Source organism: Mesorhizobium sp. LNHC221B00 (genome assembly GCF_000502935.1).
Classification (GTDB): Bacteria; Pseudomonadota; Alphaproteobacteria; order Rhizobiales; family Rhizobiaceae; genus Mesorhizobium; species Mesorhizobium opportunistum.
Genome location: NZ_AYWR01000028.1, coordinates 1 through 56,123 on the forward strand (window position 1 = coordinate 1; position 56,123 = coordinate 56,123).

Genomic DNA, 56,123 nt, shown 5'->3' on the forward strand with positions numbered 1-56,123 from the left:
TTGCTAATGTATCGCATCACCTTCCATTCCGAAAGAGGCGGCTGCCATGGCCGATCCCGACCAAGCCGGCCGCATGGACGAGATCAGCGTCATGCTTCTTAGGCGCGCGAACCACCCTACGCACCTTGGGTCGACCTTCCGGCTCTAACATTGCTACAGGCCGTCACCGTGGCTTTGCGGAACGCAGGGAGAGCGACCCCCAACCAACTCTACCGCTAGGACAAACAACTGATCCTGCATTCGGGACTGCAGCGGGTCGCTGAGGCGGCTTGCTGCCATCCCTTGCGATCAGTGCATTATCCGTTGCCACAGCCAGGCAAAAAAGCCAGCCCCACCGACCGTCCCGCGCACCCGGGCGCCGGCCCAGCGCGCTTTCATGGTAGCGCCGACGTGGCAATCGCAGACGATGTCGTGGAGTTGCCAGTCGCTCAATTCGAAGAAGCGCTTTGCCTCGCCATATGTGTCGTCCTTCAGACCCGATTCCCGCAGGATCGGATCTTCAAAGGCAACTGTAATCGCGGATCCTTCACAGCGCGCCATGGCCCGTGCTTCCGGGTGCAAATGTTCGGTGCCTGTCAACGCGCCGAGGCATCGCTCGGGGGTCTGTTCGAGAAGTTCAGCCCAACGCGCGATGCGCTGCTGTCGTGTCATTTCGGAATGCGGCGCCGAGAGTTCGATCCTGGCGACGGCTTGCAGCTGGTCGATTGTCTGATGTTTCATGGCCTGCTCCTATTGTTCCTTCGAGAAGCGAACTGGCCTTTCAAGCGTTTGTTCCACGCGCAGCTAATATTTACCGCACCCATTGGAACCGATGGCCCGTTTGTGCGGTTCGGGCACGGTCCCGCAGCCGGCACCCTGCCGCCGCGCGTGGCCCCGATGAACATTCGATGGAGACAGTCATGAAATACTTGATGGGAATAACGGCCGCACTGTTTTTGGCGGGCGCCGGCGCAGTTGTCGCGCAGGATGTGGTGATCCAGCCGGAGCAGGAAACCGTTATCAAGGAATATGTGAAGAAGCAGCCGCTTGCGTCGGTCAAAGTACCGGGCGTCGAACTCAATGTGGGTTCGACGTTGCCGGACACCGTCGAACTTCACGAGGTCCCCAACGTTCGATACCGCTACGTGGTGGTCGACAACCAGACGGTCCTCGTCGATCCGGACACGCGTAAGATCGTGAAAGTCATTCAATGAACCCTGGCGGTTCCACCGACTGGTGGAGGTGATTTCGGATGCAAAATCACGGTCGCGAAGCTCTGCCTCGCGACCATGATTTGTTTTTCGCAGGAGTTCGAACACAGTCAGGGTGGCGCAACGATTCCTTTGTTCTGCGGCCTCCTCGCCGGCCGACCTCACACCCGTGATCGCCATTGGTCGTTGACATCAGCTCCATTTCGACGGGCGGATTTTGACGTGCTGCCCTTCCGCGTCGCGCGCAGGGAACAACCACTTCCGTGGATAGTTAGTCCACGGCTACACCACCGGTGAGCTTTCACGACAACCTAGGGAGACAGAACCATGGCGACTGCAAAAAGAGCGACGACAAAAGGGCTGGAGGCCTTGTTCCTCGATGGGCTGAAGGACATCTACTACGCCGAAAAGAAAATACTCAAAGCCTTGCCCAAGATGGCAAAGGGCGCTGAGTCCGAGGAGGTGGCCGCGGCCTTTGAAAAACATCGCGTCGAAACCGAAGGCCAAGTCGATCGCCTCGAGCAGGTGTTCGAGCTTATGGACAAACCGGCTCGCGGCAAGACCTGCCCGGCGATCGATGGCATTCTCGAGGAAGGATCGGAAATCCTTGACGAGTACAAGGGCGATCCAGCGCTGGATGCAGGACTGGTCGGCGCGGCACAGGCCGTCGAGCACTATGAGATCGCGCGCTATGGCACGTTGGTGGCGTGGGCTGAACAGCTTGGCAAAAGTGACATAGTCAAGCTCCTCAAGGATACGTTGAAAGAAGAGGTTGCGACGGACGAAGCGCTTTCCGGACTGGGTGAAGGCGGCGTCAATGAACGCGCCTTGGAGCAAGCTGCGTGACCGAAAATCGCTCCGGTGCCAAAGCGCCGGGGCGACTTTCGCGCCCCACCGCCACGAAGCCTCACCGTCAAGGGTCAGGACTCCCCAACGCGAGAAAGAAACGAGCCTCAGCAGATCGAGGAGAACCATCATGAAAGACAAGGCAGCCGATATCGACCACACATTGCCGCAGGTCGCCATCGACGATCGGCAGGTACGACAGCTGGCGGCGACGACCGATTTGCCATCCAGGCAGGCCCGCGAACTGGTGCGTCGTCACGGCAACGACCCCAGGAAGCTAGAAGAGTTGGCGAAGTCGATCAACGCGACCGACTGAATCCAGGTGTCAGTCGGAGATGCATGCCGTTGGCATCAGATTTCGAGCAAGGCATAGGGTCGGCCACTCGGCTTGTCGACATGCATGGCGACGTTGTAGACCTTCGCTCCGCCGGGCGTCTGACCTTCGTAAGAACCGCGATGTGCATGCCCGTGCACGACGGCGCTGACCTTGAACCGATCGATCGTTTCGGCCAGCCGTGAAGAGCCCAGGAATGGGAATATCTCCAGCGGCTCTCCCGCGACGGTATCAGCTATGGGCGCGTAGTGGAGGATCACTAACGTGCGCTTCGCGCGCACTTGGCGCATCGCATTTTCAAGTTGCATCGCCTCGTTCACGCTTTCCGCGACCATAGCCTTGATCGCCGGCTCGCCGAAGGAGCCGAGCATGCGCGCCCCGAAGCCGCCGACAAAGCCCTTCACGCCAACAAAGCCGACCTGCTCGATTTCGATCGCCTGCCCGTCGAGAAGGCGAACCTCCGCTTGGCGCAATATATTCGTGACATCTTCCACTGCGCCGGACTCATAGTCGTGATTGCCGAGCACTCCCACCACCGGGATGGAGCAGTTGCGCAAATCCTCCGCCAGCAGCTCCGCTTCACGCGGCTTGCCGAGATTGGTGAGGTCTCCCGTGAGAACCAGAACATCGGCTTCGCGAGATATCTCGCTGAAAAGGTCGCGGTATGACGCCTGGGCATCTTCGCTGACATGCAGGTCGCCGATCGCGGCAATTCTAAGCGTGCGTACGCCGTCCGCCGTGGAATCCTTGATGTCGTCAACCATCGCGAAATTCTCCCGCGCCGCCGACGCCGGCAAAACCCCACTCCTTGACGTCGATCTCGTAATCGGTTTGCGAAAGCAAGCGCCCACGGCAGATCTTCATCCTTGGAGGTGGCAACTGCCGTTGCTTGGCGAGGCGGTCGAGCAACTCGTCGAGCAGCCAGGCAGGAATATGGTCGCGCTCGCTCGGATAGATCCATCTGAAATTGAGAAGCTGCATCAGCAGCACCTCCCAGTGAACCTCCAGATAGGAAAGCAGCCGGTGCCAATCGACCTGGTCATGAGCCTTGAGGATCGTATGGGCTATGTCGGCGCCATCATGCCGCCCTCTGTCCTGGATGAAGCATTTGGACCAGATGAGCTCGGTCGGGCCGATTACCCTCACCCGGCTGCCCAACAGCTCGGTTTGGCGGGCGTGTTCCAGCCACTGGTCGCCAACAGGCATCATGCCGTTGGCCGAGCCGAATATGACGTCGAAGAAATGCGTCCCCTTGAACACCTTGCCAAGCCACCGGTCATCTTCGATCTCGACGGCATATCCAAGCTGCTTGAAATGGGCGAGGATCCGGGCATAGTCGCCAGCCTTACAGAAGATATCGAGGTCCTTGGTCTGCCGCATGACGCCCGTATAGGCGCTGACCGCGTAGGTTCCCGCGACCAGAAACGGAATGTCCGTGGCGGTAAGCTCGTGGATTGCTTCCGTGTAGAACACCTCCGCCTCCGCGTTCTTGAGTGTCGGCGCCGCCTTTGGGTCGATCCTGGGAAGCGAAACCAGAACGTTTTCAGGCAATGGATCATTGGTCATGAACGATGACTCCGAATCCGGACAAGCGGCAGTCGCTCGTTGAGTAACAACATGAACACCACCTGGTTCCGCAGTACCGGGAGCGGCGGAATTTTCAGCTCGTTCAATATCGGGAATTCGGCTGGCGCTTGATCGTCGCTTCGGCGTAACGCGGCGTCGGGCCTCGCTACGCTTTGCGATTCGGCTGCAACGGTTCGCCGAGACCGTCACAGAAATAGGATAAAGCCCACCCGCTCGGGGTGGGCTTGCGGCAGTGCCTACCGCTAGCGGTTCTTATGGCTTTGTTGGCCGGCTTTGACATGTTGTTCATGCGTACCGCCGCGGGTGCCGGCCCCATCGCCCTGCTGCCGCTGATTGCCGCCAGCTGCCTGCTGCTGCTGGCGACCTTTGTTTTCCATGTTCTTGTGGCTCTGCTGGCCCGCCTTCACATGCTGCTCGTGACTACCACCTTGGTTAGGCATTCTTCTTCTCCTTACTGTTCAACGAGGCGACAAGTGCCTCGGGAGTCTAAGGAAATTGAAGGCTGAATGTTCCCAGCAGTAACACTTCGTGAAGCCTCGTCCTCGGTAGACGCGGCCACCCCTCCCCGATCAGGGCCGATTGATCGCCCGAGCGCTGTCGCGATCGGTCTCGTCAGGGATATATTCGCCGGCACTGGCGTCGAAGCCGGTCCAACCGCCAGCCTCGTAAGCCCTGCGACGTTCGGCAAGGTCGACGGATCTGGATTGTCCCAGAATCTCCTCGGCGTTAGCAACGAGTTCATCGTCCACTCTGGCCGTAACCAACGTGCCGCCGCGGCGTACGCCCTCTGCGTATACGTGTGCGTCCTTTTCAGGCACCCCGGCCCCCGTCAAACCGCCGAAAATGCCTCCGACCGCGCCGCCGGCTACCGCCCCGGCAACGACACCGGTCGCGGTGGCGGCGAGCCACCCCGCCGCGACCACAGGTCCTATGCCCGGAATGGCCATGACCCCCAGCCCTGTCAGCAATCCGCCGGCACCGCCGATCACGGCTCCAATTCCCGCGCCTGCCCCGGCATCCTCGGCAGCCTCCGAACGGTCGGCATCGTACCAGTCGTCCGAATTGTTAGCGACGATGCTGATGTTCGCATGCGGGACGCCCGTGGCTTCCAGTTCGCGGACCGCGTCGGCCGCATCGTCATAGTTGTCGAACAATCCAGTTACCGTTTTCATCTGATTTCTCCTGATCCCGTGCTCACTTGCTGGCGACGACGTTGCCCTGATAGTCCAGGCCGACGGCGAGGCTTTCACCTGCCTTGGTTGCCTGCCCACGCCAGATCCCTTGGTCGTCCTTGGCAAGCTTCGATACGTTGGTGTAGCCCGCACCCTCGATGCGGCTCTTGGCCTGGGCTTCGGTGAAGCTGTTTGCGCCGGGGACGAGGGCGGCGGCGTTGGGCGTGTTGTCGGTCTTCACCGCCGGAGTTGTCGCTCCGGTGATGGAATCTTGCCGGGCAGCAATCTTTTCGATCATCTGCCGGTGCATCTTCAACGTATCGACCGTTTGCTGGGCAAACGTTTTCAGAGCCGGGTTGTCACCCTTGCTGGCATAATCCTCGAACAGCTTGACGGCTTCGTCATGCGCTTTGCGCTGCATGTCGACATAGGCTGGATCGATCGGTGCCTGCCCATTCTTGAGCTTGTCCAGATCGGCTTGGTGCTGGGCATCGAGCGCCGCCGGCACTTTTAATTTCTGTTCGCCGGCGACCGCCTGCAGCTTGGTGTTGGCCGCGCCGTGATCGCGGATCATCATCTGTGCGAAATCCTTGATGCTCTGGTCCTGGACCTTGTTCAGCGCAAGCTGGCTCGAGTCGACTTCGAACTTGCCGCCGACCGCAGCCTTGTCGACGAAGTCCTGGGCGCTGTCGGCAGCGAAGGCGGGCATTGCGAAAACAATGGAAGCGACTGTGAGCGATGCGAGAAGGTGTCGTGTTTTCATTGGCTTTGTCCCTGTCGGTGCGCGAATTTGCGATACCTCCTAACAAGCCAAAATGCGCTTTGTTCCGATGCCGAGACGACATGCCGGCGCACCCGTCAACACCACGATCTCGGCCCTCAATCTCTGCCTGAAGCACGTCGCGTCGAAACGGATTCAAGGGAAGCGCATTGGGTGTCCATGCATGTCGTTCTCCTCACTTTTGGGCGACATGCGTCATCCCGAGACAGGAGGAGAACGCATGCCATCTCGACCCGAGGGATTTACAACCGCTCTAGCCTACAGTGGGGATGCGCGGACACGGGCCGCCGAGGCGCTTTATCAACACAACATTGCACGGACCGGGATCGATGACCGGGCTGCCATCGGAGCGGAGCTTCGTGACACCTCAGGAAAGGTCTGGGGCGGACTTTGGGGCAGAACGGAACTCGGGCTCCTGTTTCTCGACATGTTCTTCCTGCCCGAGCAATTGCGTGGCCGATCCTTCGGATCGCAGCTTCTCGGCGCGATCGAGGAGGAAGCCATCAGACGGGGCTGCAAAAAAGCCGTCGTGGAGACGAGCAGTTTCCAGGCACCGCTCTTCTACATGCGGCACGGGTTTGAGGAATTCGGCAAAGTGGAGTTCGCAATTCCAGGGCATGCACGCATCTTCCTTCGCAAGGACCTGCTGTAAGTATTGGGACAGGGCGCGCATGGGATGGCCATCGGCTAACTGCAAAACGCCAGGTGCTCTGGAACAAATCGACGATTGCGGAGTTAAAGCGGCGCATCACAACGGGCAGTCTTGCAGCGATAGGGGCTGGCAGCGATGGGCAGATTGCAGCGAATAGAGTGCATTCCCTGGAGAGGCATGTGCGTACGGGACATTTCAGAAAGCCGATTGTCATTCAGCCTGGCCGCATAGACCGGGACAGGGTTGTGGTTTCGGTGTCCGATGCGGCCGAAGTGCTGTTGCGGGACTGGCCAAAGCCAAAATCCGAAAGGCGTCTTGCCGCGATCAGGGCATGCCTTGCCGTGATGCGAGGCGAAAAGCCTCCCAGGGTCGCACGACAGGCCTTTATCGTTGCGGCCAAGGACGCCCGCATTCTGCTCGGCGACCAGATTTAGCCGTTGGCGGCCAGCACGCCCAGGCTTCGCCGGCACCTGCAAGTCTGGCAGAGTCCGACCTGAAAGAGAGACTATGGCCAAGGTGTCAAATCCTACCCCCGCTTCCGGCAGAGGCGAGATTCAGGCGGGAGCGACGCGGGACAAAACGCCGGGATTCGATCCCGCCATTGCCCCGCTGGAGACCGATGCCGAGGCGGCTGACACCCAAAACCCGACTTCCAAGACAAGTCCGCCACGCTCGCGCCCAAAATTCGAAAACGATGCCAGCTTCGCGAATGCGATGCGGCCGGTCGAGAGCGAACCAGAGCTGCGGCCTCACAGTAACTGGCCGCTCTTGGTGATCGCGGCTGTCGTCTTGATAGCAGCCGCGGTTTTTTTGGCGGCAAGCATGTTGCACTGAAAGTGTTCACGACGATGCAGTGCGACTGTCTATTCCTCGAGATCGGGTGCGCTCTTCATGCCTGAGAGTTCGGTCATCGGACACAGCAGCCGCGGCCGCGTCGGGTCGGAGATGTCGAGCTTGTCCCAGGGAATGCGGTATAGGCCGTCGCGGCGACGCAGCCGAAAAAGATCCAGCATCGCCACGCCTATGGCCGACGCCGAAAGACGCTCGAACGCAGCGTAGACGCCGACATGGAATTCGGTGACAACGAAATCGTCGCCATCCCGCTCGGCGCGAATCTCCTCGATGTAGCCGATGTTCTTGCCCCGCTGCGAGCGTACGCTTCGTCCCGCCAGATGCTCGAGATTGACGGTGGTCATTATCAGGCTCCCGGAATGCGTCCGATGACGTGATCGCGCAACGAGTCCTGCCAGGCGAAAATCGATGTCTCGCGCACATCGATGTCGAATTCGATATCGACGCCAATATCCCTGACCTTGTGCCAGTCGATCCGATGCGGCTCACCATGCCGCTTGCCACCCAGCTTTGCCGCGAGTTGCGCCATCCATCGCCCAGGCCGTGCTCCAAGGCGACGCGCCAAGGTGATGGAGCCGAGTTCGATCGCAACAATCCTAGGCGGTTTGCCCGGCCGCAGCTCCGCCACCAGGCCGTCGACCTTGCCGATCTTGACCTGCTCGCGGTCGACCACCTGCTTGTCCAGGAGATCACGCAGCAACTTCATCATGTGCCTCCGAATATCTGCAGCGGGATGGTCACCACGGCCAGCACGAAGCCAAGCGCGATGATGAAGATGACCGCGGCATTCGAGATAATTCCGTTTCGATGCTCGCCGACATAGCGTTCGTCGTTCAGCAGAAACAGGAATGGAACCACCGTCAGCGGCAGGCTGGCCGCCGTCAGCGCCATCGAGAAGATGGTGAGCCTCAGGGGATCGAGGCCAAGCGTGATGGGGATGGCGGCAAGCAACAATGACACCGTGTAGACGGCGCTGAAGCCCGGATCGTCGCGCGGCTTGAGATCCTCGCCCCAATTCCAGCCGAAACCTTGGGCGACCAGGTAAGCCTGCTGCAGTCCGACCTCGAGGGCAGCACCGAAGCAGGCAATGGCGAGAGAGGCCACGAACAGAACGAAACCCCAGAAGCCGAATATCGGGATCAGCATCAATGGCAACTGGTGATAGTCGTCCACCTGGTCGATGCCGTGCGTCGCCAGCACGAGAGCGGCCACGATCAGCACGCCGATCGAAATGGTGCCGCCGAAGCTCATCCCCAGTCCCGCTATGGCCCGATTGGCCCCGAGATAGCTCTTGTCCCATTGATCCTCGATAGCCCCGGAGGAATAGAACATGAACAGGTAGGGCGATATGGAGGCGCCGAGAATGCTGACCGCCATGAACCAGTAGTTGGCGGCATCGTGGGCCGGCAGCGAAGGCACGGCGGCAGCAGCGACCGCTGTCCAATCGGGTTTCAGCATCACCGCGCCGACGACGAAACACAGCGTCACCAGGCCGAGGATCGATACGCCTTTCTCGATGAAGCCGAACGTTCCTTTCCAGAGCAGCAGCCATGCCAGGAAAGCCACCGGCAGCGCCCACCACTGGAAGCCGATGCCGGTGGCAAGTTCGAGTGCAATGGCAGCGCCGCCGATCTCGGCGGAAAGCACCATGAAATTGACCAGCAAGGCGGCAAGCAGCGGCCACAGAAAGACATTGAAGCCAAACCTTTCGCGGATGCCGTCGGAGATCGTGTGCTGGCTCACGGCCGCGAAACGGCCGGCCATTTCCACCAGAAAGATGATGCAGATGGTGCCGAGAACCACCGCCCAGATCAGCTGGAAACCGAAAGTCGCGCCTGCCTGCGCCGCCGTCGCCATCGATCCAACTTCGAGGAAGCCGCCAACGCTGGTAACGACGCCGAGCGATATTTCCACGAGCTTCTTCATGACTTCGGCGCGAAATATCTGGCATAGGCCGTGCTCAGCGAGCGCGAAGCCAGCCGAAGATCCTGCTGCGCATTTTGGACCTCAGTCCGGTTGCCGGCCTGCAATCCCGCCTGGGCGCGGGCCACGGCGACCGACAAATCCTTGACCGCTGCCGTCAAGGCAGCTTGCTCGGCGGGTTCAGCCGTGCCGGTTGATCGGATCTGCGCCTCGGCATCGGCCAGCGTCCTGCTGATCGATCGCAGTGTGCCGGCCGTGTATGCGGACGGCGCCGCCCCTGCCATCCAGGCTTCAAGCGTCATCGACACGGTCTGCGCAGATGACGCCGCCGTTCGTGATTGCTGTTCGACCTGATCGGAAGACGAGCATCCCGCCGAGGCGCCCAAGAACAGCACAAGGCACGAACAAACCAGCCTGAAATGACGGCCACCGAAGGTTAAAGCCGGCGTTTGGTACGCCACGAGAACAGCCTCCCCTGAGCCGAACGAAGAAATGTTCGAGGTAAGTTGATCTAGAGCGCGTGCCCGTCGACGCAAGGCCCCGATCCGACGGCATGGATGCAAAGCACATGAGACCGCGACAGGTTCCAGCCGGCTAAGACAGAAAGCAATGCAAGCGGAACAAAGGATCGCTTGCTGGATTAGGAGGAGGCGAGCCGGCTCCACCCCCCTGCTCGCCGCATCGGTGCGAACGGACTGGCCGGCATGGAGGAATCGCAATGCCTCGTCTCATAGCCTGGATAGCGATCGTGGCAGTCGTGGTCATCGCGGCCTGGTTGTGGTTTGGCAGCCGTGAGGCGAGCAACGGTGTGGGGAGCCAGCCTGCGCCTCATGCGATAGACCAGAACGGGTAATTCGGGCCGGCGATCCTACTCGGCCCCGCGGTCGGAAGCTTCGATCTTGTATTCGTGGATCAGGCCGAGAATCTGGCTTTTGACTGTCTCGCGCGCTTCAGGCTGGATGAAAGGCATCAGCCGGTCGACGGTTTCCACGGCCTCCCGCGGCAGATCCGCCACCGCATCGGTGAACTGGCTGCCATGTTCATACAGATTGTCCGTCAGTTTCTTGTCGAGATCGGAAAGGATACCCATGACGCCTTTGGCCTGTTTGGGGTCAACTCAAGAACGCGTTCTCGATCACTGTCCCGGCATTTCGGTGTTTTCCTTGGGATTTTTCTGAACGCCGGCAGCCGGCGAAGTATCGGCAGGGGCGTTGCCGCCTTGATTCTGCTCTGGCGCCCGTTTCAACGGCGAGGTGTGCCAGCCCATATCGAGGAAACGGGCTCCAATAAGGATGCCGGCGATGATGATCGCGGCCACCACAAGCGAGATAATTTGGTTGCGTCGCACCATCGTCCGGCTCCTTGCGTGCCGAACAGCCAATGATGAAAATAGTTCCACAAGCCGCTGGGTTTGCGTGATCGGCTTTCGCTGGTGCCAGCCCAAGCTACTGGCTAGGTCCGGATTGAGCGCGGCCGCGATCGTGCCAGCGACATTGTCTTCGCTGGCTAGGGGGAACAATCAACGATCGGCGCGGTTTGGTATGCATTCGCGAGGACCACCTGCCATGAAACCCGCCGTTACCGATCATGTCGAAATCAAGAAATACGACCATCCGACGGGCGGCTGGGGATCCCTGTCCTCCCTGATCCGCAAGGCGTATGGCGAGGGCCTGCTGATGTCGGGAATTTGGAGCACCCTGCTCAAGCAGAACAAGGCGGACGGCTACATGTGCGTTTCCTGCTCGTGGGCCAAGCCGGCCGAGCCGCGGCCCTTCGAGTTTTGCGAAAATGGCGCCAAGGCGACCATGTGGGATCAGACGAAGCTGCGTTGCGGCCCCGATTTCTTTGCCCGGCATTCGGTCACCGAGCTGCTGGATTGGCCGGATCGCGATCTGGAGAAGCAAGGCAGGCTGACGGATCCGCTGCGCTACAATCCGGTTACCGACCGCTATGAGCCGATTTCGTGGGACGAAGCCTTTACCGAGATCGGCATGGAACTTCGGCGCCTCGATCCGAAGTCAGTCGTCTTTTATACATCCGGCCGGGCCTCGCTGGAGGCTTCGTTCCTATATCAGCTTTTCGCGCGCATCTACGGTTCGTCCAATCTGCCCGATTCTTCCAACATGTGTCACGAATCGACTTCGGTCGGCCTTCCCGAATCGATCGGTTCGCCGGTCGGGACCGTGCAACTCGAAGACTTTGCCCAATGCGACATGATGTTCTTCTTCGGCCACAACACCGGCGTGACGGCGCCGCGCCTGTTGCACCCGCTGCAGGAGGCTCGTGAACGCAATGTACCGGTGTTCACTTTCAACCCCTTGCCGGAGCGAGGGCTCAAGCGCTTCAAGAATCCGCAGGATCCCGTTGACATGCTATCGCCAGGGCCTGGCACCAAGATGTCCAGCGACTTCTTCCAGGTCCGCAGCGGCGGCGATATCGCCGCCCTGACCGGCATCGCCAAGGCCGTGCTCGCTCTTGATGACGCGGCCCGCGAACAGGGAAATTCACGTGTCCTCGATGTCGAGTTCCTCGCCGAGCATACGCACGGCTTTGCCGAATTCGAGGCCTATCTGCGCGCGGCCAAGTGGGATGACATCGTCACCCGATCGGGCATCGCGCGGCCGGACCTGGAGCGTGTCGGAGAGGTCTACAGTCGGTCCAACGCGGTGATCGGCAACTACGGCATGGGTCTGACGCAGCACAGGCATGGCACCGAGAACGTGCAGATGTTGTGCAACCTCTTGCTGATGCGCGGCAACATGGGGAAACCCGGCGCCGGCATTTCACCCCTGCGGGGTCATTCCAACGTCCAAGGCCAACGCACCGTCGGCATATCCGAGAAGCCCGAACTCGTCCCACTCGACAAATTCTCGGAATTTTACGCCTTCGAACCGCCGCGCGAGAAGGGGCTGGATACGGTCGAGACCTGCGAAGGCGTCATCGCCGGCTCGGTGAAAGGCTTTGTCGGACTGGGTGGCAATTTCGTCCGCGCCGTGCCGGAAACCGGCCTGGTCGAAAAAGCCTGGCGGGGACTTCGCCTGCATGTCGAGATCGCCACCAAGCTCAACCGCAGTCATCTCTTCCCCGGGGCAGTGACATATCTGTTGCCCTGCCTGTCCCGGCTGGAAAGAGATCGGCAGGCCAGCGGCGACCAGACCGTTTCCATGGAGGATTCGACCGCCTGCATCCATGGTTCGTTTGGATCGCGCCCGCCAGCTTCGGCAAACCTGCTTTCGGAACCGAAAATCGTCGCCGAGCTTGCCAAGGCTACCGTGCCAGGCATGAGCTCGATCCCCTGGGACAAGTGGATTGCCGACTATTCTCTCATTCGCGACGAGATCGAGCGCTGTTTTCCGCAGCATTTTCGCCAGTTCAACAAACGGTTCCTGACACCCGGAGGCTTTCACCGCGATATCAAGGCCTCGAAAAGAATCTGGGAAACGCCGAACAAGAAGGCCAATTTCAAGCTGCCGACGACGCTGGAAACAAACCCCGATATCGATGTCTCGGGCCGCAATGTGCTGACGCTGATCACCGTGCGTTCCAACGACCAGTTCAACACGACCGTCTACGGCTACAATGACAGGCTGCGCGGCATTCACGGCACACGCATGGTGCTGCTGATGAACGAGGCCGACATCCAGCGGTTCGGATTGACCGCGGGGCAACAAGTCGATCTCGAAACGCATGCCGATGACGGTGTCGAACGACGCGTGCGCGGCTTGCGCGTGACACCCTATTCCGTGCCTCAGGGCAACTGTGCCGGCTATTATCCGGAGCTCAATCCTTTGGTGCCGCTGTGGCATCGCGCCAAGAAAGCCCACGTGCCGGCCGTCAAGTCCGTTCCCGTAAGAATTCTTGGCTGAGACCAAAGTCTCTCAAGCGGCAAAGACGTGCGCGGTTAAAATCTCGTCGGCGTCATGGCAGTTGGACAAGCAGCAGTCGCCAGTTTAGCCCCCGCTCGGTTTGGGCGACGCCGGCTGGGCTGGCTGCGTGCCCTGCTGGTCTCCGCCGGTGGTGGTCTGTGGCGTGGGATTGGTGTCCGTCGTCGGATTTTTGTCAACCGGCTGGCTATTGACATTGTCCGTCTTGGATTTGACCGGATCGGCGTTGTTGTTGCACCCCGCCAAAAAGAGCAACGCCAAGGATGCTAACAACGCTGCTCTCATGCCAATTCTCCTTCATTGAGTTCGGGGAGTTCGGACGAAGCAGCTGGGAGTTCGGGCGAAGCAGCTGGCAAATGACCTATTCGGTCGAACCGCACCGAAAGCCCCTGTTTAACAGCAAATTCGGCCAGCAAATGGTCTAAGGCGATGTCCTCGATCGGGCTCTGGACCACTTTGCGAATGGCCTTGCAGGCCAACTCGGTCGAGACGAAATCATATCGCTTGCTTCTGGCGAGAACGTATTGTTCGACCAGCATCTTAACGCGCCTGAGCGCGATTTCTTCCGCGTATTGCATCTCTGCTTTTTCTCCTCCGCGCCGAACTTCCGGACCGGCAGGATGTTCCCGCCTTTGATCGAGAAACGCATTCCCTCAGAAGCATCAAAGCCCGCGCCTCCCTAAAGGGAACAGCGCGGGCTGATCAGGCCAGCGGCGGGCCCGATCGCGCAGCGTCAGAGATGGGAGGACAACAACGCCGCATGATGTCGAACTTGGATCAGCTTCGCTTGTTCCAGCTTGAAAGAATTAATTGCGGACCGACTTCGACAAGCGCGCGAGACCCTCACCATCCTTGGCGTGCCGACGGGTCGACGAAATCGCCGAGCACGCCCCCCAAACTGAGTGACGATCAGGCGCGGTAAGCCGTCCGAGGCATAAGGATGTCACGGAACATTCGCGGCCGCCGGTGGTTCGGCGAGGACGAAAATCGGAGGACACAATGGCAATCGCAAAATTGGCTGTGGTGACCGGGGCCTCCAGCGGCATCGGCAAGGAACTAGCCAAACTATGCGCAAAGGACGGCTACAATCTCATCATAGCCGCCGATGAACCCGCGATCCAGCAGGCCGCCGAGGCACTCGCTTCGCACAATGTTACGGTCGAAGCCATCGAGGCCGATCTGGCGACCGTCGAGGGTGCCGACCAGTTGATCTCCCGGATCGGCGATCGCGACATCGACCTTCTGTTCCTCAATGCCGGACGCGGGCTTGGCGAGGGGTTCGTCGATCAGGACTGGAAAAAGGTCCGCCGCATCATCGACACCAACATCACAGGAACCGTCTATCTGGCGCATGAACTTGGCGCCAGGATGGCCCGGCGCGGGCGCGGACGCATCCTGTTTACGGGATCGATCGCCGGTTTCATGCCCGGTACTTTCCAGGCTGTCTACAACGGCACCAAGGCGTTTATAGACTCCTTCGCGATCGCACTGCGCCATGAACTGCAGGGCACCGGCGTCACGGTCACGGTGCTGATGCCCGGCGCCACGCAGACGCGGTTCTTCGAACGAGCCGAAATGATGGACACCAAGGTCGGCACCGACGAGAAAGACAACCCGGCCGACGTGGCCAGGACCGGCTACGAAGCCATGATGGCGGGCGAGGAACAAGTCGTCAGCGGCTGGAAGAACAAGCTGCAGGTTGCCGCCGCGCAAGTCACGCCGGCGGGCACGCTGGCCGAACAGCATCGCAAGATGGCCGAGCCGGGTTCGGCCGCCAAGGATTGATCATTCGATTTCACCGAGGGGCGACTGCGTTCCCGAAATGCATTCGACCTTCGCACGGGACGTCCGCCCGTCGATCTTCTTCCAACTCAGGAGCATATGATGAAGGCGCTCACATGGCACGGCAAAGGCGATATACGATGCGACCAGGTCGCCGATCCCGCCATCAAGGATGATCGTGACGTCATCATCAAGGTCACCTGCTGCGCCATATGCGGCTCGGATTTGCATTTGATGAACGGCTACATGCCGACCATGGAATCCGGCGACGTGCTCGGCCACGAGACCATGGGCGAGGTGGTGGACGTCGGTCGCGGCCATTCCAAGTTCAAGAAGGGCGACCGGATCGTGGTGCCGTTCAATATCTCTTGCGGCGAGTGCTGGTTCTGCACGCGCGGGCTGTTCTCGCTTTGCGACCGGTCCAATCCCAACGCCAAACAGGCGGCGGAAGTGATGGGACAGTCGCCGGCCGGCCTGTTTGGCTATTCGCACCTCGTCGGCGGCTATTGGGGCGGACAGGCTGAATATCTGCGCGTGCCCTTCGCCGACGTCGGCCCGATCAAGGTGCCGGACGGGATTGACGACGAGCAAGTGCTGTTCCTATCCGACATTTTTCCGACCGGCTATATGGCGGCCGAGAACGCGGGCATCGAGCCCGGCGATACCGTCGCCATCTGGGGCTGCGGCCCGGTCGGCCAGTTCGCCATCCAGAGTGCGTGGATGCTCGGCGCCGGACGCGTCATCGCGATCGACAAGGTTCCGGAACGACTGGCCATGGCGCGCGAGCATGGCAAGGCCGAGACACTCGATTTCAGCAATTCCGACATTTATGACGCCCTTATGGCGATGACCGATGGCCGCGGCCCGGATCGCTGCATCGACTGCGTCGGCACCGAGTCCGATCCCGGCGCGAGTGCCGACGCCATGCTCGACAAGGTCAAGGCTGCCGTCTACCTCGGCACCGACAGGCCGCATGTGTTGCGCGAGGCAATCTATTGCTGCCGCAAGGGCGGCACCGTTTCGGTTCCCGGCGTCTACATTGGTCTTGTCGACCATATCCCTTTCGGTGCGGCGATGAACAAGGGCCTGACTTTCAGGATGGGTCAAACCCATACGCAACGTTATCTCGAGCCGCTTCTGGCCAAGGTCCAGAACGGCGAGATCGATCCATCCTTCGTGATCACGCACAAGGCCGACCTCGAAGCCGGCCCTGATCTCTACAAGACCTTCCGCGACAAGCAGGACGGCTGCATCAAAGTGGTGATGCGGCCACACGGCTGAGGTGTCGGCATCCTTCACCGGATCTGCCTTGCGCAAGTCCGCTGCCACAGGTGGGAATCACCGCTACCGGCGGTTCCGGAACTTTCGGCAGTGGCGGTGGTTGACTGCAGAACAAATCCACGGCGGCGAGAGCGCCGCACTCTGCCACTGCAAGGAAAGAGGCTGTCATGAGCAACGAGAATTCCACATCCAAGCCCGGCGTCCGAACTCCGAACGTCGGTGGCCTGCCGCACCCGCGGCGGGATGCCAACGCTACCGACGCCGGCGCAAAACCGCTGGCGCCAAAGACCGCCGGTGCATCCCGACCATCGAGTGCTCCACTGGACAATCCTGTGGCCAATCGAAACACGGGACGGCCACGTCAGGCGAGCACCACGCCTCGGCCTACCGATAAGCCGCTGGATTGAGCGCGGCGAGTCGGCCGCCTGAAATCATGACGGTTTCCCGCCTCCGCGAACCGATGCCAAGTCAGCCACGGCGGTGAGAAGGTCAGCTTCGCTCGCCGGTTTGGGGATAAATTTGCAGTTTCGGAAGGGCCCGGGAACGTCACGCGGCCCAAATCCGGTCATGAACGCGAAGGGGGTGCCGCGAGCCAGCAGCTTTTCCGCGACCGGCAGGCTCGTTTCGCCGTTCAATTGAATGTCCAGCAACGCTAAGTCGACCTGGTTCGCATCGACGAGCCCAAGCGCCGCGGCAACCGACGAAACCGGGCCAACCACCTGATAGTTCGCCATCCGCAAGCGAGACGCAGTTTCTTCCGCGATCAGCCATTCGTCCTCGACGACCAGAACGCGTGCGCCCTTGCTCACGATGTCTCCTTGCCGTTGGCCGGAAAAGCCAGGTGAACGCTGAGACCGTCCCTTTCAAAAGCAGTCTCGACGTGGCCGCCGAGCCTGTAACCGATCTCTCCCTGCAGCAGGGTCAGACCAAAGCCGTTGTTCGAGGGCGCTTTGACGGCAGGCCCGTCCTTCTCTCGCCAGCCAAACGTGAAACTGTCGTGCTCGATCGACCACTGCACGTCGACCTTGCCGTCGGCTTTTGACAAAGCGCCGTATTTGGCGGCGTTGGTGGCCAGTTCATGGACGGCCATACTGAGGGAAAGCCCCTGTTGCGGGCCAAGTTTTACATCCTCGCCGTGAAGTTCGATGCGCTCGATGCCGAAAGGTTCGAGTTCCTGCTGGAGTAGTTCCCTAACAGAGGCTTCCTTCCACCTCTCCCGGGTCAGCAGCCCATAGGCCCGCGACATGGCATGCAGGCGGCCGATCAACGCATCGGCGAAATCATCCTTTGTAGAGGAACTTTCCCGCGTGCGGCTGGCAATGCTGGCAATTACCGCCAGCATGTTCTTGACCCGATGGTTGAGTTCCGAGATGAGCACCTGCTGATGCTCTTCCGCCTGTGCCAGCGTGGTGACATCGACAAGGGTCACCACCACGCCCTGGATTCGGTTGCCCTTGTCCCGGTAAGGATTGATGCGGACCATATGAAAAAGGCCCCTGGCATCGCGCGCAAGGTGGTGGTTCAGGACCTCGCCCGTCTCGAACACCTTGTCGATATGCTGCTTCAACTCGGGATAGTCGAGCTGGCTCGACAGATCCGTCAGCGGCCGGCCGACATCGGAGGGGCGCAGGCTGAAAAAGGATGACGCCGCCGGCGTGAAGGTGCGGACCACAAGGTTCCGATCGAGGAAAATGGTCGCGATGTCCGTGCTTTCGAACAGATTGCGCAGGTCGCCATTGGCATGATCGAGCTCTTCAATCTTGGCCGTCAATTCGGCGTTGATCGTGTTGAGCTCTTCGTTGAGCGACTGCATCTCCTCCTTTGAGGCTTCAAGTTCCTCATTGGTCGATTGCGCCTCCTCATTGACGGAGACGAGCTCCTCGTTCGAGGACTTCACTTCTTCGAGCGCGGTCTCGTATTCCTCGATAGTCGATTGCAGGCGTTCCCTGGTATCGCGCAGTTCCCGCTCAAGATCGGCGGTATTATCGCTGTCATGGCTGCCGCCTTCTTCGTCAGAGCGGGCCAGCGTCGGGCCGGACGGCTCGAAGAGAACAAGGTAAAGGGGTTCGCCATTGCCGCGTTCGGCGAGCGGCTCGATCGTCAGCCTGATCGGCTGAACCCGTTCGTCATCTTCCTCCACGGCGAGGTTTTCCCGCACCACTGTGCGGCGCGTTGTCGTCGCTTCGCGCAAAGCAGCGCGCAGGTCCAGCCGCAGCCCACGCCGTGCCATCGTCAGCAACTGCCGGCTGGGGATTCCCTGCGGCGCCTCGAGATATCTTCCGGTCCTGCCCGAATAGTAGACGACATCGCCCTCGGCGTTGACCAGGACGTGCGGTGGCGCGAACCGTTCCAGCACCTGCGCTTCTACCGCCTGCCGTAGGGGATAGCCGACAAGCCCCTTCTTCGTGCCAGCGCTTTCGGGTGGAAAGACATTGGAATGGCTTTCCCCGATCAGGCCCGGCAGTCTGATGTGCGGCGAGGCATGCTCCCGCGCCTGGAATATCCGGTGTTTCTTGTCGACGGTTGCGAACAGATTGTCGTGCTGCCCGACGCTTTCAGAGGTGCCGAGGAAAAGATAGCCGCCGGGCTTCAGCGCGTAGTGGAAGACAGGGATGACACGGTTTTGGATGGTCGGGCCGAAGTAAATCAGCAGATTGCGGCAGGAAACCAGGTCCATCCGTGAGAAGGGTGGATCGCGAATGACGCTGTGCGGCGAGAAGATGCACAGTTCACGGATCTCATTGCTGATGATGTAGCTTTCGCCATCGCCGTTGAAAAACCGTTGTTTGCGTTCCGGAGAAAGACCTTGCAGCAAGGCTTCCGGATAGCGTGCCGCCCGCGCCACCGCCAGCGCCGGCTCGTCTATGTCGGTGGCGAATATCTGGACGCGCGGAACGGCCGTCAGCGTCCCCATGTGTTCACGCAGCAGAATGCCAATGGAGAACACCTCCTCGCCGGTGGCGCAGCCAGGAACCCAGACCCTGACGGTATCGCTGGCGGTCTTGCCTTCGAAAAGTTGCGGTATGATCTTTCGCTCGAGCAATTCGAACGCATCGGGATCGCGAAAGAAGTTGGTGACATTGATCAAGAGGTCGCGAAACAGGTTCATTACCTCGCGAGCATCCTTCTTCAGCCAGTCGATATAGGCGCTGATGGAATGGACCTGGGCGATCTGCATGCGCCGCTTCACACGGCGCAGGAATGTCTTGGTCTTGTAGCCCGAGAAATCGTGGCCGGAGTGGCTGCGCAAGATCCCGTATATCTGTTCTCGCACCTTATCGATGTCGGCCGTATGGTCGCCATCTTCGTCCGCCAGCCCGTCCAGCGTGTCGAAGCCGCGGGCGAAAGCTTCCAGCTTCGCACCGATCTCCTCGGCGGGCACGGCGACGTCGACGAGCCCGCTGGCAATGGCGCTCTGCGGCATATCGGGATTGCGCGGCCCGTAGCCGTCCGCCGCTTGCGCGACGGTAAACCCACCCCGCTCCTTGATCGCTTTGGCGCCCAATGTTCCATCGGAGTCGCCGCCGGACAGTATAACGCCAACGGCATATTCGGCTTGGTCTTCAGCCAGTGCGCTGAAAAATATATCGATCGGCTTTCGCTGCTGCGTAAGTCCATTGGGCCGGCGCAGGCGCAGCACACCCTTTTCAATGGCCAATGTCACGTTTTGCGGCATCACATAGACGTGGTCGAGTTCAACGGCCATCCCGTCCTCGGCCACCATCACTGACATTTCGGTGTAGCGGCTGATGACCTCGTGCAACAGGCTTTCCCGCTTGGGGCTGAGATGCGTGATGATGACGAAAGCCATGCCAGGCTGGCTGGTCACGCCTTTGAACAAACCCTCCATCGCGGGGATGCCACCCGCGGACGCGCCGACGCCGACGATGGGAAACCTTTTCGGCTGGGCTGTCACGGCACGTCCCCCTTTCGCCTGGTCCGACATCCTCAAAGGTCGGATCAGACAGGACATAACCATATAGCGCGCAAATAGGATGGAACAAGTCGCCCCCAATGACGTTGAGCGCCGTATCCATGGCGGGCTCAATGACAAAACGCTCTTCTGATATAAGGCTCCTCGCCCCAACGGTGTCTAGGGCTTCAGAACCACCAGGCTGCTCCGACGCAGGGCCCGTCCCGGATCGCATTCTGGTGCTTGCGAAACGATTGCAGGCCGCCTTGGACGACCGAACTCTGGAAGAAAATTCGGAGCAGCCTAAACTCCGTTTGAGGAAAGGATGACGACGTGCGCGATCTGCGCGGGCTGCGTATCCTGATTGTCGAAGACGAATGGACGATTGCCGGAGATCTTGCACGGTTCTTCAGCAATATGGGCGCTATCGTTCTTGGGCCTGCAGCGACCGTGGAACAGGCTTCCAAACACACCGAGGCGGCTGAAGCCGCGATCCTCGATGTCAACCTCAACGGCAGCAGGGTGTTTCCGATAGCGGACGAACTGATGCGCCGCGGAGTGCCTTTCGTATTCTTCAGTGGTGACAACCACATCGCCATTCCCGATCATCTGCGCTACGCCAGCAATTTGCGGAAGTCCTCAGGAAACCAGGCCGTTTTCAATGCCCTCTTTCCGCAGGCACCCGGGCGGCCCGGCCCCATGCTGGACACCTCCGACGACGTGTTCGCGCTTTTGCCCAAACTGCGACTTGCGGCGCGTCTCTTGCTGGGAGATGTCGATGCGTCCGACCGGCTCGTCGAAAAGACGCTCGAGCAGGCGATCCGGGATGTCGATCGCAGACAGCTTGGACAGTCCACCGAAAACTGGCTCAACGGGATCATGCGAGAGGTGGCTAAAACCCGCGGCGCAAAACTCATGCATTAGTTTGCCCCTCCAACGGAAGTTCAGCCAAGGCCCGCCGCGATCGCCCACCGCGCCGTAAACTGGCCGGTGTAATTCCTACCGCTAAAAGCTCGCCGGTCCTGGTCAATCGTCGCGGCCCTGGTTCAGCGGCCGAAGCAACTGGGCTCTCAATTGTTCCACCGCATCTGAAGAAATTTACCTGAGATTCAGTTCAGGCAAATGAGCCCACTGGACGTGCGGCATCAGCGCTTCTGATTGCGCTCGACGAACTTGTTGAAACGGCTGGCTTGTCCGTCGCCGGTCTTGGCTTGATAGAGAAAGGCCAGATCGTTCTCGTCGAATATCCGAAAGAACTCGTCCCATTCGATGGGCTCGAATGCTTCCTCGGGGTCGCCGAAGTCGATCCGCAGAATGCCGCCCTCGCCTTTGGTGCGCACCACGGCCGGCCGCCCATCCCTCTCCTCGGCCCATTTGCGGATTTCGTCGTGATTGGTGGTCGTTTGCGACTGGGACATTGAAAAACTCCTTTGATCGTCGGCGTTGCCAACCTCGGACAGCGCAGTCCTGTCGGGCGCCCTAACAGCACAAGGGCAGCAATGTTCCGGCACCGCGCCCTGATCCCGATGTGCCGCGTTTCGAACGCAGCCGGGCCAAAGGAACTTTGTTGAAGCGCAGGGAACAAACCTTTTGCCGAAAAGTTCGGGGCGCCAAGGTTACTTGTCTGAGGAGTCATCGTGAAACGCATATTGGTTACGGGAGGCTGTGGCTTCATCGGCAGGCATGTCGCCCAGGAACTGATCGAGCAGGATCATTCGGTTCGCATCCTCGATGCGCTGCTGGAGCAGGTGCATGCAGGAGAGGCGGTCGCGCTTCCCGCCGGGGCCGAGCTAATCAAGGGCGACGTCCGCGACCGGGAGGCAGTCGCCAAGGCGTTGGAAGGCGTCGATGCGGTCATTCATTTGGCGGCGGAAGTCGGCGTCGGACAGTCAATGTACGAGATCGCGCGCTATGTCGGCACCAACGACCTCGGCACCGCGACGCTGCTGGAGGCGCTGATCAAACACCCGGTCGAACGCATTGTCGTCGCCTCTTCGATGAGCGTCTATGGCGAGGGCCTCTACGCCACACCGGATGGCCGGCGTGTCGACAATGCCCGGCGCAAGGCGAGCGACATCAGGAGCGGGCAATGGAACCCGCTGTCGCCACAGGGAGAACCCCTCTCGCCGCTGCCCACCGACGAAGAAAAGCCGGTCGATCTCGCCTCTATCTATGCGCTGACAAAATACGCCCAGGAACGCGCCGTGCTGATCTTCGGCGAAGCCTATGGCATCGATGCGGTCGCGCTGCGCCTGTTCAACGTCTTCGGTGCCGGTCAGGCGTTGTCGAATCCCTATACCGGCGTGCTGGCCAACTTCGCTTCGCGTCTCGCCAACGGCCAACGGCCAATGATCTTCGAGGATGGCGAACAAAAGCGCGATTTCGTCCATGTGCAGGACGTCGCCCGCGCCTTTCGCCTTGCTCTGCAGCAACGCCAGGCAAAAGGTCACGTCATCAACATCGGCAGCGGCCGAGCCTATGCAATCAGCGACGTAGCGCGAATGCTGGCCGAAGCCATGGGAACGCCGAAGCGTTCGCCAGAGCTGCTCGGCAAAGCCCGCTCTGGCGATATCCGCAACTGCTTCGCCGATATTTCCAAGGCCCGCGAACTGCTCGGTTTCGAGCCAGTGCGGCAACTGGAGAATTCGCTCGGCGATTTCGTCTCCTGGGTGCGCAACACGTCCGCCGTCGACCGCGGCGCCGACATGAAACGCGAACTTGAAGAACGCGGGCTGGTATCATGAACACACGCAATGGACGCGACGCGCCGGTCGCCATCGTCGGCGGCAGCGGCTTCATAGGATCGAACCTGGCCGACAGCCTGTTGTCGGACGGCGAGCCAGTGCTGGTGATCGACAATCTCAGCCGTCCGGGCGTCGAGCAGAACCTTGAATGGCTGGCGCAGAAACACGGCAGTCGCCTCACGGTGGAGACCATCGACGTGCGGGACGCCAACGCCCTGGCGCGTGTCTTGACGCATTCAAAGGCAATCTTCCATCTGGCCGCGCAGACCGCCGTCACCACAAGCCTGGTCCAGCCGGGAGAGGATTTCGACATCAACCTTCGGGGAACGTTCAATGTGCTGGAGGCGGCACGGCTAAGCGGTGGGGCTGTCCCGGTGGTCTTCGCCAGCACCAACAAGGTGTATGGCAGCCTTCCCGACGTCGCGGTTCGCAAGGATGGAGATCGTTACCTGCCTTGCGACGGCCTCATTCAAGCGAATGGCATCGACGAGACGCGCGGCCTGGATTTCTGCACGCCCTATGGCTGCTCCAAAGGCGCTGCCGACCAGTATGTGCTCGACTACGCCAAATCCTACGGCTTGCCGACGGCGGTGCTGCGGATGAGCTGTATCTATGGACCGCGCCAGTTCGGAACCGAGGACCAGGGCTGGGTCGCGCACTTCCTGCTGAGTGCGCTCACGGGACGTCCAATCACCATTTACGGCGACGGCAGACAAGTGCGCGACATCCTGCATGTCGCCGATGCGGTCGCCGCCTACAGGGCCGTTCTCGACCGCATCGACACGATCAAGGGCCAGGCATTCAATCTTGGCGGCGGCCCGGAAAATGCGCTCAGCCTGCGCATGTTGTTGAGCGAAATCCGTAACCTGACCGGCCATGAGCTTTCGATCCGCCATGATGGCGAACGCACCGGCGACCAGCCCTTCTTCGTCGCCGACACCCGTAAAATCAAAGCCACGCTCGGCTGGAAAGCCCATATTTCATGGCGCGAAGGCATTCGCGATCTCGCGGACTGGCTGCAACGCCACCGGCTCGAGCCTCGCCCCGAAGCCGTGAGGTACGTCGCATGAAGATCACCCTGGTGAACCCGTTCTGGACGTATGACGACAGCATCTACTTCGGCTGCCGCCAACCCCATCTGCCGCTGGAACTCGGCTATTCGAAATCCGTGCTCGAAAAAGCCGGGCATGAGGTGCTGATGCTGGATGGGCAGTTGCAGAAGCTCGACAATTCCAGCCTCTGCGACCGCGTGGCTGATTTCGCGCCGGCAATGACGGTCGTCAGCACCGCGCCCACTTATCTGTTCTGGCGCTGCGCGCCGCCGGAGTTGCGCGTGCCGGCCGATTTCCTCAATCGCCTCGACGGGCGCGGCGGACGCACGGTCGCGGTCGGGCCGCATGGCTCGGCCACGCCGGCGCCAACCTTGCGCAAGCTCGGCGTCGACATCGTCGTGCGCGGCGAATGCGAAGAAGTCGTCGAGCAGCTTGCCCGGTACGACGATTGGAGCACGATACCATCGACCGCTTATCTGCGGGATGCCGAGGTGGTTTCGAACGGCGGCATCCACGCGAGTTCGTTTGTCGACCATCCGCCACTAGAATGGCCATCGGATTGGATCGCAGCCCATTCGCACCATCATCACCGGTTCGATGACAATCAGACTGGGTTCGGCGCGGAGGTCGAAGCGTCACGCGGCTGCCCCTACAATTGCAGCTTCTGCGCCAAGATGGATTTCCGCGATGCCTATCGCCGCCGAAACCACGACGCGGTGGTCGCGGAAATCGATCGGCTGATTGCCCAGGGTGTCGGCTACATCTACTTCATCGATGAAATCTTCCTGCCGCAAAAAGCCCTGCTGGAAGCGTTGATCGATCGCGACGTGAAATTCGGCGTGCAGACCCGCATCGACCTGTGGAAGCCCGAACTGCTGGAATTGCTGGGCGCGGCCGGCTGCGTCTCCATCGAAGCCGGCCTCGAAAGCCTGACGGTGGAAGGCCGGGCCATGCTGGCGAAGCGTTGCCGGCTGGGCACCGAGGAACTCGCCGCGCTGCTCGTCAATGCCAGACGCCACGTTCCCTTCGTCCAGGCCAATCTGATCGGCGTGGTCGAGGATGATCCTGCCCTGGTCGACCACTGGCGAACCCACCTGATCGACAATGGCGTGTGGGCCAATGAACCCGTGCCGCTTTATCCATATCCGAGTTCGCCCAGCTATCGCGAGCTTTGGGGCGAACCTGACGACCTCGCCTGGGAGCGCGCCCATGATCACTATCTCGCATCATTCCAGAAGTTCAGCGACATCCAGGAAAGGCGCCCGCGTCCGCTGGCAGAACTGGAGGCGACATGTTGCGGACATTGACGCCGCGCTCGCGGCGCATCCTGATGACGGTCGATGCCGTGGGCGGCGTCTGGCGCTATGCGCTTGACCTGGCCAGCGAACTTGTCAACGGCGGCGATAGCGTGGTGCTTGCCGGCCTCGGTCCACCGCCGTCCAGGCAGCAGGCCGACGAGGCAGAGGCTTTCACCACGCTGATCTGGCTGAACACGCCGCCGGATTGGATGACCCGCGATGGCGGTGATCTCGACGCGCTGCCGCGGGAGCTGCATGCGCCGATGCGCGACCACGCGATCGACCTTGTCCATTTCAACGCGCCGACGCAGGCAGCGGGATTCCACGCGCCGTGCCCGGTCGTGGTGGTCTCCCATTCCTGCGTGACGACATGGTTCCATGCCGTCAGAGGACAGGCGTTGGACAGCGCATGGGCCTGGCAGAAGGAGCGCAACAGGCGCGGCATGGATCGGGCCGACGCAGTCATCGCGCCGAGCCGCAGCCATGCCGACATGCTCGAGACATGCTATGGCCCGATCGCGCGCCTGACGGTGGTCGGAAACGGTGCCCGTCCGGTGCCGAAGACCGAAAAACGCCAACCGCTCGTCTTTGCCGCCGCCCGCTGGTGGGACGAGGGCAAGAATGCGGCGGTGGTCGACCAGGCGGCTTCGCTGACGCGATGGCCGGTCTTCGCCGCCGGTTCGATGCACGGCCCGAACGGCGACCATGTCAGCTTCAGCCATGCTGTTCCTCTCGGAGCAGTGCCCTCCGACGAGGTGCGCTCGTTGATGGCGCGCGCGGGCATTTTCGTATCGCCATCAATCTACGAGCCATTCGGCCTGGCCGCGCTGGAAGCGGCCATGTCGGCTACGCCCCTGGTGCTTTCCGATATCGCAACCTATCGCGAATTGTGGGGCGAGGCCGCGATGTTCTTTGATGCACGCGATCCGCACGATCTCGCTGCCTGCCTCAATCACCTCTCGAGTGATGCTGCGCTCAGGCGAGAGCTCGGCCAGGCGGCCATCCGACGCAGCCGCAGGTTTAGTCTGGCCAAGCAGGCGGCGGCCATGCGCGGCGTCTATGACAAAGCGGCCCTGGCGATGGCGGAGCGCTGAACATGCGCTTTGTGTTCTACACCCACTCGGTCGTCTCCGACTGGAACCACGGCAATGCCCATTTCCTGCGCGGCGTCATGCGAGAACTGGTCGCGCGCCGGCATCAGGCGATCGCGCTGGAGCCGGCGGATGGCTGGAGCCGATCGAATCTGCTGACCGAGCAGGGATCCTTTGCCATCGAACGCTTCCGCAAGGATTTCCCCGAACTCATGCCTGTGACTTACGATGCCGGGTTTGACCACGAAGCCTGGATCGCCGAGGCCGACGTTGTAATCGTCCATGAGTGGACGGATCCGGAGCTTGTTGCACGCATCGGCCGTGCCCGGGCCGCTGGCGGCAAGTTCGTCCTTCTGTTCCATGACACCCATCACCGGGCGGTGTCGGCAACCGAGACAATCTCGGCGCTCCGGCTGGAGCACTATGACGGTGTTCTGGCCTTCGGCGAAGCCTTGCGCGAGAGCTATCTGCGTGCGGGCTGGGGCAAGCGCGTCTTCACCTGGCATGAAGCCGCCGACGATCGCCTGTTCAAGCCGCACCCGGAGATCCACTCCACGTCCGATCTGGTCTGGATCGGAAACTGGGGCGATGATGAGCGGACCGCCGAACTCAAGGAATTTCTGGTCGGGCCGGTGCACGATCTTGGCCTCGATGCCGCTGTTCACGGCGTACGCTACCCCAAGACGGCACTTGCGGATCTGGCTGCCGCCGGACTTCGCTATGAGGGATGGATCGCCAATGCCGACGTGCCGAAGGCGTTCGCCGCGCATCGTGTCACAGTCCACATCCCACGGCGCCCCTATCGCGAGGGTCTGCCCGGAATTCCGACGATCCGCATGTTCGAGGCACTCGCCTGCGGCATTCCGCTGGTTTCAGCGCCATGGTCCGACGTCGAGCAGCTGTTCAGGCCCGGTGTCGACTTTCTGTTTGCCGAGAATGGCTCGAAAATGCGGCAACAGCTGCGGACCGTGTTGGCCGATGAGGACTTTGCGGCCTCCCTTGTGACCTCGGGCCTCGAGACTATCCGCTCCCGACATACTTGCCGCCACCGCGTCGAGCAGTTGTTCGACGTGCTTGCGGAATGCACGAACCAACACACCGTCGTCCCGACCGCCGCAAAGGAAGCAGTCGCATGAAGATCGCATTTTATGGATCGAGCCTTTTGTCGTCCTACTGGAACGGTGCCGCGACCTACTATCGCGGTTTGCTCAAGGCACTTTCGCAATTGGGTTACGAGATCACTTTCTACGAACCCGACGTCTACGACCGGCAGAAGAACCGCGACATCGAGCCGCCCGACTGGTGCGCTGTCGTCGTTTATGAAGCGACCCCGCATGCGTTGAAGCAGGTCGCGGCACGCGCCGCCGGCGCCGACATCGTCGTCAAGGCGAGCGGCGTCGGTTTCGAGGACGAGACGCTGCTGCGCGCCGTTCTCGACCACGCCCGCAGCGACGCGCTCGTCGTATTCTGGGATGTGGACGCTCCGGCAACTCTTGCTCAATTGCGCGACGAACCGGACCATCCGCTCCATCGCGCGCTGCACGAAATCGACCTGGTGTTGACCTATGGGGGCGGCGATCCCGTCGTTTGGGCTTACCGGGCCATGGGAGCTCAGGAATGCGTGCCAATCTACAATGCGCTCGATCCCGAAACGCACCATCCGGTCGCCGGTCATACGCGTTTTGCTTGCGATCTGGCGTTTCTCGGAAACAGGCTTCCGGACCGCGAGGCGCGTGTCGAAGCGTTTTTCCTCGAACCCGCCAACCGTTTGCCCGGGCAACGTTTTCTGCTCGGCGGATCAGGCTGGGGCGACAAGCCGCTGCCGGCCAATGTCGACTGGCTCGGCCATGTCGGTACCCGCGACCACAACGCCTTCAACGTCACACCCAAGGCGGTGCTGAACATCAGCCGCGACAGCATGGCCGTAAACGGTTTTTCACCGGCCACGCGCGTCTTCGAGGCGGCCGGCGCCGGCGCCTGCCTCATCACGGATGCATGGCTGGGCGTGGAACTGTTCCTGAAACCAGACGAGGAGATCCTGGTGGCCCGCGGCGGCGGCGATGTCGCCGAGATCATGCGCTCCCTGAAACCCGGGCGGGCCAAGGCAATCGGCCAGGCCGCACTTCGCCGCGTGCTGGCGGACCATACCTACGCGCAGCGGGCGGCCGTGGCGGATGCCGTCTTCAAACGTCATTTCGAACATGGGACCGTGGAGGCAGCGGAATGACCAAGCAACTGGACATCGTCTTTCTCGGCCTGTCGCTGTCCTCGTCCTGGGGAAATGGCCACGCCACGACTTTTCGGGGCCTGCTGAAAGGCCTGCACGAACTCGGTCACCGCGTGACTTTTCTGGAGCGCGACGTGCCGTGGTACGCCAACCACCGCGATCTGCGCGATCCGGATTTCTGCGCCCTGCGCTACTACGAGACCACCGCGGACTTGCAACGCGGTTACGGACAGTGCCTGGAGCAGGCCGACATCATCGTCATCGGATCCTTCGTTCCAGAAGGACGCTCGGTCATCGACATCGTCGCCTCTATTTGCAGGGGGCAGCTCTGCTTCTACGACATCGACACACCTGTGACCCTGGCAAAGCTTTCGGCAGACGATTGCGATTATTTGAGCTGGCGGCAAATTCCGTATTTCGATGTCTATTTCTCCTTCACCGGCGGGCCAACGCTCGACCATCTGGCGCAAGATTTCGGCGCGCGCCATGCCGAACCGCTCTATTGTTCGGTCGATCCGGTACGCCATCACCGGACTGGCGATCCGATCTGCTGGGATCTCGGCTATCTCGGCACCTACAGCGCCGATCGGCAGGCAACGCTGAACGCTCTGCTGCTCGAGCCCGCACGGCATATGCCGAACCGCCGTTTCGTCGTGGCCGGCTCCCAATATCCATCCGACATCATCTGGCCGGACAATGTCGAGCGCATCGAACACTTGCCACCGGCCGATCATGCCGCGTTCTACAGCCGTCAGCGCTACACGCTTAATGTCACACGGAGTTCCATGATCGCGGCGGGATGGTCGCCCAGCGTGCGCCTGTTCGAAGCGGCGGCTTGCGGCACGCCCATCATCAGCGATGGCTGGCCGGGGCTCGACAGCTTCTTTCCCGCATCGGCGATCCACACCGCCGCGGGGACGGACGATGTGGTCGAAATCCTCTTCGGCGAGTCCGAGCGCGCACGCCTCGCCATGGCTGACCGGGCCCGCGAACTCGTCCTCGCGGCCCACACCGGCGCGGCCAGGGCCCGCGAATTCGTGGCGGCGCTGACCCAGCCGAGAGCGGCAGCCCTCGACCTCGACATCGGAAGTGCAGCATGACCGGCAGACAGGAGAAAACGGCGATGCGACAAACAAGAAACGCGCGAAGGGCAAAGACAGTGCTTGTTGCCGGCGGTGCGGGATTCCTCGGTTCGCATCTTTGCGAAGCATTGCTCCGCAGTGGCTGGCGCGTGATCTGCGTCGACAATTTTCTGACCGGACGAATGGAGAACATCATCTCGATCATGGACCAGCCGGGCTTCAGGCTAATCGAGCAGGATATCTGCCGGCCATTGGATTTCGGCGAGCCCGTGGATCGCATCTTCAACCTGGCCTGCGCTGCCTCACCGCCGCGTTATCAGGCAGACCCGATACACACCACGCGAACCTGCGTGATCGGAACGCTCAACCTGCTCGAACTCGCCGTCCGTAAGGACGCGCGACTGCTGCAGGCCTCGACGAGCGAAGTGTATGGCGATCCCGAACAGCACCCGCAGAGGGAGGACTATGTCGGGCATGTGAACTGCACGGGCCCACGTGCCTGCTACGACGAGGGCAAGCGTACCGCCGAAACGCTTTGCTTCGATTATCTAAGAGCCGGCAAGGCCGACGTCCGCGTCGCGCGCATCTTCAACACCTACGGTCCGAGAATGGATCCGGCGGACGGCCGCATCGTCTCGAATTTGATCATGCAGGCGCTCGAGAAACGTCCGCTGACGATATTCGGCGACGGCCTGCAGACGCGATCTTTCTGCTATGTCTCCGACCTGATCGACGGATTGATGCGCATGATGGATGTCGATCCCAATCCCGGCAAGCCGGTCAACCTGGGTAATCCCGGAGAATTCACCATCGTGCGACTGGCGGCATTGGTAAAGACGATGACCGGCACCAAATCGGATTTGAGATTTCTGCCGCTGCCGCAAGACGACCCTCGGCGCAGGCAACCCGATATCTCGCGTGCAAAAGCGCTGCTCGGCTGGACGCCGAAGGTCCCCCTCAATGAAGGGCTTAAGCTGACGATCAATTACTTCGCGGAGCTCGAAGGCAGCCGCATCGGCGATCAAATGACAGGCCTTGCCAAAAGTGCGAGGCCCGCATCAGGCGGGCTGCAGAATCTTCCTGCATGATGCGGCGCTGGACCTCACAAGATCGGGCGGAACATCCGCCCGATCTTGTGGTTTGGCTTGAGAAGCCGATACGGAGGATCGTCCCTATGCGACCCAAGCGACCCGTGAGGGATATCGACAAGATTGCCGAACGAGAGACAGCTGCCTATCTGCGGCGCGCCTCCATCACCTATCTCGAGTGCTGCGTCAGCCTGATGATGACGCATTTGCAACGGGAGGAAGTGGCCACTATTCTCGAGCAGGAAGCAGACATGCTGCGAAACCTGGACTGATCGAAACGGTCACGCCTGGCATTCGTCAACAAACCGTATCAGCCGCAGCTTGTATCGATCTGCCGTCGCAGCCAGCCTTGTTTTTTCCCCGCCGTTTTCGGATTGGGCAGCCGTGCTCCAGAGGCCTATCTGGAACGCCAGGTAGCAAGGTTCGAAAAAATCGATGTGGCCATTGTCAACGTCGAGCCCCATCCCTTCGACCAACCTCGTCACATCACTGTCGGATAGTCCGTATTCGACAAGGGCACCGGCAATGTCCCACTCTATCGGCTGGCAGCCAATCAAATCATGTGCCCGGCAATGGTCGACAGCATCTGTCTTGAGCACCGTGCCGTCGGCACAAACGAGAAACTCCCACGGGTGAAGCTTTCCGTCGATTTCAACTCGCTGCAACACCTCCACAGGGTTCCGTTTCGCGAGCCAACCGCGCAACTTCGCCGCGCAGTTCGCGCCCAAGGCTTCCGAGGCATTGGAAACAGCCATTTCCGCGAGCGCGAGCAATGATGCACCCGGCTCGCAGGTTCGAAGATTAGACGCACGCCACGTTAGGTAACGTGTCAATTCCGCGATCATTCTTGCTCCGGGCAGCGGGGCCTGATCCATCGTGATGCCGTCAATCCATCGTTCAACCAGAAAGCCGTGGCAAAGCGCGACCACTTGCGGTCCCAACCCGGCTTCGTTCAACATTTCCGCGGCTCGTTTCTTACGCCGTCCGGTTTCGCCGAGGCCGGCGAATTTGACGAGCCAGCGATCATGTCCCGCAGACGCCAGGAATTTGCGCCGCTCGGCGCGGCGCGGGCTCGGCGGCCACCGCTTCTCGTCGACGTAGTGGACGCTCCTCCATTCGCCACCAGATAGTTCGGTCAGGCTCAATTCGGGGCTGCCGACCGCCTCGGCCACCCAATCGCGCAACGTGGGACTTTTCGGGCTTTCGCAGAAGGTGTGCTCAAACGCCGTCGCCACATGTTTCGGACAGCGCAACCATGTCTCCCGAACCGCCTGCGACGCCTCGGTGCCCGGGCCGCCTGAATGGCTGGGAAACAGGTGAATGCGGTCCGTATCGACACCCAGTTCCCGCAGCCACGCGACAACGGCGTGCATCGAACTGCCGGACAGGCCGGGACCTTCGTCTACAACGGCGAAGCGGGCCGATGGATCGTCCTTCCAGGCGGCGATCGACCGTTGATCGGCGTTGACATGCCTGCGGAAGGGATGACCGATCGGACGAACGCTGAATGGCGCCGGCGCGCCAATCGCGGCGGCCACCATGGCGGCAAGGCCGAGACCGATGCTGCGGATGCCGATCACGCATGTGTTCGCATCGAGACCTGACTCCTGCGCCGCGCCCAAATAGCTTTCTGGATAAAGCGCGTAATGCGCATAACCCTCGGCGGAACCGGTCAGAACCTCGGCTTGACAGTCGAGCCCGGCAAGCAGTCGGAGAAGTCCCGGGGCAATGCCACCACCTATGGCGAAACCGTTTCGCCACGACTTCGCCACCTCTGCCGCAAGTCCGACCAGCAACTTGGCACCTTGCTGCTCCCGCGTCGAAAAGATGTCGATGCCGCGCGTCTCGAAATCGGCGTCGGCAAGCGCCTGAACCAGTTCCGAGACGGTGATGAATAGCCCGACCAACGCAGCATGGCGCCGGATGCCATGCGGCATGCGATCAAGGCTCTCGGCCACTTCGATCGCGGCCTGGCGAAGCCGTTGTGCGTTTTCGGTCCGCTTGTGGTCGCCGTAGACGATCATCGATCGGTTTTCCAAGGATTGCAGTGCGGCAACGCAGCGGGTGCAGCTTCGATCCATGGTGGTTTGCGCAATTTTTCGACGGGCCAAGGAACATTCCGGCACGCTGGCGGTTCGGCGCCAGGAACTTACCTTTGAACAGCATAGGGCGGCAGTTTCGTGGGATCGAAAAAGGTTCGTGTTGGTATCGTTGGAGTCGGCAATTGCGCATCCTCCCTGGTGCAGGGCCTCTCCTATTATCGTCACGCAAAAAGCAACGAACCGATCCCGGGACTGATGCATGCCGACCTCGGCGGCTACCATGTCGATGATATCGAAATCGTCTGTGCATTCGACGTCGCCAAAAGCAAGGTAGGCCGCGACGTCGCGGAAGCAATCTACGCCTCCCCGAACAACACGTTCCGCTTTGCCGATGCGGCGGCGACCGGCGCTCGCGTCGAGCGCGGACCGACACTTGACGGGATCGGCAAATATTTGCGCGACGAAATCGAGGAGGCGCCGGAGCCGGTCGCCAATGTCAGCGAGATCTTGCGCGACAGTGGCGCCGACGTGCTGGTCTCCTACCTGCCTGTTGGTTCGGAGGAAGCGACGCGCTTCTATGCCGAGTGCGCGCTCGAAGCTGGCTGCGCCTTTGTCAATTGCATACCGGTTTTCATCGCCTCACGTCCGGAATGGCGCCGGCGCTTCGAGCAACGCGGGCTGCCGCTGGTCGGAGACGACATCAAGAGCCAGGTCGGAGCGACCATCGTTCACCGGCTGCTCGCCAATCTCTTCCGCGAGCGCGGCGTGCGCATCGATCGCACCTATCAGCTAAATTTCGGCGGCAACACCGACTTCCTCAACATGCTGGAACGCGAGCGGCTGGAATCGAAGAAAATCTCCAAGACGCAATCCGTGGCCAGCCAATTCGATGTTCCTCTGGAACCGGGCAATATCCATGTCGGACCCAGCGACCACGTGCCGTGGCTGACCGATCGCAAGTGGGCCTATATTCGGGTGGAAGGCACGACCTTCGGCGGCGTGCCGCTCAACGCCGAGCTGAAACTGGAAGTCTGGGATTCTCCAAATTCAGCCGGCGTGGTGATCGATGCGATACGCTGCGCAAAGCTGGCGCTCGACCGCGGCATTGCCGGCGCACTGACCGGCCCCTGCAGCTATTTCATGAAGTCGCCTCCAGAACAGTTCACCGACGCCGAAGCGCGACAGCGCACGCTTGCATTCATCGCCGGCAAGGACGAGCCCCTGCTCGATGCCGCGGAATGACGACAACCTTCTTTTTGATCCGCCATGCGGCACACGACAATGTCGGCTCCTATCTTGCAGGACGGATGGACGGCGTTTGCCTTGGCGACACTGGCAAAGCGCAGGCAGCACAGCTTGGCGGCCGCATGGCCCGGGAGCCGATTGGAGCGATCTTTTGCAGCCCGCGTGAGCGAACGCGAGAGACGGCCGTGCCAATCGCGCTTGCCTGCGGCGTCGGCGAAATCGCGATCTGCGCCGAACTCGACGAGATCGACTTCGGCGACTGGTCGGGAAAGACGTTCGACGAGTTGAATGGCGACGCCGGCTGGCGAGCGTGGAACAACCAGCGGCAGGAAGCCCGGACACCGAGCGGCGAGACCATGCTGGATGTCCAGCAGCGCATCGTCGCGCTGATTACCGCCGTCCGTGAGCGGCATCAGAATCGGTGTGTCGCCCTGGTCAGCCACGCCGATGTGATCAAGGCCGCTGTCTGCAATGTCCTTGGCTTGCCAGCCGGCGACTGCTTTCGCTTCGATATCGATCCCGCCTCGATCACGACGATCGTGTCCGGTGACTGGGGGGCGAAGCTGATCCGATTGAACGAAATTGCCTGACGAGGATTTGCCGGATGCAGATGGTCATTTTCGGTCTTACCGTCACGTCTTCATGGGGTAACGGCCATGCCACCTTATGGAGGGGACTGATCCGCGCCCTCGCCCGACTGGGATGGTCCATCACCTTCTTCGAACGCGACACCCCCTATTATGCCGGGACGCGTGATCTCGATCATCTCGATGGCGGCAACGTCGTTATCTACCCGGACTGGGAAGACATCCGCCGCGTTGCTGAGGGCGCGATGAAGCAAGCGGATGTGGTCGTCGTCACCTCCTACTGTCCCGATGCCGTGGAGGCCTCGCGGCTGGCGCAGCAGGCAGGCCGCGGACTGCGTGTCTTCTACGATCTGGACACGCCGGTCACGCTAGCCCGCATCGAACAAGGCGAGCGTCCTCCCTATTTCGGGCCAGAGGGTCTTGCCGATTTCGACCTCGTCTTGAGCTACACCGGCGGCTCGGCGGTCGACGCGCTGAAGTCGGTTTTAGGCGCCCGCCAAGTGGTGCCGCTCTACGGGCATGTCGATCCCGACCAACACCGGCCGGCAGAGAAGCGGGCCGAATTCGCCGGCGATCTTTCCTATCTCGGCACCTACGCAGCGGATCGCCAGGCCGGCGTCGAAAAGCTGCTGGTCCGCCCGGCCGCGCGCCTGCCTGACCACCGCTTCATCATTGGCGGCGCGCAATATCCGCAGGAATTCCCATGGAGCGACAACATCTTCTTTGTCAGGCATCTTCCGCCCGCCGATCATCCGGCTTTCTTCTCATCGTCGCGCCTGACACTGAACGTCACCCGCGAAGCGATGGCGCGAAAGGGCTGGTGCCCGTCGGGACGGCTCTTCGAAGCGGCCGCGTGTGGGGCTGCCATCGTCACCGATGCGTGGCCGGGCCTCGCGGAATTCTTCGAACCCGGTCGCGAAATCCTGTTGGCGCACGACACGGATGATGTGGTCGCCGCATTGCGATTGCCGGAGCGCGAACTCGACCTCATTAGAAGGCGTGCCCGCGAGAGGGTCTTGGGCGAACACACTTCCGCCCGGCGCGCGGCGGAACTGGATCGCATCCTGAGTGATGCCTTTCAAAAATCTCCCGGCGAACCGATGAAGGAAGCAGTCTGATGTTGGGCATTGTGCCCGCTGCCGGGCGTGGCAGCCGCATTCAACCACTCGGCTTCTCGAAAGAGCTGCTGCCGGTCGGCAGCCGGGTGGATGGGCAGACCGAGCGTCCCTGCGCGGTGAGCGAATATCTGGTGCGGCGGATGGTGCGCGCCGGCGTCGACAAGATCTGCTTCATCATCGGATCCGGCAAATCCGACATCCTCGAATACTACGCCGCCGGTTATGGTGACGCCGCGGCCCTTTTTGTCGTGCAGCCCAACCCAGTTGGGCTTTGCGATGCGATTTTCCGGGCAGCCCCCCTCGTCGCGCCCGACGAGGTCGTCCTGGTCGGCCTTCCCGACACGATCTGGTTTCCCGAGGACGGCTTCTCCCGCCTGCCCGACAACTCCCTGTCATTTCTGCTCTTCCCGGTGGACCGCCCCGAATTCTTCGATGCGGTGGTTCTCGATGAGAAGGATCGGGTGAAGGAAATCCAGGTCAAGCGGCAAGATGCTGCCACAAACTGGATCTGGGGGGCGTTCAAGATGCCGGGCCGGACCTTGCACGAGCTTGAGGCACTCTGGCGCGAACGGAACCGATGCGACGAATATATCGGCACCCTGATCAACGCCTACCTGGCTGCCGGCGGCGGAGCCTACGGTGTCAGGGCTGGAGTCTCCTACGTCGATGTCGGTACGTTCAACGGCTACCGCACGGCTCTTCGGCTGCTCGAGCACGGCGCCGCATCCGAACAACATCGGACCACCATTGTTGTGCCTGGGGCACACCCGCAAGTGCCTGTCGTTCCTGGCGAAGGAGCCTGAACATGCTGCATTCCCATGCCGAAATCCGCCGCCGTATCGATGCGCTCGGCCCATGGTTCCACAACATGGAACTGGCCGGCGTCGAAACCGCTCCCGACCATTTTCTGGGCAATTACCCGCTGATCAAATGGCGCAAATTCGCCGATGCCATTCCCGCTGATCTGACAGGCAAGGCGGTGCTGGATATCGGCTGTAATGCCGGCTTCTACTCCATCGAGATGAAACGTCGAGGTGCTGCCCGTGTCCTCGGCATCGATTTCGACGAGGCCTATCTGGCGCAGGCTCGTTTTGCCGCCGAGATCGCGGATTGCGATATCGAATTCCAGAAACTTTCGGTCTACGACGTCGGCGCCCTACGTGAGACATTCGATGTCGTGCTGTTCATGGGGGTGCTTTACCACTTGCGCCACCCCTTGCTTGCGCTCGACCTGATCCGTGAGCATGTCGCCGGTGACCTGATGATCTTCCAGTCCATGCAACGCGGCAGCGCGGATTTGCCCGAGCTGGAAGAGAACTATCATTTCTGGACGCATGACCTGTTCGACCGGCCTGAATTTCCCAAGCTCCATTTCATCGAACACCGCTATGCCGATGATCCGACCAACTGGTGGATTCCCAACCGCGCCTGCACCGAAGCGATGCTGCGCAGCGCCGGTTTCGAGATCGTTCTGCATCCCGAGCACGAGGTCTATTTCTGCCGCGCTGCCGGCGAGCCGGGCGGAGGCGGCGCGATCTATCCGTCGAAAGGAAAGCTCCATGATTGAAGCCGCGATGATCTGGAACGAGCCCAACAACAAGTCACATTGGGACCCCGAGCTCGACCCCGATTGGAGCCGCTTTGCCAGCATGGCGATCCTGTCGGCGGACGCGATCGCGTCCGAGAACCCGGCTCTGACAAAAGTGCTTGGCGGCATCTCGCCAATCGATCCCGGCTTCATCACGCGGATGAAGGAATTGGGCGTGCTGAACCATGTCGACGCCGTCGCCGTACACGGTTTTCCTCTCGACTGGAACCTGTGGCAGATCCAAGAGTGGCCGCAGAAGATCGGCGAGATCGCGACCGTCACCGATCTTCCCATCTGGGTCAGCGAAGTCGGCGTATCGACTTTCGGGGCGGAGGAAATCCAGGTTTGGGGGCTCAGGCGCACCGCCGATTTGCTGCTCGGCAACGCGCCTCGCATCCAGTGGTACAGCCTCTATGATCTTCCGCGTGAATGGGAAGCAACGACGCGGCATCGCGAAGCGGAGGGCTCCTCCTATTATCGTCATTTCCACATGGGGCTGCTGCGCCAGGACGGGACGCCAAAACCGGCGCTGAAGGAATTCCTGCGCTATACACCCGCGATGGGGCTGGTGCAGTGGTTCCATTTCGAGGACCCGCGGCTGGATGATGCCGTTGCCTGGATGAAGCGGCTGGGCGTCACCAATATGCGCACCGGACTTTCCTGGGCGGACAGCTTCCGGCCGAATGCGCTGGACTGGTTCGACCGGCAGATGGAAGCACTCGTCGATTTCAACGTGACGGTCACCTTCTGCTTCACACCAGAGCATCGCGGAATGATGCCCCACCACACGAGCCCGCCGCTGGTGCCGGAGGAATTCGCGGAATTCTGCGCAACCATGATCCGCCGCTATGCGCCTGCCATGACATCCGCCTCGCTCCCGACGCGGCCGGCGTCTGCCGCGTGAAAGTGTCGTGCTGCCCATGCACAAGGCGCCTGACACATTGGACGAATTCGCGGGACCGTCGATGGGTGGGAATGCCGCGTACGGCACCGGGACGCGACCAGCCACCACACTCACCGTCCTCAATGTCGCCTACCCTCTCGCGCCTGTCGGGCCCGACGCTGTCGGCGGTGCCGAACAGGTTCTGTCGATGCTCGATCGGGCACTGGTTGGCGCGGGTCACCGCTCCATCGTCATTGGCTGCCGCGGCTCCAGCGCGAGCGGCACTCTTGTGGAAACACCGGCTGAAAACGGCGTCCTCGACGAGGCGGCGAAGCATCGCGCGCAACAGGCTCATCGCAAGGCGATCGCCGCTGCCCGCGCCCGATGGCCGATCGATGTGGTTCATCTGCACGGCATCGATTTCGATGCCTATCTGCCCGACGATGGTCCGACCTTGGTGAGCCTCCACCTGCCATTGGACTGGTATCCGGCAGAGGCGCTGCGCCCGGCGCGCGACGACCTATGGCTCCATGCGGTCTCAGCCGCCCAGCACAAGACCGCACCACCAGGCGCCAGACTGGCGGCGCCGATTCCGAACGGCGTCGACATCGAAGCGCTGAACCTGCTTCAGCCGAAGCGGGATTTTGCCCTGGTTCTGAGCCGCGTCTGCCCGGAAAAAGGTATTCACCTGGCGCTGGATGCGGCCAAACAGGCGGGTGTGCCATTGGTCATCGGCGGCAAGGTTTATCCCTATGAAACGCACACGCGCTACTTCCACGACGAGGTCCAATCTCGTCTCGACGGCCGCCGCCGCTTCCTGGGTCCGCTCGGTTTTACCGCCAAGCGGCGCTTTCTCAACGCAGCGCGCTGTCTGGTCGTTCCGAGCCTGGCCGCCGAGACCAGTTCGCTTGTGGCGATGGAGGCCCTCGCCTGCGGCACGCCGGTGGTCGCTTTTCCAAACGGTGCGCTCCCGGATGTGATCGAGCACGGCAGGACGGGTTTTCTCGTCAACACTGTCGACGAGATGGCCCAAGCCATTCTTGCTGCGTCCAGCCTGGACGCCGAGACATGCCGGGCCGAGGCGCGACGGCGCTTTTCGCTGGAACGGATGATCTCGTCTTATATGGACGCCTATCAGGCGCTGGCAGAACTTGGCACCGATCGCCGGCGCTTTGTTGCGGCACCGTGAGCAAGGCGGTGCTGCGCTGCGAAATCATCGGTGACCCCGCACAATTCGAAGCCTTGACGCCGCACTGGTGGAAACTGTGGGAGCAGAGTTTCTCGGCGACGCCGTTTCAATCCCCCGCCTGGCTGGTGCCCTGGTGGCACGCATTCGCGCCCGGTGAACTGGCGACAGTCGCGGTCTGGCATGGCGGCGATCTGGTCGGGCTGGCGCCACTCTATCTCGAGCATGGGATGTCCGGTTCGAAGCTGCTTCCGGTCGGCATTTCGCTCAGCGACTATCTGGATGTCCTGGCTGTCCAGGATGTCCAGGCGGCGGTCGTCGCCGCAATTGCCGAAGCGATCCTCTCGGTCGAGTGGTCGCAGTGGATCTTGTCTGATCTGCCGCAAAACAGTGTCGGTCTTGCGATCGCGCATCCCGATCTGAATATCGACGCGCCAGTAAATCATGCCGCCTGTCCCGTGCTCGCCATCGCCGGCGACGAAACATTGGCCGGCTGCGTCCCCGCCCGGCGCAGGCGCCAATTGCGCCGGGCGCGCCGGGCCGCATCCAAACGCGGCCGGATTGCGTTTTCGTCACCTCGGAGCGATCACCAAAACTTCCTGAACCAGCTGATCCGCCTGCACGATGCGCGCTGGGCTGGACATGGCGGTGGTGTGTTGGCCAATGCTGCCGTTGAGCAATTCCATCGGCTCTCGCTTCCGTTGCTCGATGCTCACGGCCTGGTGCGATGCTGGCTGTTCGCGATCGATGGCACGACTGTCGGCGCCTACTATGGATTTCACCACCGCGGCCGTGCCTATGCCTATCTCGGCGGGTTCGACCCTGCCTATGCCGAGGAGAGCCCAGGCGCGATCCTGATCGGCCACGCGATCGCGGAGTCGATCCGCGAAGGTGCGCGCGAGTTCGATTTCCTGCGCGGCCAGGAGGCCTACAAATATGGCTGGGGAGCCGGTGACAGGTGGACGATGCGCAAGCTCTGGACACGGAGTTGATGCCATGGGTTTAAACGTGCCGAGATCCGCGCAGCGCCGGAGATCGGTAAGACTGGCGGTCGAAGACTGCATGGGCGATGGGGTCAGCGCCGAAGCTGTTCTCGCCCGGTTGGCGCTCTACCTGCCGCCTACGATTGGAGCCGCGGAATTGGCGGAGCTCATGCGGAAAATCCGTCCGGCGGATACCGACGAAGCGGAAAAACTGCGAAAAATCGCCGGACTGCTGCGCCGCAAGCCGGGCATTTTTACCATGTTGCGGGCGACGGGCGGCGCCGTTCGGCATGAACGCGCCAAGGACGAGACGGATGCCGCCGTCGTCACGCGGCTGGCCTCGAGCTTTGATGCCGCCGCAGCGATTTCGGGAGCCGCAAGTGTGCAACTGGCATCTCTTGGCGATGAGGAAAGATTGTCAGCGACGACCGATGAAATCGTTGCATGGCTGGAGGCGCTAGAATTCACCGGAAGCGACCGAAATATTCTGGACATCGGTTGCGGCATTGGGCGTTTCGAGCGCGCGTTGTCCAAATCCTTCGGGCGGATTGTCGGCATCGATATATCCTCGCGAATGATCTCCATCGCCTCCCAGCAATGCGCCGAACTCAGCAATGTCGAGCTGCGGCAGACCTCCGGTCTCGACCTGACAGAATTCGGCGACGCCAGTTTCGATTGCGTGCTGGCGGTCGACAGCTTTCCCTATCTGGTGCTGGCCGGCATGGCTGAGCGGCATTTCGAGGAAATTGCGCGCGTTCTGAAACGGCCGGGCTGGCTTGCGTTGCTGAACTATTCCTATCGGGGATCGCTTTTTTTAGACCGCGCCGACATCGGTCGCCTGGCGCAAGCTCACCGGTTGCGGGTCCTCATCGACGGTGAGAAGCCGTTTCGGTCATGGGATGGCGACGCCTTCCTGCTTGCCGGGTGAGACGGAACATTACAGCGCGATGCCAGTTCGGACGTCGAATAAAGGCACGTTAAGAGCGTCCCCAATTCGAAGGAGATTTTCATGGCATCCGACGGCAAAAAGCATTTCGGACGCGGCAGCCAGGGTAAGGGTACCGGCGCCGGCGCAATGACCAATCTGCCCAAGGACAAGATCGAAGAGAACGCGGTTTTGTCCAATCGCGACAAGAAGCAGCACAGCGAAGAACGTGGGCTGGACGGCAATCGAATCAAGTCCGATCAGTATCAGGATCACGCCGCGAACCATTTGCCCAAGGAGTAAACGGCCTTACGCCCTCTGCGTGGTCCGCAACGATGCAGGTCATACAAATAACCTGTGCAAGGACCGCCCGTGACATTCTCAGCGGTGGACATCGGCTTGTAATGCCTGGCGCTTATCACCACACTACGATCAAGGGACCGCTGTCTATCAAGAGAATGTGATGTCTCGTTCGAACGACGATACCACGGATCCGCATGTCGAGATGGCAGTGGATCAGGAGATTGCTTCCCTCCTGGCCGCCATTGAGCGGGAAAAGATTCCAGACCGGCTGACCAAGCTGGCGATCGAATTGCAGAACGCGCTTGTCGAGAAACGTCGGCGCGATGTGAGGAACTGACTATCTGCGACTGTCGATCTCGATATCAAGCTGACCATCTGACAGCTGATTTCGCCTTTCCATCAATGTCTGTAATGAGCTCTCCCCAAGGAGCTCCAGAATGTTGGCGCGGGCACGGTTCAGCCGGCTTTTGACCGTCCCTACGGCGCAGCCGCATATTTCGGCGGTTTCCTCATAGCTCACTCCCAAAACGCCAATCAGCATCAGAACCTCGCGTTGGTGTTCGGGCAGCTTTTGAATCGCGCCGTGAACTTCCTTGCTCTGAACGGTCCATTCCTGGGTGGCTTCCGAAATCGGCCTCGAAGACGCGCAATCGAGCAGGCCCGGCGCTTCCCGGGCCGCGATCTTGACACGAGTGTAGTAAGTATTGCGCATGATGGTGAAGAGCCAAGACTTCATGCGTGTACCGGGTTCGAACTTGTCGATGTTGGCGAGCCCTTTGGTCAACGTCTCCTGCACGAGGTCGTCGGCGTCGTCTGGAACGCGACAGAAGGTGCGCGCGAAGGCGCGCAGGGCAGGTATCAGGTCAACGATGGAAACTTCATTGGTTTCCTGGTCGGCCAAAAGGTAGCCTCCGGATGACAATGGTCCAGCTCCCAGAAGAAAGAGTGAATGAACGAAGTCAGAGCTAAATGCATGGAGGTTTGCTTCGTTCCGGCTGCTGGAAACAACTCTTCGGAAATTCGACAAGCACGGGGATGCCAGCCGACGGTCGTGTCCGGCGCGGCCATTCCTTCATGGGAACAAAGCCTCGCATCGGCGGTTTGGTGAGCTAAGTGCATCAACCTTCCGTCATCGATCGAGGATATGTCATGGCCAAATCCGCCCATCGCTCCGCTCGTCAATCGGCAAGTGGACTGGACCAAAATAGCGCGCGCGGAAACGGCGGGGAGCTGCACCAGATCGTTGGAAGCGAGACGCCCACTCTCACCACTGCGCTCGGAACGCTTGTCTCCGACGATCAGAACACGTTGCGGATCGGCGAACGTGGACCGTCCCTGATCGAGGACTTCCACTTTCGCGAGAAGATTTTCCACTTCGATCATGAACGCATCCCGGAAAGGGTCGTTCATGCCCGCGGCTATGGCGCACACGGTTATTTCGAGACCTACGAGTCACTGGCCAAATACACACGTGCCGACATTTTCCAGCGTGCCGGTGAAAGGACGCCGGCCTTCGTGCGGTTCTCGACGGTTGCCGGCAACAAGGGTTCGTTCGACCTCGCCCGCGACGTGCGCGGCTTTGCGGTCAAGCTCTACACCAAGGAAGGCAATTGGGATCTGGTCGGCAACAACATCCCGGTCTTCTTCATCCAAGACGCCATCAAGTTTCCCGACCTGATCCACGCCGCCAAGCAGGAGCCGGACCGCGACTTCCCGCAGGCCCAGACCGCACATGACAATTTCTGGGACTTCATCAGCCTGATGCCGGAATCGATGCACATGGTGATGTGGATCATGTCGGATCGCGCGATCCCGCGCTCCTTCCGCTTCATGCAAGGCTTTGGTGTGCACACATTCCGCCTCGTCAACGCCAAGGACGAATCCACCTTCGTCAAGTTCATTTGGAAGCCGAAGCTCGGCATGCAGTCTGTGGTCTGGAACGAGGCCGTCAAGATCAATGGCGCCGATCCCGACTTCCATCGCCGCGATCTATGGGACGCTATCCAGTCCGGCAATTTCCCGGAATGGGAGTTGACGGTGCAACTGTTCGATCAAGCGTTTGCCGACAGCTTCGACTTCGACATTCTGGACGCAACGAAGATCATTCCTGAAGAGGTCATCGAGCCGATCCCGGTCGGGCGGCTGGTGCTTGATCGGATGCCGGACAATTTCTTCGCCGAGACCGAGCAGGTTGCCTTCATGACGCAGAATGTGCCGCCCGGAATCGACTTCTCCAACGATCCGCTCCTCCAGGGCCGCAACTTCTCCTATCTCGATACCCAATTGAAAAGGTTGGGGAGCCCGAACTTTACCCATATCCCGATCAACGCCCCGAAGTGCCCGTTCGCCCATTTTCAGCAGGACGGACACATGGCCATGCGCAATCCGGTCGGTCGGGCCAATTACGAACCGAATTCATGGGGACTGGGACCGCGCGAGGATCCGCAGCGCGGCTTCCGTTCCTTCGCCGATGCCGAGGAAGGGCAGAAAGTACGCCTGCGGGCCGAGAGCTTTGCCGATCACTACAGCCAGGCCCGGCAATTCTTCAACAGCCAGACACCGCCGGAGCAGCGTCACATCGCCATGGCGTTGACGTTCGAATTGAGCAAGGTCCAGGCACCGGCGATCCGCGAGCGCATGGTTTCGCATTTGCTGAACATCGACGAAAACCTGGCGACCACCGTCGCCGACAAGCTCGGCATTCGCAACATGCCCGAACCCGCCGAGGCGGCCGTTCCGACACGTGACGACTTGCCGCCGTCGCCGGCCCTCAGCATCATCGAAAACGGACCCGACAGTTTCAAAGGCCGCAAAGTCGGTGTTTTGCTCAGCGATGGAACCGACACCACCCTGTTCGAGGCACTCCGTTCCGCCATCGAAGCGGAAGGCGCCGTTATGGAGGCGGTTGCACCCAAGGTGGGCGGCGTCGAAGCCGCCGACGGTACCCACATCGAGGCCAGGCACATGATCAACGGCGGTCCATCGGTCCTGTTCGACGCGGTGGTGCTGCTCCTCTCCGAGGAGGGCGCCGGGCTGCTGCTCAACGAGGCGACCGCGAAGGACTTCGTGTCCGACGCCTTCGCTCACTGCAAGTTCATCGGCTTCACGCCGGGAGCCGAGCCGCTCATGGCCAAGGCGGGTGTCGCACCAGATGCCGATGAGGGGCTGACGCGGCTGGATTCGGCAGCCTCGGCAAAGACGTTCGTGCAGGCCTGCCGGAAACTGCGGCTCTGGGCGCGGGAGGCAGCTGTCAAGCTTTGATCGGCTGGACCGCCGGCGGTGTCCGCAGGACCCGGGCTGCAAGCCACGGCTTGCCACGGCCACCTATCATCGACTGTCCTTTCCAGCGGCCTGTTCCCGCTGCTTCTTCAGAACCTCGTCGGTTCCGACCAGCTTCTTTGCTCCGCCTGAAATGGTCGTGGATACCACTGCGGGCGGATCGCTCGCCGGAAAAGAATCCTCCAAGCCCGACTGCAGTTGATCCTCGAGCGTCTGGGGCTCTTCGGACCGACCGGGCGTTCTGCGCGTGTCTATCTTCTCCAGCGACTGTTTCCCTTTTGGCGAATCCTTCGCATCGCGGACCAAGGCATAAAGCTGCTCGATCGCGAATTCCTTGATTGGTTCGAAATCGGCCCGGTCGTCCTTCGTCGCCTCGATCCGGTCGACCATGGCTTTCTCGAACCGATCAAGGGCTTCAGCTCCACAGGCGTGGGAAAGGCGCAGCAATGCCTCGTGCAGCATCAGCGGAGTAAAATAAGCCGAGGCTTCAAGCTTGAGTTGCCGTAGACGATCCGGAGTGGCGGCCTGGAATTTTGACATGGACAACGTCCTTTCTCCCATAAGCATCTCAACGACATTTGACCGCCGATGTTCCACCACGCCTGAACCTTCACGCGCGGCGAACTATAGGAACCAGCTTGCCACCAGTCCCGCCGATGCCGCAAAAATCGCGAGCGTCGTCACACCGCCCAGGATGTTCGTGCCTGTGCTATTGACCTTGTCTCCCATGATCTTGCGGTTGTTGGTCATGATGAGAATGAGAAGCAGGAGTGGTGGTGTGGAAAACCCTTGCACGATGCCCGACCAGACCAGGGCTTTCATGGGATTGAAGCCGAAGAAGTTGAGCCCGACCGCCACAAGCGTGATCATCCCGATCGCCATATAGAATTTAGGAGCCTGACGCGGTTTGGCATTCAAGCCATTCTTCCATCCCATCGCCTGAGCGAAATCGAAAGCGGCGCCGGCGGTCATGATCGGAACAGCCAGAAAGCCGACACCAATTACGCCGGCCGCAAAAAGAATTGCCGCCGCATCGCCGGCAAGCGGCCGCAGCGCTTCGGCCGCCTGCGCCGCGGTCTCGATCTGCGTCTGGCCGGCCTTGTAGAGCGTGGACCCCGTCGAAAGGATGATGAAATACATGATCAGATTGGAAAAAGTCATGCCGATCAGAATATCGCGGCGAGATCGGCGCAGTTCGCTCTCAGTGGCGCCCCTGCGCTCTTCGAGGCTCTTTCGGCCCTTGGCGATCTCCTCCTCCACCTCCTGGTTGGACTGCCACGTGTAGAGATATGCGGAGAGCGTCGTCCCGACGATGGCGACGAGAATGGACAGGTATTCACGGCTGAACTCTATCCTTGGCAACAGCGTGCCGCGCAGGACCGATGCCGCATCCGGTTTGGCAAGCACTGCGGAGACCACATAGGCGAGCAAAGCCAATGCCAGCCACCGGAACACATTGCGGATCAATTTATACGATCCGAACACCTGCAGGGCAAAAATGACGATCGCAATGGCAATGACGATCAGCGGAGCAGGCAGAGGAATGAACAAGATAATGGCCGCGGACATCGCACCAAGGTCGGCGGCTGCCTCGATCGTATTGCCAATCAGTACCCCCACCAGCACAGACCATAGCAGCCAACGTGGGTAGAAATCGGATATGGCCTTGAAAAGCCCACGGCCGGAAACCTGACCAAGTTTGGAGGAAAGATAGACGACGAGATACATCATCGGCAGCGTGACAGGTGCCGTCCACAGCAGGTCGGGCCCGAACCGGGCCCCGGCACTTGCGTAGGTGCCAATGGCCGAACAGTCGTCGTCGGCTGCCCCGGTGATCAGTCCCAGCCCGAGAGCCCGGACCACGCCGCCTTCTTTTCGTTCGCCTGCCCTTTGGCCCGCATCAGGTGGCCCGCTCATTGGAAGCGCGTTTTTGTCAAAGGCACGCAAAAAGTCATGACAAACATTCCAGCCGGATGCTCACAAAGCGGGTTTGAAGCTGCGTTAAGACGAGGCTCGAACCTTTGGTCAGGCTTTTTGTTCCTGGAGAGCGCTGTTGCGACGAGCGCGATCTCGTCTGACGCGGCTCTTTCGTTAGCGCCGAAAATCACGGCAAACGCACGCCTCTATTCTGGAGAACGCTGGCGTCGATGCCACTAATCAGGGGGCGAAAAGCGGTTCATTCGTTTCGTCATCGGCTCGTGCTGCCACCGATCACCATCCGCACGCCAAGGCCAATGATGAAAAAGCCGGCGAGGCGCTGCTGCCAAAGTCTTGCACGAGGGTGCCGCATGATCCACGCGCCGATCGCGCCCGATGCAAGCGCATAGGTCCCCAATACGAGCACCCCGGTTATCTTCTGCGTCGCGCCGAGCAGTACCAGTTGCAACGTGACGAAGCCCCTATGCGGATCGACAAATTGCGGCAGGAACGCAACCATGAACATCAAAGGCCAAGGGTTGCTCAGATTGGCGATCATGCCTTCGCGGGCGGCGGCAAGCGGCCGCAGCGGCCTGACGCCATCCGCGGGTATCGCTGCCGAGGATGAAAGCAGCAGCCGGAACCCGAGCCAAACGATATAGGCCGCGCCAGCCCATCGAAGCAGGTTGAACGCCAGCGGCGAGGCGCGGACCAGCGAGGACAGGCCAAAGGCAACCAGCGGAAGTTGCACCAGTCCGGCGCCCAGTGTCATGCCCAGCACCGTGAACAGGGCCACGCTGCGCCCTTGCCCGATGCCGCGAGCCATCACCAGCATGCTGTCGGGGCCTGGCGGCGCCTGCATGAGAATGACGGTTCCGACGAAAGCTATCCATAAAGAGGGATCGATGGGCATCTCCATACGCGCTGCCGAATATCAAAGCCGTCAGCCGTCACCAGGTTCCGACGGCAATCGAAAATTCCGTTGCGAAGAATTTCGAGGCTTTGGCACGAACCGATGGATGGAACGCAGGGCCGACCCTCGAAGTTGAAACGCAGGGGTTCCGCCAGAACCGGTTTTGGAGGCCCGATCGGGACATAAAGCGATGACCGCCTTTCCACTCCCGCTGGATACCTCCCCGATGGAAGCCAAGCTTGCCGACGCGATCCCCGAGGATGAGACCCGCTGGCAATACGAGCCCAAATGGGACGGATTTCGTTGTTTGGCTTTCAAGAGTGAGGATGCGGTTGAGCTGCGCGCGAAATCCGGCAAGCCGCTCGGCCGCTACTTTCCAGAGATCACGACGGTGTTGCGCGACCTCAAGCGCGGGCATTTCGTCATCGACGGCGAGATCGTCATCGAGATTGACGGTGAGCTTTCCTTCGAGGCACTGCAGATGCGACTTCACCCAGCACAAAGCAGAATCCGCAAATTGAGCTCGCAGACGCCTGCAACCCTGATCCTCTTCGACATGCTTGCCAGGCCGGGCGGCGAGATCATCACGGGCCAATCCCTTGTTGAAAGGCGAAGAGCCATCGAGGATTTCGTAACCTCCTCGAACAATCCAGATCTTCGTCTGTCGAAGTGCACTTATGATGCAGCGACGGCGGCACGATGGCTAAAGGGAGCCGGCCATGCATCGACCGACGGCATCGTCGCCAAAATGCTCGATGACCATTATCTGTGCGGCGAACGTGCGATGGTGAAGGTGAAGCCGAGGCGCACCGCCGATTGCGTTGTCGGCGGCTTTCGTTACCTCGCGGAGAGCCGTGAGGTTGGCTCGCTGCTCCTCGGCCTCTACAATGACGACGGCAAGCTCGATCATGTCGGATTCACGTCGACCATCGCCAGAAGCGACAGAGGAGCGCTCACGCGCCAGCTCGAAGGACTGCGATCAGCGCCCGGGTTCACCGGCAAGGCGCCTGGCGGCCCGAGCCGCTGGAGCACGGAGCGTAGCGGACAATGGGAACCTCTGAAACCTGAACTTGTGGTGGAGGTTCGCTTCGACCACGTCACCGGCAACCGGTTCCGCCACGGGACCAAACTGCTCCGCTGGCGGCCCGACAAGGCGCCACGGCAATGCACGTTCGAGCAGATCGAATAGACATTCCCGGGAACTCGCTTTCAGAAACATGTCACGATTTCTTGTGACGAAGGAACCAACTCGGGATTCACCGGTTCGGACATCATCCACTGGAGCCATCCTGACATGCCAAACGCAGCAGAAATTCTCGTCGATACACTGGTCGCCTGGAACGTAGAGGTTGTGTTCGGCTTGCCGGGAGACGGCATAAACGGCGTCATGGAGGCGCTGCGCACCCGGCGCGACAAAATAGCCTTCGTTCAGGTCCGGCACGAGGAATCGGCTGCATTCATGGCATGCGCCTATGCCAAGTGGACAGGCAAGCTGGGCGTCTGCCTGGCGACTTCCGGGCCCGGCGGAACGCATCTTCTGACCGGCCTCTACGATGCCAAGCTCGACCAAGCTCCGGTGCTGGCGATCACGGGCATGCAGTTCCACGATCTGATCGAGACCTTCACGCAACAGGATGTCGATCTGACGCGCGTCTTCAACGATGTTGCCGTCTACAACGCTCATGTTGCCGATGCTGCGCATATGGAGAACGTCGCCAGTCTCGCTTGCCGAACCGCTCTGGCGCGCAAGGGCGTCGCCCATCTGTCGATCGCCAGCGACGTCCAGGAGCAGCAGGACGCTGCGTCGAAGCGCTCCAAGCGCAATCGTCCGGCACACACGCCGCAGGACATGTTCGCCGGCCACAGCATGCCGCTGGACGTCGAGCTGGACAAAGCCGCCGCCATTCTCAACGGCGCTTCGCGGGTGGCGATCCTGGCCGGACGCGGCGCCATCGGCGCGGCCGCCGAGCTCGAAGACACGGCGCGCCTGCTGCAGGCGCCCGTCGCAAAAGCCTTGCTGGGCAAGGCGGTGCTGCCGGACGACCATCCTTACACGACCGGCGGGATCGGCATCCTGGGAACGCTGGCGTCGCAAGAGGCGATGGAGACCTGCGACGCGGTGCTGATCGTCGGCTCCACTTTCCCCTACATTGAATACTATCCGAAGCCCGGGCAGGCCCGTGGTGTCCAGATCGACTGCGATGCGCAGCGGATCGGGCTGCGCTTTCCGGTCGAGGCTGGTCTTGTCGGCGATGCGGCCGAGACATTGCGTGCGCTCAACCAGCGCCTGACACAGAAGCCCTCCGATGAATTCCTGCAACGGTGCCAGGCGACCATGACGAGATGGCGCGAGATGATGAGGCAGTCGGAAGACGCGGAGGCGCAGCCGTTGAAACCGCAAGCCGTTGCCCGCGCGTTCGGACAAAGACTGGCCGACGACACGGTGCTGGCCACCGATTCCGGTCAGAACACGGAGCTTGCCGCCCGCCATGTCGATCTTCGCGACGGTCAAGCGTTTGGTGTTTCCGGATCCCTTGCATCCATGGCTTGCGGCCTCGCCTACGCCATCGCTGCCGGCATAGCTTTTCCCGGCCGGCCGGTCGCCGCGATCGTCGGCGACGGCGGCTTTGCCATGCAACTCGGCGAATTCTCAACGGCGGTGCGCTACAAGATCCCGCTGAAGCTTCTGGTCATCAAGAACAACATGCTCAATCAGATAGCCTGGGAGCAGATGATGTTCTTGGGAAACCCGCAATTCGGTTGCGAATTGCAGCCGATTGACTTTGCCAAGGCGGCGGAAGCAATGGGCGCGAGGGGTTTTCGCATCGAACGCGCGGATCAGATCGAGACGGTTCTCGACGAGGCTTTCGCCGCCGAGGGTCCGGTCGTGATCGAGGCGGTGGTGGATGCCTATGAGCCGCTGATGCCGCCCAAAATGCCGCCCGACTACGCCAAGAATTTCCGCCAGGCGTTGCCACAGACGCCGGGGCGCGAACGCATCGAGGAAAATATCGCCCGGGAGCCGGCGAAGTCGATGATGGATGCCTAAGGCAGAGAGGGCACGGAAGGAGACATGACCGAAGTCGTCGAGAAGGTGCAAACGGCCGAAGCGGCCCGATTTGGCTCGTACGGGAGGTCGGCAAACACGCGACGAGCATCGCTGCTCAGTTGTCGAACGAGTGAGTTGGATATTGGCTACGAGGTATCAGGACCAACGGATGGAAGACCACTTGTGCTCGTGCATGGCTGGCCCGATGACATCAGCTGCTGGGACAAAGTGATCGAGACTCTGGACAATCGGAATTTTCGTATCTACGCGCCCTATCTTCGCGGCTCTGGTCCGACGCGATTTTTGCAGAGTTCCGTCATGCGTAGCGGCGCCATCGCAGCCCTTACGCTTGATCTGTCGCAATTCCTGGAAGTGCTGAACCTGAACGACGTTCTGCTCGCCGGCTATGACTGGGGGGCGCGTGCGGGCTATGGCGTCGCGGCCCTGTTCCGCAAGCGGGTGACGAGCCTTGTTGCCGCTTCGGCAGGCTATGCCACCGCCATGTCGCCGACCGAAATGCCTTATGACCTGGCAAAATCATATTGGTACGAGTGGTTTGTTTCCACTACGCAAGGAGAAAAGGCATACCGCCAAGAGCGCAGACGGCTCTGCAAATATCTCTGGGAAAGCTGGTCGCCGCGGTGGCCGGAACGGGACGCCGAGTTCGATGCCATGGCAACGTCGCTCGACAACCCCGACTGGGCCGAGATCAGCCTCCACGCCTATCGTCAGCGCTGGCATGACGCCAAGGGCGCCCCCGAACACGAGGATGTGGAACGGCGCCTGGCCGAGTCTCCCAGCATTGCCGTTCCGACACTCATGCTGCAGGGTGCCGATGACGGCGACAATCTGCCGATCACATCTGAAGGCAAGGAAAAATACTTTACCGCAGGCTATGAACGCCGCCTTCTCCCTGATGTGGGACACTTCGTTCCGCGAGAAGCTCCACAGGCTTTCGCGCGGGCGATCCTCGATCTTTCCAGATGAGCCGGCAGTCCAGCTCCGGTGCCTTTCCTTGTGACGGGCCTTGTGACGGGTGCGGACCATGAGCTTCGACGCGCTCTTCTCGACCTCCATTTGCTATGGCAACGGCGCGCCCCAGGCTGGCTGGACACTGGCGCTCCCCATCACATTACCGCTCCTGGCGGTCATGTTCCTATATATCGCGGGTGCCAGCCGGCTGTGGCGTCGAAGCAGCAAGCGCGGACGCCCGTTGCGATCGAGGCAGGCCTTGCTGTTTTCTGCTGGCTNGCTGTGGCGTCGAAGCAGCAAGCGCGGACGCCCGTTGCGATCGAGGCAGGCCTTGCTGTTTTCTGCTGGCTGGGCCGCGTTGGCGTTGGCACTTGTAAGCCCGATCCATGCGTTGGGCGAACATGTGTTTGCGGCCCATATGATCGAGCATGAATTGCTGATGGCGCTCGCAGCGCCTCCGCTGGTCGCTTCCCGCCCGATGGCGGCGATGATGTGGGCACTGCCGGCGCAACTGCGCCGGGCGTTCTGCGCGGCCGGGCATGCAAACGTGCTTCGGGCAATCTGGGCGTTCATCAGCCGCCCTGTGGTCGCGACCGTCCTGCATGGAGCCGCGATATGGGTTTGGCATGTCCCGGCACTGTTCGAGGCTGCGCTCCAGCAGGGCTTCCTGCACTATGCCCAGCACGCGAGTTTCCTTGGCACTGGGCTCTTGTTCTGGTGGGTGCTGCTGCCTCGCCCTGGCCGCGAGCAAGACGGTGGCGCTGCGGTCGCGCATCTTTTCTTCACCTCGCTTCACACCGGCCTGCTCGGGGCGTTGCTCGTCGTGTCGCCCAGGCTGTGGTACCCGGAAAATGCCGTGGGCTCGCAATTGTGGGGTCTCAGCCCGCTTGAGGATCAGCAACTTGCGGGCCTGATGATGTGGATCCCCGCCGGTCTGATCTATGGCGGAGCCGCACTCTTCTTGGCCGCTTTCTGGATTCGCGCAAGCGGGCGGCGACAAACGTCGTCGATGCGCATCATCTGAAGCCGCGCTCAGGCGGACGGTGTTGCCAAGCATCCTTTTGCAATCAGTCGCGTTATGGCTTTGGCAACGATGGTGGAGCCTTTATGGCAAGGTGCATGAGTCCGTTGGCCCGCTTTCGCAAGCGGACACGCCCATTGCTGTCGCCTGCCTTCGCCTGCCCAACGCAAATCCCGTCCGGCGACGGCTCGGCTCGCCGCGTTCAAGCAAAGGCCGCCCATCCAAAACAGGTCTCGAGCTGGATCGGCATTGCGCCAACGCTGGTTCTGGCAGGATGCAGCGACTGGCAATCCGCGCTCCATCCGCATGGTGCAAATGCCCGAAAGATATTTGATCTGATCTGGTCCTTCAGCGCGGTTGCGGCGGGCACATGGTTGCTTGTCATGCTCGCCTTGGGAGCAGCGCTTTTGCGGCGCCGCCTGGCGGACAGGGGGCGCTCAGCTCATGAGATCGATCCCCGCCAGGAACGCCGGTTTACCCACGCTGTCGGCGGCGCCACGGCGTTGACCGTTCTGGTGCTCATCATTTTGACGACAGCGAGTTTCTTCGCGGGCAAATCCATTGCTTCGCTGAGCGGAACGGAAACGCTTGTCGTGCGGATCACCGGGCATCAATGGTGGTGGGAGGTACGCTATCCCAAAGACGACCCGTCGCAGTCGATCGTCACGGCAAATGAAATCCATGTCCCGGTTGGCGAACCGGTCAAGGTCGAACTCGATTCACTCGATGTCATTCACAGCTTCTGGGTGCCAGGCCTTGCCGGCAAACGGGATCTCATCCCGGGCCGGCCAAGTGAGCTCACGCTCATTGCCGACAAGCCTGGCATCTATCGTGGCCAGTGTGCCGAATTCTGCGGCTATCAGCACGCCCATATGGCCATCACCGTCATCGCGGAAAGCCGCGAAGCGTTCGACGCGTGGCAATCCAGGCAAAACACCGCCGCATCCGCGCCTGCCGGCGAGGAAGAACGCCGTGGCCAGCAAGCCTTTCTTTCCACCGGCTGTGCGCTCTGCCACACGATAAGAGGCACGCCTGCCAGCGGAACGGTTGGACCCGATCTTAGCCATCTCGCAAGCCGGCGCGCGCTGGCGGCGGATACGCTGGCGATGACCCCTGGGGCACTTGCCGCCTGGATCGCCGATCCGCAGTCGATGAAGCCCGGGGCCAAGATGCCGCGCATTGCGCTTAGCGCCGACGATCTCAATGCGGTCGTCACCTATCTCGGAAGCCTCGAATGAGTGGCACTGCCGGAAAATCAGCCGAGCATGAACAGGTTCTGAAAGGTGTGCGCGACACCGGCCTCGAGGATGTAAGGCTGCGGGCCTTTCTGGCGCATGCCTGGCGAACGCCGAAAGGCTTTTACGGTTGGTTGGTCACGGTCGATCACAAGCTGATCGGCCGGCGCTATATCGTGACAGCTTTCCTGTTCCTCATCCTTGCGGGTCTGTCGGCGCTCGCCATGCGCTTCCAGCTTGCCCAGCCCGAGGCCGGCCACATCGGCCCCGATCTCTACAATCAGCTGTTCACCATGCATGGCACGACGATGATGTTTCTGTTCGCCGTGCCGGTTATGGAAGCATTCGCCATTTACCTGGTGCCGTTGATGATCGGCACCCGCAACGTCGCCTTTCCGCGACTCAATGCCTTCAGCTACTGGGTCTATCTGTCCGGCGGGCTGATGATCTGGATCGCCTTCGCCTTCGAAACGGGCGCGGATGCCGGTTGGTTTTCCTATGTGCCGCTCGCCGGACCCGAATATGGTATCGGCAAGCGCCCCGACTTCTGGGCACAGATGGTGACCTATACCGAAGTGTCCGCACTCGCGGTCGCGGTGGAGATCATCGCGACGGTGTTCAAACAGCGCGCGCCGGGCATGTCGCTCGACCGCATCCCGCTCTACGTCTGGTCGGTCCTCGTCACGGCTTTCGTCATCCTGTTCGCCATGCCCGCGGTGATGGTGTCGAGCACGATGCTGATCCTCGACCGGCTGGTCGGCACGAAGTTCTTCGACCCCAATGCAGGGGGCGATGCGTTGCTGTGGCAGCATCTGTTCTGGTTCTTCGGCCATCCCGAAGTCTACATCATCTTCATCCCGGCGACCGGCTTCGTCTCAGCGATCCTGCCGACCTTCGTCCGCCGCCCGGTGTTCGGCTATCTTGGGATCGTGCTGTCGCTGGTCGCGATCGGCTTTCTTTCCTTTGGACTGTGGGTGCACCACATGTTCGCCACCGGCCTGCCGCAACTCGGCGAGAGCTTCTTCACCGCCTCCTCGATGATGATCGCCATTCCGAGCGGCATTCAGATCTTCTGCTGGATCGCGACGATCTGGGGCGGCCGACCGATCTTGGCCACGCCCATGCTTTTCGTGCTCGGCTTCATATTTACCTTTGTGATCGGCGGGCTGACCGGGGTCATGGTCGCCTCGGTGCCGCTCGACCTGCAGGTGCACGACACCTACTTCGTGGTTGCGCATTTCCACTATGTGCTGGTCGGCGGCGCCGTCTTTCCCCTGCTCGGCGCAGTCTATTACTGGTTTCCCAAGATCACCGGGCGCATGTTGTCGGAGGGCCTGGGCCGCTGGAATTTCTGGCTGCTCTTCGTCGGGTTCAACCTCACTTTCTTCCCCATGCACATCCTAGGCCTGCAAGGCATGCCCCGCCGGGTCTATACCTACCCGCCGGCGAGCGGCTGGGGCGAGATGAACCTCTTCATCAGCCTCTCGTCGCTGGTGGTGGTCGCTGGCTTTGCGCTTTTCTTCCTCAACATCCTGCTCAGCCTTCGCAACGGCCGCATTGCCGGAGACAATCCCTGGGGGGCGAGCACGCTCGAATGGGCGACGGCCTCGCCGCCGCCTTCCTATGATTTTTCGCGACTGCCGGTGGTAAATCATCGCGAACCGCTCTGGGCCGAGCCCGATATACTCCCCGTCGTCGAAGGTCTGCGTGTCGATGCACGAGAGGTGCTCGCCGGCACGGTCGCCGACGCGGTGCCGCAAGTAAGGGTGCCATCGGCTGACAATTCAATCTGGCCGCTGCTGTCAGCCATCGCGGTTGGCGGCGCATTTCTCGGATCGATCTACACGCCGTGGGCGGTGGTCTGGGGCGCGATACCGGTTTCGATCGGCTTCATCTGTTGGTTCTGGCCCAAAGGCGAACCGGAGGACGAGGAATGAAGCACCGCCCCGTCGCCGACGTCAGCCATCTGCCCACATATGATTTCGGAGCGGCGAGCCCGATGTGGTGGGGAACGCTTGCCTTCATTGCTCTCGAGGCAACAGGTTTTGCCTTGGCGATCGGCACCTATTTCTATCTGGCCGTGCTGGCCCCGCATTGG

At 61.1% G+C, this 56,123-nt stretch carries 60 protein-coding genes (1 of these 60 running past the window's edge); 38 read left to right on the forward strand and 22 right to left on the reverse strand.

The genetic code is table 11. From position 1 onward, the window contains the following. Nucleotides 1-288 precede the first annotated feature (288 nt). Complete coding sequence (locus X741_RS140930; protein ID WP_023780146.1) at nt 289-720, reverse strand: hypothetical protein; 432 nt, start codon at nt 718-720, stop codon at nt 289-291. A 179-nt stretch (nt 721-899) separates the two neighbouring features. Between X741_RS140930 and X741_RS140925 the strand changes: the two genes are divergently transcribed. From X741_RS140925 to X741_RS140915, 3 genes are all read left to right on the forward strand, one after another. After that, nucleotides 900-1,193 (forward strand): DUF1236 domain-containing protein, encoded by a 294-nt coding sequence (locus X741_RS140925; RefSeq protein ID WP_031250513.1) that lies wholly within the window; start codon nt 900-902, stop codon nt 1,191-1,193. Nucleotides 1,194-1,517: 324 nt separating this feature from the next. Further along, entirely contained in the window at nt 1,518-2,036 is a 519-nt protein-coding gene (locus X741_RS140920; RefSeq protein WP_023780148.1) for a ferritin-like domain-containing protein, read from the forward strand. 130 nt (nt 2,037-2,166) lie between these two features. Then, nucleotides 2,167-2,352: a hypothetical protein gene (locus X741_RS140915; protein ID WP_023780149.1), complete on the forward strand. Its 186-nt coding sequence runs from the start codon at nt 2,167-2,169 to the stop codon at nt 2,350-2,352. 35 nt (nt 2,353-2,387) lie between these two features. On the opposite strand, the gene X741_RS140910 is transcribed toward X741_RS140915, so the two are convergent. From X741_RS140910 to X741_RS140895, 5 genes are all read right to left on the reverse strand, one after another. Beyond that, nucleotides 2,388-3,134 carry a metallophosphoesterase gene (locus tag X741_RS140910; RefSeq protein WP_023780150.1) on the reverse strand — a complete coding sequence of 249 codons (747 nt, stop codon included), beginning with the start codon at nt 3,132-3,134 and terminating at the stop codon, nt 2,388-2,390. Then, the gene (locus X741_RS140905; RefSeq protein ID WP_023768160.1) at nt 3,127-3,936 is read right to left on the reverse strand and encodes a nucleotidyltransferase family protein; all 810 of its coding nucleotides are present in this window, start codon (nt 3,934-3,936) and stop codon (nt 3,127-3,129) included. Before X741_RS140905 ends, X741_RS140910 begins: the two co-directional genes overlap by 8 nt. A 263-nt stretch (nt 3,937-4,199) precedes the next feature. Beyond that, complete coding sequence (locus X741_RS0135920; protein WP_031250514.1) at nt 4,200-4,397, reverse strand: hypothetical protein; 198 nt, start codon at nt 4,395-4,397, stop codon at nt 4,200-4,202. Nucleotides 4,398-4,526: 129 nt separating this feature from the next. Continuing rightward, entirely contained in the window at nt 4,527-5,129 is a 603-nt protein-coding gene (locus X741_RS140900; RefSeq protein WP_023780152.1) for a general stress protein, read from the reverse strand. A 22-nt stretch (nt 5,130-5,151) separates the two neighbouring features. After that, entirely contained in the window at nt 5,152-5,892 is a 741-nt protein-coding gene (locus X741_RS140895) for a DUF4142 domain-containing protein (protein WP_031250516.1), read from the reverse strand. A 52-nt stretch (nt 5,893-5,944) separates the two neighbouring features. Here X741_RS140895 and X741_RS140890 point away from each other — a divergent pair, with 52 nt between their 5' ends. From X741_RS140890 to X741_RS140885, 3 genes are all read left to right on the forward strand, one after another. After that, nucleotides 5,945-6,562, forward strand: a complete 618-nt coding sequence (locus X741_RS140890; protein WP_245272790.1) for a GNAT family N-acetyltransferase — start codon at nt 5,945-5,947, stop codon at nt 6,560-6,562. Nucleotides 6,563-6,615: 53 nt separating this feature from the next. Continuing rightward, nucleotides 6,616-6,996, forward strand: coding sequence for a DUF982 domain-containing protein (locus tag X741_RS0135925; RefSeq protein WP_245272791.1), 381 nt, complete (start codon nt 6,616-6,618; stop codon nt 6,994-6,996). Nucleotides 6,997-7,069: 73 nt separating this feature from the next. Next, nucleotides 7,070-7,396: a hypothetical protein gene (locus X741_RS140885; protein ID WP_023780156.1), complete on the forward strand. Its 327-nt coding sequence runs from the start codon at nt 7,070-7,072 to the stop codon at nt 7,394-7,396. A 29-nt stretch (nt 7,397-7,425) separates the two neighbouring features. Here the strand turns inward: X741_RS140885 and X741_RS140880 are convergent, their stop codons facing one another. The 6 genes from X741_RS140880 to X741_RS140855 form a co-directional block, all read right to left on the reverse strand. Continuing rightward, nucleotides 7,426-7,758, reverse strand: a complete 333-nt coding sequence (locus tag X741_RS140880; protein ID WP_023768153.1) for a hypothetical protein — start codon at nt 7,756-7,758, stop codon at nt 7,426-7,428. Between the two features lie 2 nt (nt 7,759-7,760). Beyond that, nucleotides 7,761-8,120: a hypothetical protein gene (locus tag X741_RS140875; protein ID WP_023780157.1), complete on the reverse strand. Its 360-nt coding sequence runs from the start codon at nt 8,118-8,120 to the stop codon at nt 7,761-7,763. Further along, nucleotides 8,120-9,340 (reverse strand): Nramp family divalent metal transporter, encoded by a 1,221-nt coding sequence (locus X741_RS140870; RefSeq protein ID WP_023780158.1) that lies wholly within the window; start codon nt 9,338-9,340, stop codon nt 8,120-8,122. Before X741_RS140870 ends, X741_RS140875 begins: the two co-directional genes overlap by 1 nt. Beyond that, complete coding sequence (locus X741_RS140865; RefSeq protein ID WP_245272792.1) at nt 9,337-9,873, reverse strand: hypothetical protein; 537 nt, start codon at nt 9,871-9,873, stop codon at nt 9,337-9,339. Before X741_RS140865 ends, X741_RS140870 begins: the two co-directional genes overlap by 4 nt. A gap of 332 nt (nt 9,874-10,205) precedes the next feature. Next, on the reverse strand, nt 10,206-10,427 hold the full coding sequence (locus X741_RS140860) for a hypothetical protein (RefSeq protein WP_023780160.1): 222 nt from the start codon (nt 10,425-10,427) through the stop codon (nt 10,206-10,208). Between the two features lie 45 nt (nt 10,428-10,472). After that, nucleotides 10,473-10,688 carry a hypothetical protein gene (locus tag X741_RS140855; protein WP_023780161.1) on the reverse strand — a complete coding sequence of 72 codons (216 nt, stop codon included), beginning with the start codon at nt 10,686-10,688 and terminating at the stop codon, nt 10,473-10,475. A gap of 214 nt (nt 10,689-10,902) precedes the next feature. On the opposite strand from X741_RS140855, the gene X741_RS140850 reads away from it, so the two are divergent. After that, entirely contained in the window at nt 10,903-13,203 is a 2,301-nt protein-coding gene (locus tag X741_RS140850; protein ID WP_023780162.1) for an FdhF/YdeP family oxidoreductase, read from the forward strand. Nucleotides 13,204-13,287: 84 nt separating this feature from the next. On the opposite strand, the gene X741_RS140845 is transcribed toward X741_RS140850, so the two are convergent. Further along, nucleotides 13,288-13,506 (reverse strand): hypothetical protein, encoded by a 219-nt coding sequence (locus tag X741_RS140845; RefSeq protein WP_031250521.1) that lies wholly within the window; start codon nt 13,504-13,506, stop codon nt 13,288-13,290. Beyond that, nucleotides 13,503-13,799 (reverse strand): hypothetical protein, encoded by a 297-nt coding sequence (locus X741_RS140840; protein ID WP_023780164.1) that lies wholly within the window; start codon nt 13,797-13,799, stop codon nt 13,503-13,505. The genes X741_RS140845 and X741_RS140840 overlap by 4 nt, the downstream gene beginning before the upstream one ends. A gap of 421 nt (nt 13,800-14,220) precedes the next feature. Between X741_RS140840 and X741_RS140835 the strand changes: the two genes are divergently transcribed. Further along, the gene (locus X741_RS140835) at nt 14,221-15,006 is read left to right on the forward strand and encodes an SDR family NAD(P)-dependent oxidoreductase (RefSeq protein ID WP_023780165.1); all 786 of its coding nucleotides are present in this window, start codon (nt 14,221-14,223) and stop codon (nt 15,004-15,006) included. 99 nt (nt 15,007-15,105) lie between these two features. Next, nucleotides 15,106-16,284 carry a zinc-dependent alcohol dehydrogenase gene (locus X741_RS140830; RefSeq protein WP_031250524.1) on the forward strand — a complete coding sequence of 393 codons (1,179 nt, stop codon included), beginning with the start codon at nt 15,106-15,108 and terminating at the stop codon, nt 16,282-16,284. A 431-nt stretch (nt 16,285-16,715) separates the two neighbouring features. On the opposite strand, the gene X741_RS140825 is transcribed toward X741_RS140830, so the two are convergent. Next, entirely contained in the window at nt 16,716-17,093 is a 378-nt protein-coding gene (locus X741_RS140825) for a response regulator (RefSeq protein ID WP_023780168.1), read from the reverse strand. After that, nucleotides 17,090-20,230 (reverse strand): CheR family methyltransferase, encoded by a 3,141-nt coding sequence (locus X741_RS140820; RefSeq protein WP_023780169.1) that lies wholly within the window; start codon nt 20,228-20,230, stop codon nt 17,090-17,092. The genes X741_RS140825 and X741_RS140820 overlap by 4 nt, the downstream gene beginning before the upstream one ends. Before the next feature lie 300 nt (nt 20,231-20,530). Here X741_RS140820 and X741_RS140815 point away from each other — a divergent pair, with 300 nt between their 5' ends. After that, on the forward strand, nt 20,531-21,121 hold the full coding sequence (locus X741_RS140815) for a response regulator (RefSeq protein ID WP_023780170.1): 591 nt from the start codon (nt 20,531-20,533) through the stop codon (nt 21,119-21,121). Nucleotides 21,122-21,342: 221 nt separating this feature from the next. On the opposite strand, the gene X741_RS140810 is transcribed toward X741_RS140815, so the two are convergent. After that, complete coding sequence (locus X741_RS140810; protein ID WP_023780171.1) at nt 21,343-21,615, reverse strand: hypothetical protein; 273 nt, start codon at nt 21,613-21,615, stop codon at nt 21,343-21,345. Between the two features lie 219 nt (nt 21,616-21,834). Here X741_RS140810 and X741_RS140805 point away from each other — a divergent pair, with 219 nt between their 5' ends. The 9 genes from X741_RS140805 to X741_RS0135930 all read left to right on the forward strand — a co-directional run bounded on the left by X741_RS140805 (nt 21,835) and on the right by X741_RS0135930 (nt 31,051). After that, the gene (locus tag X741_RS140805) at nt 21,835-22,941 is read left to right on the forward strand and encodes an SDR family NAD(P)-dependent oxidoreductase (RefSeq protein ID WP_031250526.1); all 1,107 of its coding nucleotides are present in this window, start codon (nt 21,835-21,837) and stop codon (nt 22,939-22,941) included. Next, nucleotides 22,938-24,011 (forward strand): NAD-dependent epimerase/dehydratase family protein, encoded by a 1,074-nt coding sequence (locus X741_RS140800; RefSeq protein ID WP_023780173.1) that lies wholly within the window; start codon nt 22,938-22,940, stop codon nt 24,009-24,011. The genes X741_RS140805 and X741_RS140800 overlap by 4 nt, the downstream gene beginning before the upstream one ends. Then, nucleotides 24,008-25,300, forward strand: coding sequence for a TIGR04295 family B12-binding domain-containing radical SAM protein (locus tag X741_RS140795; protein ID WP_023780174.1), 1,293 nt, complete (start codon nt 24,008-24,010; stop codon nt 25,298-25,300). Before X741_RS140800 ends, X741_RS140795 begins: the two co-directional genes overlap by 4 nt. Then, on the forward strand, nt 25,285-26,385 hold the full coding sequence (locus X741_RS140790) for a glycosyltransferase family 4 protein (RefSeq protein WP_032928306.1): 1,101 nt from the start codon (nt 25,285-25,287) through the stop codon (nt 26,383-26,385). The genes X741_RS140795 and X741_RS140790 overlap by 16 nt, the downstream gene beginning before the upstream one ends. Nucleotides 26,386-26,387: 2 nt before the next feature. Then, a complete protein-coding gene (locus tag X741_RS140785; protein ID WP_023780176.1) occupies nt 26,388-27,518 on the forward strand; it encodes a glycosyltransferase in 1,131 nt (376 codons plus the stop codon). Then, nucleotides 27,515-28,609 (forward strand): glycosyltransferase, encoded by a 1,095-nt coding sequence (locus X741_RS140780; RefSeq protein WP_023780177.1) that lies wholly within the window; start codon nt 27,515-27,517, stop codon nt 28,607-28,609. Before X741_RS140785 ends, X741_RS140780 begins: the two co-directional genes overlap by 4 nt. Next, nucleotides 28,606-29,709 (forward strand): glycosyltransferase, encoded by a 1,104-nt coding sequence (locus tag X741_RS140775; protein WP_023780178.1) that lies wholly within the window; start codon nt 28,606-28,608, stop codon nt 29,707-29,709. The genes X741_RS140780 and X741_RS140775 overlap by 4 nt, the downstream gene beginning before the upstream one ends. Nucleotides 29,710-29,732: 23 nt before the next feature. Next, a complete protein-coding gene (locus X741_RS140770; protein ID WP_031250530.1) occupies nt 29,733-30,779 on the forward strand; it encodes a UDP-glucuronic acid decarboxylase family protein in 1,047 nt (348 codons plus the stop codon). Nucleotides 30,780-30,865: 86 nt separating this feature from the next. Continuing rightward, nucleotides 30,866-31,051, forward strand: coding sequence for a hypothetical protein (locus X741_RS0135930; RefSeq protein WP_031250531.1), 186 nt, complete (start codon nt 30,866-30,868; stop codon nt 31,049-31,051). Nucleotides 31,052-31,060: 9 nt separating this feature from the next. Here the strand turns inward: X741_RS0135930 and X741_RS140765 are convergent, their stop codons facing one another. Beyond that, nucleotides 31,061-32,803, reverse strand: coding sequence for a hypothetical protein (locus X741_RS140765; protein WP_023780181.1), 1,743 nt, complete (start codon nt 32,801-32,803; stop codon nt 31,061-31,063). A gap of 156 nt (nt 32,804-32,959) precedes the next feature. Between X741_RS140765 and X741_RS140760 the strand changes: the two genes are divergently transcribed. From X741_RS140760 to X741_RS1000000169105, 11 genes are all read left to right on the forward strand, one after another. Then, complete coding sequence (locus tag X741_RS140760; RefSeq protein ID WP_031250533.1) at nt 32,960-34,063, forward strand: inositol-3-phosphate synthase; 1,104 nt, start codon at nt 32,960-32,962, stop codon at nt 34,061-34,063. Next, the gene (locus X741_RS140755; protein ID WP_023780183.1) at nt 34,060-34,656 is read left to right on the forward strand and encodes a histidine phosphatase family protein; all 597 of its coding nucleotides are present in this window, start codon (nt 34,060-34,062) and stop codon (nt 34,654-34,656) included. The genes X741_RS140760 and X741_RS140755 overlap by 4 nt, the downstream gene beginning before the upstream one ends. 14 nt (nt 34,657-34,670) lie before the next feature. Beyond that, nucleotides 34,671-35,771: a glycosyltransferase gene (locus X741_RS140750; RefSeq protein WP_023780184.1), complete on the forward strand. Its 1,101-nt coding sequence runs from the start codon at nt 34,671-34,673 to the stop codon at nt 35,769-35,771. Continuing rightward, nucleotides 35,771-36,574, forward strand: coding sequence for a sugar phosphate nucleotidyltransferase (locus X741_RS140745; RefSeq protein WP_023780185.1), 804 nt, complete (start codon nt 35,771-35,773; stop codon nt 36,572-36,574). The genes X741_RS140750 and X741_RS140745 overlap by 1 nt, the downstream gene beginning before the upstream one ends. A 2-nt stretch (nt 36,575-36,576) precedes the next feature. Beyond that, nucleotides 36,577-37,338: a TIGR04290 family methyltransferase gene (locus X741_RS140740; RefSeq protein ID WP_023780186.1), complete on the forward strand. Its 762-nt coding sequence runs from the start codon at nt 36,577-36,579 to the stop codon at nt 37,336-37,338. Continuing rightward, the gene (locus X741_RS140735; RefSeq protein ID WP_023780187.1) at nt 37,331-38,263 is read left to right on the forward strand and encodes a beta-xylosidase; all 933 of its coding nucleotides are present in this window, start codon (nt 37,331-37,333) and stop codon (nt 38,261-38,263) included. Before X741_RS140740 ends, X741_RS140735 begins: the two co-directional genes overlap by 8 nt. Nucleotides 38,264-38,324: 61 nt before the next feature. After that, complete coding sequence (locus tag X741_RS140730; RefSeq protein ID WP_023780188.1) at nt 38,325-39,431, forward strand: glycosyltransferase; 1,107 nt, start codon at nt 38,325-38,327, stop codon at nt 39,429-39,431. Then, the gene (locus X741_RS140725; RefSeq protein WP_023780189.1) at nt 39,428-40,420 is read left to right on the forward strand and encodes a GNAT family N-acetyltransferase; all 993 of its coding nucleotides are present in this window, start codon (nt 39,428-39,430) and stop codon (nt 40,418-40,420) included. Before X741_RS140730 ends, X741_RS140725 begins: the two co-directional genes overlap by 4 nt. 70 nt (nt 40,421-40,490) lie before the next feature. After that, nucleotides 40,491-41,339, forward strand: a complete 849-nt coding sequence (locus tag X741_RS140720) for a class I SAM-dependent methyltransferase (protein WP_023780190.1) — start codon at nt 40,491-40,493, stop codon at nt 41,337-41,339. An 81-nt stretch (nt 41,340-41,420) separates the two neighbouring features. Beyond that, the gene (locus tag X741_RS140715; protein ID WP_023780191.1) at nt 41,421-41,639 is read left to right on the forward strand and encodes a hypothetical protein; all 219 of its coding nucleotides are present in this window, start codon (nt 41,421-41,423) and stop codon (nt 41,637-41,639) included. A 160-nt stretch (nt 41,640-41,799) separates the two neighbouring features. After that, the gene (locus tag X741_RS1000000169105) at nt 41,800-41,976 is read left to right on the forward strand and encodes a hypothetical protein (protein WP_023780192.1); all 177 of its coding nucleotides are present in this window, start codon (nt 41,800-41,802) and stop codon (nt 41,974-41,976) included. Here X741_RS1000000169105 and X741_RS140710 read toward each other — a convergent pair whose 3' ends face one another. Then, nucleotides 41,977-42,540 carry a sigma-70 family RNA polymerase sigma factor gene (locus X741_RS140710; RefSeq protein WP_023768116.1) on the reverse strand — a complete coding sequence of 188 codons (564 nt, stop codon included), beginning with the start codon at nt 42,538-42,540 and terminating at the stop codon, nt 41,977-41,979. Nucleotides 42,541-42,788: 248 nt separating this feature from the next. Between X741_RS140710 and X741_RS140705 the strand changes: the two genes are divergently transcribed. After that, nucleotides 42,789-44,900 (forward strand): catalase, encoded by a 2,112-nt coding sequence (locus X741_RS140705; protein WP_023780193.1) that lies wholly within the window; start codon nt 42,789-42,791, stop codon nt 44,898-44,900. Between the two features lie 66 nt (nt 44,901-44,966). Here the strand turns inward: X741_RS140705 and X741_RS140700 are convergent, their stop codons facing one another. The 3 genes from X741_RS140700 to X741_RS140690 form a co-directional block, all read right to left on the reverse strand. Beyond that, entirely contained in the window at nt 44,967-45,458 is a 492-nt protein-coding gene (locus X741_RS140700; protein ID WP_023780194.1) for a hypothetical protein, read from the reverse strand. Between the two features lie 84 nt (nt 45,459-45,542). Next, nucleotides 45,543-46,835 (reverse strand): Nramp family divalent metal transporter, encoded by a 1,293-nt coding sequence (locus X741_RS140695; protein ID WP_023780195.1) that lies wholly within the window; start codon nt 46,833-46,835, stop codon nt 45,543-45,545. 271 nt (nt 46,836-47,106) lie between these two features. After that, nucleotides 47,107-47,754 (reverse strand): LysE family translocator, encoded by a 648-nt coding sequence (locus tag X741_RS140690; RefSeq protein WP_023780196.1) that lies wholly within the window; start codon nt 47,752-47,754, stop codon nt 47,107-47,109. Nucleotides 47,755-47,938: 184 nt separating this feature from the next. Between X741_RS140690 and X741_RS140685 the strand changes: the two genes are divergently transcribed. From X741_RS140685 to X741_RS140655, 7 genes are all read left to right on the forward strand, one after another. Further along, nucleotides 47,939-48,937 (forward strand): ATP-dependent DNA ligase, encoded by a 999-nt coding sequence (locus X741_RS140685; RefSeq protein ID WP_031250538.1) that lies wholly within the window; start codon nt 47,939-47,941, stop codon nt 48,935-48,937. Between the two features lie 105 nt (nt 48,938-49,042). Continuing rightward, on the forward strand, nt 49,043-50,797 hold the full coding sequence (locus X741_RS140680; protein WP_023780198.1) for a thiamine pyrophosphate-dependent enzyme: 1,755 nt from the start codon (nt 49,043-49,045) through the stop codon (nt 50,795-50,797). A gap of 24 nt (nt 50,798-50,821) precedes the next feature. Then, entirely contained in the window at nt 50,822-51,784 is a 963-nt protein-coding gene (locus X741_RS140675; protein ID WP_084018893.1) for an alpha/beta hydrolase, read from the forward strand. Between the two features lie 58 nt (nt 51,785-51,842). Further along, nucleotides 51,843-52,793: a cytochrome c oxidase assembly protein gene (locus X741_RS140670; protein ID WP_023780200.1), complete on the forward strand. Its 951-nt coding sequence runs from the start codon at nt 51,843-51,845 to the stop codon at nt 52,791-52,793. A gap of 263 nt (nt 52,794-53,056) precedes the next feature. After that, the gene (gene coxB / locus X741_RS140665; protein ID WP_346732397.1) at nt 53,057-54,028 is read left to right on the forward strand and encodes a cytochrome c oxidase subunit II; all 972 of its coding nucleotides are present in this window, start codon (nt 53,057-53,059) and stop codon (nt 54,026-54,028) included. Continuing rightward, nucleotides 54,025-55,962, forward strand: a complete 1,938-nt coding sequence (ctaD, locus tag X741_RS140660) for a cytochrome c oxidase subunit I (protein WP_023780202.1) — start codon at nt 54,025-54,027, stop codon at nt 55,960-55,962. Before coxB ends, ctaD begins: the two co-directional genes overlap by 4 nt. Further along, nucleotides 55,959-56,123, forward strand: partial view of a cytochrome c oxidase subunit 3 gene (locus X741_RS140655; RefSeq protein ID WP_023780203.1) — the start only. It continues 438 nt past the right edge of the window; the window shows 165 of its 603 coding nt (coding positions 1-165); it begins with the start codon at nt 55,959-55,961; its stop codon lies off the right edge, out of view. Before ctaD ends, X741_RS140655 begins: the two co-directional genes overlap by 4 nt.

Bases quoted from the DNA above. Each gene is read 5' to 3' on its own strand.
- X741_RS140930 (WP_023780146.1), bottom strand. From the start codon at position 720: ATGAAACATCAGACAATCGACCAGCTGCAAGCCGTCGCCAGGATCGAA.
- X741_RS140925 (WP_031250513.1), top strand. From the start codon at position 900: ATGAAATACTTGATGGGAATAACGGCCGCACTGTTTTTGGCGGGCGCC.
- X741_RS140920 (WP_023780148.1), top strand. From the start codon at position 1,518: ATGGCGACTGCAAAAAGAGCGACGACAAAAGGGCTGGAGGCCTTGTTC.
- X741_RS140915 (WP_023780149.1), top strand. From the start codon at position 2,167: ATGAAAGACAAGGCAGCCGATATCGACCACACATTGCCGCAGGTCGCC.
- X741_RS140910 (WP_023780150.1), bottom strand. From the start codon at position 3,134: ATGGTTGACGACATCAAGGATTCCACGGCGGACGGCGTACGCACGCTT.
- X741_RS140905 (WP_023768160.1), bottom strand. From the start codon at position 3,936: ATGACCAATGATCCATTGCCTGAAAACGTTCTGGTTTCGCTTCCCAGG.
- X741_RS0135920 (WP_031250514.1), bottom strand. From the start codon at position 4,397: ATGCCTAACCAAGGTGGTAGTCACGAGCAGCATGTGAAGGCGGGCCAG.
- X741_RS140900 (WP_023780152.1), bottom strand. From the start codon at position 5,129: ATGAAAACGGTAACTGGATTGTTCGACAACTATGACGATGCGGCCGAC.
- X741_RS140895 (WP_031250516.1), bottom strand. From the start codon at position 5,892: ATGAAAACACGACACCTTCTCGCATCGCTCACAGTCGCTTCCATTGTT.
- X741_RS140890 (WP_245272790.1), top strand. From the start codon at position 5,945: ATGCGCTTTGTTCCGATGCCGAGACGACATGCCGGCGCACCCGTCAAC.
- X741_RS140885 (WP_023780156.1), top strand. From the start codon at position 7,070: ATGGCCAAGGTGTCAAATCCTACCCCCGCTTCCGGCAGAGGCGAGATT.
- X741_RS140880 (WP_023768153.1), bottom strand. From the start codon at position 7,758: ATGACCACCGTCAATCTCGAGCATCTGGCGGGACGAAGCGTACGCTCG.
- X741_RS140875 (WP_023780157.1), bottom strand. From the start codon at position 8,120: ATGAAGTTGCTGCGTGATCTCCTGGACAAGCAGGTGGTCGACCGCGAG.
- X741_RS140870 (WP_023780158.1), bottom strand. From the start codon at position 9,340: ATGAAGAAGCTCGTGGAAATATCGCTCGGCGTCGTTACCAGCGTTGGC.
- X741_RS140860 (WP_023780160.1), bottom strand. From the start codon at position 10,427: ATGGGTATCCTTTCCGATCTCGACAAGAAACTGACGGACAATCTGTAT.
- X741_RS140855 (WP_023780161.1), bottom strand. From the start codon at position 10,688: ATGGTGCGACGCAACCAAATTATCTCGCTTGTGGTGGCCGCGATCATC.
- X741_RS140850 (WP_023780162.1), top strand. From the start codon at position 10,903: ATGAAACCCGCCGTTACCGATCATGTCGAAATCAAGAAATACGACCAT.
- X741_RS140845 (WP_031250521.1), bottom strand. From the start codon at position 13,506: ATGAGAGCAGCGTTGTTAGCATCCTTGGCGTTGCTCTTTTTGGCGGGG.
- X741_RS140840 (WP_023780164.1), bottom strand. From the start codon at position 13,799: ATGCAATACGCGGAAGAAATCGCGCTCAGGCGCGTTAAGATGCTGGTC.
- X741_RS140835 (WP_023780165.1), top strand. From the start codon at position 14,221: ATGGCAATCGCAAAATTGGCTGTGGTGACCGGGGCCTCCAGCGGCATC.
- X741_RS140830 (WP_031250524.1), top strand. From the start codon at position 15,106: ATGAAGGCGCTCACATGGCACGGCAAAGGCGATATACGATGCGACCAG.
- X741_RS140820 (WP_023780169.1), bottom strand. From the start codon at position 20,230: ATGTCGGACCAGGCGAAAGGGGGACGTGCCGTGACAGCCCAGCCGAAA.
- X741_RS140810 (WP_023780171.1), bottom strand. From the start codon at position 21,615: ATGTCCCAGTCGCAAACGACCACCAATCACGACGAAATCCGCAAATGG.
- X741_RS140800 (WP_023780173.1), top strand. From the start codon at position 22,938: ATGAACACACGCAATGGACGCGACGCGCCGGTCGCCATCGTCGGCGGC.
- X741_RS140795 (WP_023780174.1), top strand. From the start codon at position 24,008: ATGAAGATCACCCTGGTGAACCCGTTCTGGACGTATGACGACAGCATC.
- X741_RS140790 (WP_032928306.1), top strand. From the start codon at position 25,285: ATGTTGCGGACATTGACGCCGCGCTCGCGGCGCATCCTGATGACGGTC.
- X741_RS140785 (WP_023780176.1), top strand. From the start codon at position 26,388: ATGCGCTTTGTGTTCTACACCCACTCGGTCGTCTCCGACTGGAACCAC.
- X741_RS140780 (WP_023780177.1), top strand. From the start codon at position 27,515: ATGAAGATCGCATTTTATGGATCGAGCCTTTTGTCGTCCTACTGGAAC.
- X741_RS140775 (WP_023780178.1), top strand. From the start codon at position 28,606: ATGACCAAGCAACTGGACATCGTCTTTCTCGGCCTGTCGCTGTCCTCG.
- X741_RS140770 (WP_031250530.1), top strand. From the start codon at position 29,733: ATGCGACAAACAAGAAACGCGCGAAGGGCAAAGACAGTGCTTGTTGCC.
- X741_RS0135930 (WP_031250531.1), top strand. From the start codon at position 30,866: ATGCGACCCAAGCGACCCGTGAGGGATATCGACAAGATTGCCGAACGA.
- X741_RS140765 (WP_023780181.1), bottom strand. From the start codon at position 32,803: ATGATCGTCTACGGCGACCACAAGCGGACCGAAAACGCACAACGGCTT.
- X741_RS140755 (WP_023780183.1), top strand. From the start codon at position 34,060: ATGACGACAACCTTCTTTTTGATCCGCCATGCGGCACACGACAATGTC.
- X741_RS140750 (WP_023780184.1), top strand. From the start codon at position 34,671: ATGCAGATGGTCATTTTCGGTCTTACCGTCACGTCTTCATGGGGTAAC.
- X741_RS140745 (WP_023780185.1), top strand. From the start codon at position 35,771: ATGTTGGGCATTGTGCCCGCTGCCGGGCGTGGCAGCCGCATTCAACCA.
- X741_RS140740 (WP_023780186.1), top strand. From the start codon at position 36,577: ATGCTGCATTCCCATGCCGAAATCCGCCGCCGTATCGATGCGCTCGGC.
- X741_RS140735 (WP_023780187.1), top strand. From the start codon at position 37,331: ATGATTGAAGCCGCGATGATCTGGAACGAGCCCAACAACAAGTCACAT.
- X741_RS140730 (WP_023780188.1), top strand. From the start codon at position 38,325: ATGGGTGGGAATGCCGCGTACGGCACCGGGACGCGACCAGCCACCACA.
- X741_RS140720 (WP_023780190.1), top strand. From the start codon at position 40,491: ATGGGCGATGGGGTCAGCGCCGAAGCTGTTCTCGCCCGGTTGGCGCTC.
- X741_RS140715 (WP_023780191.1), top strand. From the start codon at position 41,421: ATGGCATCCGACGGCAAAAAGCATTTCGGACGCGGCAGCCAGGGTAAG.
- X741_RS1000000169105 (WP_023780192.1), top strand. From the start codon at position 41,800: ATGTCTCGTTCGAACGACGATACCACGGATCCGCATGTCGAGATGGCA.
- X741_RS140705 (WP_023780193.1), top strand. From the start codon at position 42,789: ATGGCCAAATCCGCCCATCGCTCCGCTCGTCAATCGGCAAGTGGACTG.
- X741_RS140700 (WP_023780194.1), bottom strand. From the start codon at position 45,458: ATGTCAAAATTCCAGGCCGCCACTCCGGATCGTCTACGGCAACTCAAG.
- X741_RS140695 (WP_023780195.1), bottom strand. From the start codon at position 46,835: ATGAGCGGGCCACCTGATGCGGGCCAAAGGGCAGGCGAACGAAAAGAA.
- X741_RS140690 (WP_023780196.1), bottom strand. From the start codon at position 47,754: ATGGAGATGCCCATCGATCCCTCTTTATGGATAGCTTTCGTCGGAACC.
- X741_RS140685 (WP_031250538.1), top strand. From the start codon at position 47,939: ATGACCGCCTTTCCACTCCCGCTGGATACCTCCCCGATGGAAGCCAAG.
- X741_RS140680 (WP_023780198.1), top strand. From the start codon at position 49,043: ATGCCAAACGCAGCAGAAATTCTCGTCGATACACTGGTCGCCTGGAAC.
- X741_RS140675 (WP_084018893.1), top strand. From the start codon at position 50,822: ATGACCGAAGTCGTCGAGAAGGTGCAAACGGCCGAAGCGGCCCGATTT.
- ctaD (WP_023780202.1), top strand. From the start codon at position 54,025: ATGAGTGGCACTGCCGGAAAATCAGCCGAGCATGAACAGGTTCTGAAA.